Source organism: Campylobacter sp. CNRCH_2007_0968H, assembly GCF_025773245.1.
Lineage (GTDB): Bacteria > Campylobacterota > Campylobacteria > Campylobacterales > Campylobacteraceae > Campylobacter_D > Campylobacter_D lari_D.
The window spans coordinates 1-57671 of record NZ_JAKMTQ010000001.1; the positions used below are offsets into that span (position 1 = coordinate 1).

At 27.7% G+C, this 57671-nt stretch carries 62 protein-coding genes and 2 pseudogenes (1 of these 64 running past the window's edge); 24 read left to right on the forward strand and 40 right to left on the reverse strand.

The annotated features are described in order from the left end of the window. From L8Y18_RS00005 to traN, 3 genes and pseudogenes are all read right to left on the reverse strand, one after another. Window positions 1-180: pseudogene (locus tag L8Y18_RS00005) on the reverse strand (hypothetical protein); the annotation flags it as partial. A 275-nt stretch (window positions 181-455) separates the two neighbouring features. Beyond that, window positions 456-602: a hypothetical protein gene (locus L8Y18_RS00010; protein WP_263675994.1), complete on the reverse strand. Its 147-nt coding sequence runs from the start codon at window positions 600-602 to the stop codon at window positions 456-458. Window positions 603-632: 30 nt separating this feature from the next. Then, window positions 633-1037, reverse strand: a pseudogene (gene traN / locus L8Y18_RS00015) (conjugal transfer protein TraN); the annotation flags it as partial. Window positions 1038-1808: 771 nt separating this feature from the next. On the opposite strand from traN, the gene L8Y18_RS00020 reads away from it, so the two are divergent. Continuing rightward, complete coding sequence (locus L8Y18_RS00020; RefSeq protein WP_263675995.1) at window positions 1809-2987, forward strand: tyrosine-type recombinase/integrase; 1179 nt, start codon at window positions 1809-1811, stop codon at window positions 2985-2987. On the opposite strand, the gene L8Y18_RS00025 is transcribed toward L8Y18_RS00020, so the two are convergent. The 10 genes from L8Y18_RS00025 to L8Y18_RS00070 all read right to left on the reverse strand — a co-directional run bounded on the left by L8Y18_RS00025 (window position 2980) and on the right by L8Y18_RS00070 (window position 6783). Then, the gene (locus L8Y18_RS00025) at window positions 2980-3165 is read right to left on the reverse strand and encodes a helix-turn-helix transcriptional regulator (RefSeq protein ID WP_012661534.1); all 186 of its coding nucleotides are present in this window, start codon (window positions 3163-3165) and stop codon (window positions 2980-2982) included. The two genes, L8Y18_RS00020 and L8Y18_RS00025, sit on opposite strands and share 8 nt — an antisense overlap. A gap of 1 nt (window position 3166) precedes the next feature. Continuing rightward, window positions 3167-3523 carry a hypothetical protein gene (locus tag L8Y18_RS00030; protein ID WP_012661535.1) on the reverse strand — a complete coding sequence of 119 codons (357 nt, stop codon included), beginning with the start codon at window positions 3521-3523 and terminating at the stop codon, window positions 3167-3169. A 268-nt stretch (window positions 3524-3791) separates the two neighbouring features. Then, on the reverse strand, window positions 3792-3974 hold the full coding sequence (locus tag L8Y18_RS00035) for a hypothetical protein (RefSeq protein ID WP_263675996.1): 183 nt from the start codon (window positions 3972-3974) through the stop codon (window positions 3792-3794). Between the two features lie 166 nt (window positions 3975-4140). After that, window positions 4141-4347 carry a hypothetical protein gene (locus tag L8Y18_RS00040; RefSeq protein ID WP_263675997.1) on the reverse strand — a complete coding sequence of 69 codons (207 nt, stop codon included), beginning with the start codon at window positions 4345-4347 and terminating at the stop codon, window positions 4141-4143. Beyond that, window positions 4331-4705 (reverse strand): hypothetical protein, encoded by a 375-nt coding sequence (locus tag L8Y18_RS00045; protein WP_263675999.1) that lies wholly within the window; start codon window positions 4703-4705, stop codon window positions 4331-4333. Before L8Y18_RS00045 ends, L8Y18_RS00040 begins: the two co-directional genes overlap by 17 nt. Further along, a complete protein-coding gene (locus L8Y18_RS00050; RefSeq protein WP_263676001.1) occupies window positions 4702-5568 on the reverse strand; it encodes a hypothetical protein in 867 nt (288 codons plus the stop codon). Before L8Y18_RS00050 ends, L8Y18_RS00045 begins: the two co-directional genes overlap by 4 nt. Window positions 5569-5588: 20 nt before the next feature. After that, on the reverse strand, window positions 5589-5747 hold the full coding sequence (locus L8Y18_RS00055) for a hypothetical protein (protein WP_263676003.1): 159 nt from the start codon (window positions 5745-5747) through the stop codon (window positions 5589-5591). Between the two features lie 2 nt (window positions 5748-5749). Next, entirely contained in the window at window positions 5750-5929 is a 180-nt protein-coding gene (locus tag L8Y18_RS00060) for a hypothetical protein (RefSeq protein WP_263676004.1), read from the reverse strand. Between the two features lie 347 nt (window positions 5930-6276). After that, window positions 6277-6576, reverse strand: a complete 300-nt coding sequence (locus L8Y18_RS00065; protein ID WP_214098769.1) for a hypothetical protein — start codon at window positions 6574-6576, stop codon at window positions 6277-6279. Next, a complete protein-coding gene (locus L8Y18_RS00070; RefSeq protein WP_041570280.1) occupies window positions 6577-6783 on the reverse strand; it encodes a hypothetical protein in 207 nt (68 codons plus the stop codon). A gap of 232 nt (window positions 6784-7015) precedes the next feature. Here L8Y18_RS00070 and L8Y18_RS00075 point away from each other — a divergent pair, with 232 nt between their 5' ends. From L8Y18_RS00075 to L8Y18_RS00085, 3 genes are all read left to right on the forward strand, one after another. Then, window positions 7016-7660, forward strand: coding sequence for a S24 family peptidase (locus L8Y18_RS00075; protein WP_263676006.1), 645 nt, complete (start codon window positions 7016-7018; stop codon window positions 7658-7660). Window positions 7661-8538: 878 nt separating this feature from the next. Beyond that, window positions 8539-9582, forward strand: a complete 1044-nt coding sequence (locus L8Y18_RS00080; protein ID WP_263676007.1) for a type I restriction endonuclease — start codon at window positions 8539-8541, stop codon at window positions 9580-9582. Window positions 9583-9672: 90 nt separating this feature from the next. Continuing rightward, window positions 9673-11445 carry a KAP family NTPase gene (locus L8Y18_RS00085; protein ID WP_263676008.1) on the forward strand — a complete coding sequence of 591 codons (1773 nt, stop codon included), beginning with the start codon at window positions 9673-9675 and terminating at the stop codon, window positions 11443-11445. Between the two features lie 39 nt (window positions 11446-11484). Here the strand turns inward: L8Y18_RS00085 and L8Y18_RS00090 are convergent, their stop codons facing one another. Then, window positions 11485-11640 (reverse strand): hypothetical protein, encoded by a 156-nt coding sequence (locus L8Y18_RS00090; RefSeq protein ID WP_263676009.1) that lies wholly within the window; start codon window positions 11638-11640, stop codon window positions 11485-11487. Continuing rightward, the gene (locus tag L8Y18_RS00095) at window positions 11624-12013 is read right to left on the reverse strand and encodes a hypothetical protein (RefSeq protein WP_263676010.1); all 390 of its coding nucleotides are present in this window, start codon (window positions 12011-12013) and stop codon (window positions 11624-11626) included. Before L8Y18_RS00095 ends, L8Y18_RS00090 begins: the two co-directional genes overlap by 17 nt. Before the next feature lie 530 nt (window positions 12014-12543). Here L8Y18_RS00095 and L8Y18_RS00100 point away from each other — a divergent pair. After that, on the forward strand, window positions 12544-13464 hold the full coding sequence (locus tag L8Y18_RS00100; RefSeq protein WP_263676012.1) for a helix-turn-helix transcriptional regulator: 921 nt from the start codon (window positions 12544-12546) through the stop codon (window positions 13462-13464). Window positions 13465-13468: 4 nt separating this feature from the next. Here the strand turns inward: L8Y18_RS00100 and L8Y18_RS00105 are convergent, their stop codons facing one another. Continuing rightward, a complete protein-coding gene (locus L8Y18_RS00105) occupies window positions 13469-14929 on the reverse strand; it encodes a PD-(D/E)XK nuclease family protein (protein ID WP_263676014.1) in 1461 nt (486 codons plus the stop codon). A gap of 102 nt (window positions 14930-15031) precedes the next feature. On the opposite strand from L8Y18_RS00105, the gene L8Y18_RS00110 reads away from it, so the two are divergent. The 6 genes from L8Y18_RS00110 to L8Y18_RS00135 all read left to right on the forward strand — a co-directional run bounded on the left by L8Y18_RS00110 (window position 15032) and on the right by L8Y18_RS00135 (window position 19665). Further along, on the forward strand, window positions 15032-15580 hold the full coding sequence (locus tag L8Y18_RS00110; RefSeq protein ID WP_263676015.1) for a hypothetical protein: 549 nt from the start codon (window positions 15032-15034) through the stop codon (window positions 15578-15580). Beyond that, entirely contained in the window at window positions 15577-16344 is a 768-nt protein-coding gene (locus tag L8Y18_RS00115) for an agmatine deiminase family protein (protein WP_220566387.1), read from the forward strand. The genes L8Y18_RS00110 and L8Y18_RS00115 overlap by 4 nt, the downstream gene beginning before the upstream one ends. Window positions 16345-16368: 24 nt before the next feature. Next, window positions 16369-16962, forward strand: a complete 594-nt coding sequence (locus tag L8Y18_RS00120) for a hypothetical protein (RefSeq protein ID WP_263676016.1) — start codon at window positions 16369-16371, stop codon at window positions 16960-16962. Window positions 16963-17037: 75 nt separating this feature from the next. Continuing rightward, window positions 17038-18960, forward strand: coding sequence for an AAA family ATPase (locus L8Y18_RS00125; RefSeq protein ID WP_263676017.1), 1923 nt, complete (start codon window positions 17038-17040; stop codon window positions 18958-18960). A 13-nt stretch (window positions 18961-18973) separates the two neighbouring features. Next, the gene (locus L8Y18_RS00130; RefSeq protein WP_263676018.1) at window positions 18974-19360 is read left to right on the forward strand and encodes a hypothetical protein; all 387 of its coding nucleotides are present in this window, start codon (window positions 18974-18976) and stop codon (window positions 19358-19360) included. 8 nt (window positions 19361-19368) lie between these two features. Then, window positions 19369-19665 carry a hypothetical protein gene (locus tag L8Y18_RS00135; protein ID WP_263676019.1) on the forward strand — a complete coding sequence of 99 codons (297 nt, stop codon included), beginning with the start codon at window positions 19369-19371 and terminating at the stop codon, window positions 19663-19665. Here the strand turns inward: L8Y18_RS00135 and L8Y18_RS00140 are convergent. Both L8Y18_RS00140 and L8Y18_RS00145 read right to left on the reverse strand, forming a co-directional pair. Next, complete coding sequence (locus tag L8Y18_RS00140; RefSeq protein WP_263676020.1) at window positions 19657-20994, reverse strand: McrC family protein; 1338 nt, start codon at window positions 20992-20994, stop codon at window positions 19657-19659. The genes L8Y18_RS00135 and L8Y18_RS00140 overlap by 9 nt on opposite strands. Beyond that, on the reverse strand, window positions 20978-22945 hold the full coding sequence (locus L8Y18_RS00145; RefSeq protein ID WP_263676021.1) for an McrB family protein: 1968 nt from the start codon (window positions 22943-22945) through the stop codon (window positions 20978-20980). Before L8Y18_RS00145 ends, L8Y18_RS00140 begins: the two co-directional genes overlap by 17 nt. Window positions 22946-23140: 195 nt before the next feature. Between L8Y18_RS00145 and L8Y18_RS00150 the strand changes: the two genes are divergently transcribed. From L8Y18_RS00150 to L8Y18_RS00160, 3 genes are all read left to right on the forward strand, one after another. Beyond that, on the forward strand, window positions 23141-23770 hold the full coding sequence (locus tag L8Y18_RS00150; RefSeq protein ID WP_263676022.1) for a hypothetical protein: 630 nt from the start codon (window positions 23141-23143) through the stop codon (window positions 23768-23770). A 79-nt stretch (window positions 23771-23849) separates the two neighbouring features. Continuing rightward, the gene (locus tag L8Y18_RS00155; RefSeq protein WP_263676023.1) at window positions 23850-25328 is read left to right on the forward strand and encodes a DUF2779 domain-containing protein; all 1479 of its coding nucleotides are present in this window, start codon (window positions 23850-23852) and stop codon (window positions 25326-25328) included. Window positions 25329-25357: 29 nt separating this feature from the next. Then, window positions 25358-26626: a WG repeat-containing protein gene (locus L8Y18_RS00160; RefSeq protein WP_263676024.1), complete on the forward strand. Its 1269-nt coding sequence runs from the start codon at window positions 25358-25360 to the stop codon at window positions 26624-26626. A gap of 310 nt (window positions 26627-26936) precedes the next feature. Here the strand turns inward: L8Y18_RS00160 and L8Y18_RS00165 are convergent, their stop codons facing one another. The 5 genes from L8Y18_RS00165 to L8Y18_RS00185 all read right to left on the reverse strand — a co-directional run bounded on the left by L8Y18_RS00165 (window position 26937) and on the right by L8Y18_RS00185 (window position 30395). Next, entirely contained in the window at window positions 26937-27107 is a 171-nt protein-coding gene (locus tag L8Y18_RS00165; protein ID WP_263676025.1) for a hypothetical protein, read from the reverse strand. Between the two features lie 13 nt (window positions 27108-27120). Further along, a complete protein-coding gene (locus tag L8Y18_RS00170; RefSeq protein ID WP_263676026.1) occupies window positions 27121-27261 on the reverse strand; it encodes a hypothetical protein in 141 nt (46 codons plus the stop codon). After that, window positions 27248-28309, reverse strand: coding sequence for a PD-(D/E)XK nuclease family protein (locus L8Y18_RS00175; protein WP_263676027.1), 1062 nt, complete (start codon window positions 28307-28309; stop codon window positions 27248-27250). Before L8Y18_RS00175 ends, L8Y18_RS00170 begins: the two co-directional genes overlap by 14 nt. A 76-nt stretch (window positions 28310-28385) precedes the next feature. Continuing rightward, window positions 28386-28736, reverse strand: a complete 351-nt coding sequence (locus tag L8Y18_RS00180; protein ID WP_012661594.1) for a hypothetical protein — start codon at window positions 28734-28736, stop codon at window positions 28386-28388. A gap of 9 nt (window positions 28737-28745) precedes the next feature. Then, window positions 28746-30395: a WG repeat-containing protein gene (locus tag L8Y18_RS00185; RefSeq protein ID WP_263676028.1), complete on the reverse strand. Its 1650-nt coding sequence runs from the start codon at window positions 30393-30395 to the stop codon at window positions 28746-28748. A gap of 97 nt (window positions 30396-30492) precedes the next feature. Between L8Y18_RS00185 and L8Y18_RS00190 the strand changes: the two genes are divergently transcribed. Further along, window positions 30493-30789, forward strand: a complete 297-nt coding sequence (locus L8Y18_RS00190; protein WP_263676029.1) for a hypothetical protein — start codon at window positions 30493-30495, stop codon at window positions 30787-30789. A 16-nt stretch (window positions 30790-30805) separates the two neighbouring features. Here the strand turns inward: L8Y18_RS00190 and L8Y18_RS00195 are convergent, their stop codons facing one another. The 5 genes from L8Y18_RS00195 to dnaE form a co-directional block, all read right to left on the reverse strand. Further along, the gene (locus tag L8Y18_RS00195; protein WP_263676030.1) at window positions 30806-32839 is read right to left on the reverse strand and encodes a DUF262 domain-containing protein; all 2034 of its coding nucleotides are present in this window, start codon (window positions 32837-32839) and stop codon (window positions 30806-30808) included. Continuing rightward, window positions 32829-34112 (reverse strand): DUF262 domain-containing protein, encoded by a 1284-nt coding sequence (locus tag L8Y18_RS00200; protein WP_263676032.1) that lies wholly within the window; start codon window positions 34110-34112, stop codon window positions 32829-32831. Before L8Y18_RS00200 ends, L8Y18_RS00195 begins: the two co-directional genes overlap by 11 nt. 27 nt (window positions 34113-34139) lie before the next feature. Beyond that, window positions 34140-34967, reverse strand: coding sequence for an SIR2 family NAD-dependent protein deacylase (locus tag L8Y18_RS00205; protein ID WP_263676034.1), 828 nt, complete (start codon window positions 34965-34967; stop codon window positions 34140-34142). A gap of 9 nt (window positions 34968-34976) precedes the next feature. After that, window positions 34977-35405, reverse strand: a complete 429-nt coding sequence (locus L8Y18_RS00210; RefSeq protein ID WP_263676036.1) for a hypothetical protein — start codon at window positions 35403-35405, stop codon at window positions 34977-34979. 67 nt (window positions 35406-35472) lie between these two features. Next, on the reverse strand, window positions 35473-39066 hold the full coding sequence (dnaE, locus tag L8Y18_RS00215) for a DNA polymerase III subunit alpha (RefSeq protein ID WP_263676038.1): 3594 nt from the start codon (window positions 39064-39066) through the stop codon (window positions 35473-35475). Between the two features lie 103 nt (window positions 39067-39169). Between dnaE and L8Y18_RS00220 the strand changes: the two genes are divergently transcribed. Further along, on the forward strand, window positions 39170-39409 hold the full coding sequence (locus L8Y18_RS00220) for a SelT/SelW/SelH family (seleno)protein (protein ID WP_257396702.1): 240 nt from the start codon (window positions 39170-39172) through the stop codon (window positions 39407-39409). A 23-nt stretch (window positions 39410-39432) separates the two neighbouring features. Here L8Y18_RS00220 and L8Y18_RS00225 read toward each other — a convergent pair whose 3' ends face one another. Genes L8Y18_RS00225 through L8Y18_RS00240 form a run of 4 tightly spaced genes read right to left on the reverse strand, consistent with a single transcriptional unit; the run spans window position 39433 to window position 42739 of the window. After that, window positions 39433-39999, reverse strand: coding sequence for a DJ-1 family glyoxalase III (locus tag L8Y18_RS00225; RefSeq protein WP_263676040.1), 567 nt, complete (start codon window positions 39997-39999; stop codon window positions 39433-39435). 10 nt (window positions 40000-40009) lie between these two features. Then, on the reverse strand, window positions 40010-40882 hold the full coding sequence (locus tag L8Y18_RS00230; RefSeq protein ID WP_039628382.1) for an N-carbamoylputrescine amidohydrolase: 873 nt from the start codon (window positions 40880-40882) through the stop codon (window positions 40010-40012). Then, entirely contained in the window at window positions 40851-41765 is a 915-nt protein-coding gene (locus L8Y18_RS00235; protein WP_012661604.1) for a cation diffusion facilitator family transporter, read from the reverse strand. The genes L8Y18_RS00230 and L8Y18_RS00235 overlap by 32 nt, the downstream gene beginning before the upstream one ends. After that, window positions 41762-42739 (reverse strand): agmatine deiminase family protein, encoded by a 978-nt coding sequence (locus L8Y18_RS00240; protein WP_263676042.1) that lies wholly within the window; start codon window positions 42737-42739, stop codon window positions 41762-41764. The genes L8Y18_RS00235 and L8Y18_RS00240 overlap by 4 nt, the downstream gene beginning before the upstream one ends. 190 nt (window positions 42740-42929) lie before the next feature. Here L8Y18_RS00240 and L8Y18_RS00245 point away from each other — a divergent pair, with 190 nt between their 5' ends. Next, the gene (locus L8Y18_RS00245) at window positions 42930-43925 is read left to right on the forward strand and encodes a c-type cytochrome (RefSeq protein WP_263676044.1); all 996 of its coding nucleotides are present in this window, start codon (window positions 42930-42932) and stop codon (window positions 43923-43925) included. Between the two features lie 23 nt (window positions 43926-43948). On the opposite strand, the gene L8Y18_RS00250 is transcribed toward L8Y18_RS00245, so the two are convergent. Together L8Y18_RS00250 and L8Y18_RS00255 are read right to left on the reverse strand one after the other, a co-directional pair. Beyond that, a complete protein-coding gene (locus tag L8Y18_RS00250) occupies window positions 43949-44230 on the reverse strand; it encodes a hypothetical protein (RefSeq protein ID WP_133318838.1) in 282 nt (93 codons plus the stop codon). Further along, window positions 44230-44829 carry an MBL fold metallo-hydrolase gene (locus L8Y18_RS00255; RefSeq protein WP_263676046.1) on the reverse strand — a complete coding sequence of 200 codons (600 nt, stop codon included), beginning with the start codon at window positions 44827-44829 and terminating at the stop codon, window positions 44230-44232. The genes L8Y18_RS00250 and L8Y18_RS00255 overlap by 1 nt, the downstream gene beginning before the upstream one ends. 61 nt (window positions 44830-44890) lie before the next feature. Between L8Y18_RS00255 and L8Y18_RS00260 the strand changes: the two genes are divergently transcribed. From L8Y18_RS00260 to L8Y18_RS00280, 5 genes are read left to right on the forward strand one after another with little or no spacing between them, the layout of a single operon-like run. Further along, window positions 44891-45631: an NAD+ synthase gene (locus L8Y18_RS00260; protein WP_263673088.1), complete on the forward strand. Its 741-nt coding sequence runs from the start codon at window positions 44891-44893 to the stop codon at window positions 45629-45631. Next, entirely contained in the window at window positions 45618-46556 is a 939-nt protein-coding gene (locus L8Y18_RS00265) for a tetraacyldisaccharide 4'-kinase (RefSeq protein ID WP_263676048.1), read from the forward strand. The genes L8Y18_RS00260 and L8Y18_RS00265 overlap by 14 nt, the downstream gene beginning before the upstream one ends. Beyond that, window positions 46531-47940 (forward strand): threonine synthase, encoded by a 1410-nt coding sequence (gene thrC, locus L8Y18_RS00270; protein WP_263676049.1) that lies wholly within the window; start codon window positions 46531-46533, stop codon window positions 47938-47940. Before L8Y18_RS00265 ends, thrC begins: the two co-directional genes overlap by 26 nt. Continuing rightward, the gene (gene kdsB / locus L8Y18_RS00275) at window positions 47937-48662 is read left to right on the forward strand and encodes a 3-deoxy-manno-octulosonate cytidylyltransferase (protein WP_263676050.1); all 726 of its coding nucleotides are present in this window, start codon (window positions 47937-47939) and stop codon (window positions 48660-48662) included. The genes thrC and kdsB overlap by 4 nt, the downstream gene beginning before the upstream one ends. Then, window positions 48659-49423: a transporter substrate-binding domain-containing protein gene (locus L8Y18_RS00280; protein ID WP_133318832.1), complete on the forward strand. Its 765-nt coding sequence runs from the start codon at window positions 48659-48661 to the stop codon at window positions 49421-49423. The genes kdsB and L8Y18_RS00280 overlap by 4 nt, the downstream gene beginning before the upstream one ends. On the opposite strand, the gene L8Y18_RS00285 is transcribed toward L8Y18_RS00280, so the two are convergent. After that, window positions 49420-50202, reverse strand: coding sequence for an amino acid ABC transporter permease (locus tag L8Y18_RS00285; RefSeq protein ID WP_263676051.1), 783 nt, complete (start codon window positions 50200-50202; stop codon window positions 49420-49422). The two genes, L8Y18_RS00280 and L8Y18_RS00285, sit on opposite strands and share 4 nt — an antisense overlap. Window positions 50203-50211: 9 nt before the next feature. Beyond that, on the reverse strand, window positions 50212-51054 hold the full coding sequence (ppk2, locus tag L8Y18_RS00290; RefSeq protein ID WP_263676104.1) for a polyphosphate kinase 2: 843 nt from the start codon (window positions 51052-51054) through the stop codon (window positions 50212-50214). Window positions 51055-51131: 77 nt separating this feature from the next. Here ppk2 and dsbD point away from each other — a divergent pair, with 77 nt between their 5' ends. Next, window positions 51132-52823 (forward strand): protein-disulfide reductase DsbD, encoded by a 1692-nt coding sequence (gene dsbD, locus L8Y18_RS00295; protein WP_263676052.1) that lies wholly within the window; start codon window positions 51132-51134, stop codon window positions 52821-52823. 23 nt (window positions 52824-52846) lie between these two features. Here dsbD and L8Y18_RS00300 read toward each other — a convergent pair whose 3' ends face one another. Next, window positions 52847-54022, reverse strand: coding sequence for an NAD(P)/FAD-dependent oxidoreductase (locus tag L8Y18_RS00300; protein ID WP_263664436.1), 1176 nt, complete (start codon window positions 54020-54022; stop codon window positions 52847-52849). Window positions 54023-54124: 102 nt separating this feature from the next. Between L8Y18_RS00300 and L8Y18_RS00305 the strand changes: the two genes are divergently transcribed. Then, complete coding sequence (locus L8Y18_RS00305; RefSeq protein WP_214126899.1) at window positions 54125-55489, forward strand: sodium-dependent transporter; 1365 nt, start codon at window positions 54125-54127, stop codon at window positions 55487-55489. Here the strand turns inward: L8Y18_RS00305 and L8Y18_RS00310 are convergent. The 3 genes in view from L8Y18_RS00310 to L8Y18_RS00320 are tightly spaced (each overlapping or abutting the next) and all read right to left on the reverse strand, a layout consistent with a single transcriptional unit that may run on beyond the window. Next, on the reverse strand, window positions 55460-56344 hold the full coding sequence (locus tag L8Y18_RS00310) for a 1-aminocyclopropane-1-carboxylate deaminase/D-cysteine desulfhydrase (RefSeq protein WP_263660931.1): 885 nt from the start codon (window positions 56342-56344) through the stop codon (window positions 55460-55462). The two genes, L8Y18_RS00305 and L8Y18_RS00310, sit on opposite strands and share 30 nt — an antisense overlap. Next, on the reverse strand, window positions 56331-57281 hold the full coding sequence (locus L8Y18_RS00315) for an OmpA family protein (RefSeq protein ID WP_133318825.1): 951 nt from the start codon (window positions 57279-57281) through the stop codon (window positions 56331-56333). Before L8Y18_RS00315 ends, L8Y18_RS00310 begins: the two co-directional genes overlap by 14 nt. Further along, window positions 57268-57671, reverse strand: partial view of a MotA/TolQ/ExbB proton channel family protein gene (locus L8Y18_RS00320; RefSeq protein ID WP_039626332.1) — the 3' portion only. 928 nt of this gene lie beyond the right edge of the window; only the last 404 of its 1332 coding nucleotides appear in the window; its start codon lies off the right edge, out of view — the gene reads right to left on this strand; it ends in the stop codon at window positions 57268-57270. The genes L8Y18_RS00315 and L8Y18_RS00320 overlap by 14 nt, the downstream gene beginning before the upstream one ends.

A 57671-nucleotide genomic window follows, 5' to 3' on the forward strand; every position in this document is an offset into this window, starting at 1 on the left:
ACTTTTATTAGTTAATTGAAGCAAAAATATAACATCTTTTATAACTTGTAAAATATCATTTGCTACTTCACCATAGCCCCAAGTAAAGATAATATGATTATCATCTATATTTGTAGCACCAAATAATAAAGAAGGTGCAAAAATTAAAGCACTAAGGAATAAAATGTAAAATCTTTTCATCAATTGTATTAAAGAAGTTAAAGAGTTTGTTTGATATAATTATATTAAGGGTGCAACGCCAAAGGGGCGCAACCCTTTAGCGTTAATTTACCGCCCAGAAGGGAGGTGAGCATAATGCTAACAAAAATTATCCTTATAATTATACTCTTAACACTTTGCTATGTCAAGGCTCATTGAGTACCCCCTGCTTTTGCAGGGTTTAGGATAATCCCTTTGGCTTACCAAACAAACTTTTAACTAAACTCTATCTCCTTTCTATAATTTTATTTTTCTTTTTAATTAGTAGGTTTTCTTGTTAAATTCTCAAGATTGCTTTCAACCTTTTCTTGTATTTTTATAGAATCAGCTTGTATTTTATCTACATCAATACTTCCAACAATATCAGCAATAAAATCACTTAAATCTATTTCACTAAAATCCAACTTTTGAAATTCTTCTGGAGTAAATCCTCTACAATCAAGACTTTTTGGAGAACCCCAACCTCTTCCAATTTGTGGGCGTCCTTGTTCATTAAATATTCTTGCTAATTTTGAATTAAAACAACAATGTGTTTTTTTATGCTGAATACAAGCTATGAATTTAATTTTTTTAGAGCAATATTCACCAACTTCTACACATCTATTTTGCTTATTGAGTTTTGCTAGCTTTTTTTCATCTTCTTTACAAGGTACAAGCCCTATAAATACTTTATCTTTATCACAGCAACCACCACCAGTTAAGCCAAAAAATTTGTCTTTAGAGCGACATCTATTATCTTTTTTATTAAAGATAAAAATTTGTCCTCTATAAGAACCATCATCTTCCCAACCATTATTATTTTCATCATTAATACCAACTTGAGTATCTTCATCTTCGATATGGCTAGTGCTTTTTTAAAACACAACTATTACATTTAAAATAGTTATCGTTTTAAACATACAATATCTTTACTAACTTCTAAAACTATCTAAAGCATAGCATTTATATTTTATTTTACAGTATAAACAGGACATAAAATAAAATATTTAGTATAGTATAATGTAGAAGAAAAAATTTAAATGGTAATGATTTTAAAAATGTTTATAGCTTTGAAAAAATAGCTAAAATTATACTAGGGGTTAAATCTTTAAAATAAGATTTAATCTACTTTAGCAATTCATATAATAGCAAATATTCTATTTTTGAAATTGTTTCTTGAATATATTAACACTTACTCTTCATTAGTCAGGCAGTATTTTTCTTTATTAGAATTTAAATTCACAATATTCTTTCCTTGAAATTCACACTCTAAAAATTTTAATACATCACCTATTTAGCAAAACAATATCACTTTTTTACACATTTTTACAATAAAATACAAAGTATGTGCAAAAGTATGTGCAAATGAAAAAATATTTCATTAAAGTATGGATATTTAGGGGTTTGGTTGGTAAATTACATGCCTGCTAAATCCACCATTTATTTTTTACTCCCAAATGCTATTTTTCAACAAATTATCTTTAAAATCCTATATTTAAGGGATTATATAAACATTCTTTTTTATTCTATTTTGTTATTTTTTGTGTTAAAATATTGCAAAAAAAGTGGGTTACTTTTAAAAAAGTGGGTTACTAAATGGGTTACTTTTTACAATAATACAAAGAATAAAAATGGCAAAAATTAATAAACTTACAGATAGTTTCTTAAAAAGCGTAAAATGCGATAATGGTAAAAAATTTATAAAATTTAGCGATCCTAGTATAAAAGGATTATATGTTTTTGTTTATCCTAGTGGTAGAAAACTATTTAAAACAAGACAAGCTAATGATACTTATATAACACTTGGGGAATATCCCTTGCTTTCCCTAGCAGAACTTAGAGAAATAGCTATAAATTCACACAAACTAAAAGCCAAGGGTCAAAACATAAGCAATGCAAAAAGATTGAAATTTGGCGTATTATATGATGAAGTATTAGAAAATGCAAGAAAGAGTAATTTAGCAGCGAAAACAATCCAAAGAGGACTAAGCTACAAAGAAGGTATTTTTAAATCTTTAGAATATAAAAATATTAATGATATAAAAAGAGTAGATATTGTTAATATTTTAAAGACCATAGAGCATAAAAGCGCTACGCTTCAAAAAGCAAAGATATGGATAAATAAAGTATTTGAATATGCTTTACAACTTGAGATCATAGAAAACAATCCCGTAGCTTCTATCAAAAACAATATTGTATTTAAAAAACCAAATCAGGTTATACACCAACCTACCCTATTAGATGAATCTGATATTAAAGAATATATAAATACTCTAATACATTCAGATATCAAACAAAGTCATAAAAATTTAATGCTTTTTGTGCTTTTAACAGCCCAAAGACCTGGCAATATTATAAAAGCTACTTGGGATGAGATAGACTTTAAAAATGAAATTTGGACTATATCAGCTCAAAAAATGAAAATGCGTAAAGAGCATAATATAGCATTAAGCAAACAAGCCATAAGTATATTAAAAAATCAATATGCGATTAAAGTCAATGATTATGTTTTTGCTGGTTCTTCTAAAAAAGGATGTAATAGTGAAAATATCACATGCAATACCAATAAACGCTTAGGATATAAAGGAATTCAAAGCGCGCATGGATTTCGTGCTATGTTTAGAAGCATTGCAAACGAAAAGCAATTGGAACATGGAGTAAGTATGGATATAGCAGAGCAATGCTTAGCTCATGAGCAAAAAAATGCAATATTGAAAGCTTACAATAGAAGTAAAAATATAGAATTAAAAAGAAGATTAATACAGTGGTGGGGAGATTATATAGAAAAACTTGCAGGAAAGCTTAGCTAACCTTGCAATATTTTATCCAATCATCGATTTCTTTCTTTTCATACATTAAAACTTTTCCTACTCTAACACCCTTTGGAAAGTTATAAATGGCTTGATTTTTTCTCATTCTCATTTTTCTTATCCTATCAACGCTAAAACCCAAATACTGTGCAACTTCTTTTGTACTTAATAATTTCATATTAATCCTTTTTAATGTTTGTTTCTAAATTGAGTGATTTTATAATGGCTTTTTGCTCTTCATAACTTAAAGTATGCGCTAATAATACTTTGACATTCTCAAAATCAAAACTATTATAAGAAACTCTTGTATCTATAAGCTTTATACATATTCTTTTAAGCTCTACATCAAGCCAAGCCTCTATCTTCCAATAATGTCTAATTTCTTCTTCTAAAGAGTTACATCCATTAGAAAACGAAAGATCATTTCTTATAGAAAGAAATTCTTTAAGCATTTTTGATAATTGTTGTTTTATTTCTTCTAAGTGTTTTTCTATCAAATTTCTTTGATCTAAAAAATCTTTCATCATTTGTAGCATTTTGTCTCCTTTATGTTTAATCTTTTATTGAATTTATCTTTTAAAACCGGTTTAATATTTTAAATACAACTCTATAAATTGCAGTAAATATGTATTTTCCAACAAGCTACATTTTTCAACTTCACCTAATTAATGTTATGCAATACTAAGTCTTTCGAAAGTTTCTTTAATAATATTTTATTTATCTATGTTTTGTATGAGATTATCTGATTTTAAAATCAGATAATCTTTACTATTGGAAATTTTAAGAAGTAAAAATACAAGATTTTTAGTTGAGTGGATTAAAAGTACTTTTAATACAAATTGCATCACCATTGCACTTAGGACATATATCTTGATATTCAAAATCTTCATGATCTTCGAATACACATTTGATAACATCGGTATATTCCTCATAACCACAACCTTCATCAATGCACTTTACCAAAGCTTTACCGCTAATTTCTGACATTTTTGAAATCCTTTCATTAAAATATGAAATGATATTTAAAAATAAATTTATTAATAATTAGTTAATAATGTAATATTTTATATACAAATTTTCTCTATTTTTGAGAAAATATTCAATTTGCTTAACAACTTATAACTTTTTTCATCAAAATTAAAAAATTTGCATTTCATTCCTCTATATTTTCTTGATTAAAAAGATTAGGTTCTTTCATTTGCTCAAGCTCTCTTATAGCTGTTTTTAAATCTTCTTTATATTCTTTAATGGTTGAATTTAAAGCACTTCTTTCATACTCTGCATGCTCTATGGCTTTATGTAAAGATACAATTTTCATAGATAGCTCTTTTAGATTATTTTGATTATCTATGTTTTCCATTTTTACTCCTTTTTATAATATTTTCAAGCATATCTATACCCCTTTGAAGTATTTGTTTTTCTTCTGTTGTTCTTGATTTAAGCTCATTAGTGTTTTTTGAACAAATATCGTAAAATACAAAATCAATGCGTTTATAAAGTTTGATTTTTTTCTTGTATTCACATCTTAAGTCATTTTTGATACTTTCTTTGCTTCTTTCAAACAAATCTATAGCAAAAGGATTATCAAAATAAAAACACAGCATTCTTTCATTTGCACTATTGATAATCCTTGCTTCTTTCAAACTATATTTTAAGTCATTTTTTAAACATGCACGAGCTATTTCATTAGCCTCAATTGTATGTGTTATGATACTCATGCAACATCCTTTAATGCATATGGTTTTATATCTTTTGTCCATCTTGGATTGATTAAATATTTTGTTTGTTTAATAAGTAATAGTTCTTTTGTAAAGCTATATGTTTTACCTAGTAAAGCTATAAAATCATATATAAAATCTAAAGCATCATGAATGTGTTTATGCTGTATGTATTTTAAAAATTTATAGTTTAGTTTGAAAGTTAATTCTAATCTTTCCCAGTCTTTAAATTCTTCTTTAATTTTTTCTTTGTGATAACTAGTCTGCTTTTCATACTTATCATAAATCAAAATTCTATCAAGATCAAAAAACTTACTATGCACCCCATTTACATAAAGAGATTTTTTATAAAAAACCATTTCGCCTTTGATTTTTTTATTTAAAGACAACTCATGCAAATGTTCTTCATATTTTCTCATAGAAGCACTTTCATCACAAAAATCACAAGCTATATCAAAACTATAAGCCTTAAACCTCTTAACCATTTTACTTAACACCTTATACACATCAGCTACCACACTTTTGCTAGGCTGAAAAAGACCATTAAACTGTACTTCTACATAAAAGTCTTTTTTCTTTTTATTTTTTCTAGCAACTTCATGGGTATCTTTTGAATTTTCTATCACTATTATGGTATTTGATAAACTTTTATTTCTAGGTTTGATGTTTATATACCTAACCTTAAACTCATAAAACTTATCTTTTGTTTTGATATTTTTAAACTTCTCTTTTGTGTATTTTTCTATAGCTTTATTGCGGTTTGTTTTTCTAAGTTTTGTATATAAATCATGTTTTTTAAGAAATTTATAAAATGCAAATTTTGGGATTACAAATTTGATACTATCATAGCCTATGTTTTGCATTTTATTCCTTTCTTTTTTTGCTATTTTGCTACCTTATCAAAACCTTTTTTCATAACTAAAGATTTTGAATTTGCCTTTGTAAGTTTAAATCCTTTTGAGCTAAGCTCACTTATTAAACTTTCTATTTCTCTTGCTTTTTCAAATGCATCATTTTCTTTTTGTATGGGCTTAAAATTCATTACTATCCTTTCAATAATTCTTTTGCTTTTATCAAGAGTTTTTTTAAGTCATCTAAGTTAGATCTTAATTCATCCTCATCGCACTCTTCCATGTAGCCAATTAAATCTAAGCATTCTTTGTTAATTAAAGCCAAAGCTCTTGCGTGTTCTATGGCTGTATTAATTTTTTCTTTAAAAGACATTTTCTTCCTTTTTATAGTGCATAAATGGAAGTTAAAAACCACCATAAAGGTGGTTACTCAAAATAAAGAAAGCTAATATGGCTTATAAGGGAGTTTAACTCCCATTTAAACACTACTTATGTCAAAACATAGAGCCTGCATTCAAAGTTATTTAAACTTTTGGTATTTTGACAATTTAACAAAGCTTTTTAAAAAGCCCACTTTCCCACCCGTCGCCGTGGAGTGTGATAAATAAAGAACACGCTAGCTTGATCACCAAGCTAGCTATAAGGAAACTCACTTAAAACCTAGTTTCAAGCTTTTAAAAACCTTTTAAGCACACTTAGAAAATGTGCTTAATGAGGTTTTCAAGCTACCTCATCAATTTCTTTTAAAAGTTCAGAAATCTCCTGTATAGTTTTTGTTTTTTCTTCCACTAAAGCTGTAAATTTTTTATGCTTTAGTTTTAAATCTTTTAATCTCTTAGATAATCTCAAATCCTCATTCAAAAAACCAAGTCTTAAAAGTGCTTTTTCCACTTTAGAATTTGTTTTGCTTTTATTGCTAAGCCAAACCTTTAAAGTTTGATTTTTCAAATTGAGTTTTCTTTCCATTTCATCAAAAGTTTTTAACCCTAACTTTTCTTGAATTTTCTCTTTAATACACATTCAATTACCCTCATAATGAACTATAATGGTTTCAAATAAACCATCACTAATAGCTTCTAGTTTTACAAAATTATGATCAAGTAAAAAATTCAAAGCTTCATTAAATTCGCTTTCTTTTATGTTCATTCTTTTAAAAAGCGTGTCTTTTTTTATAGATTTTTCATTGCTGAGTATATTTGATATGGTGTTTGCATATGCTCTTATCATTTTGTTTCCTTTATCTTTATAATTACAAACATAACCAATAAGATAGCTATAATCACACCAGCTATAATCCAATCTTGCATTATGTATCCTTTTTTATACTTAAGCAAAAAGTTGGTATTCTTTTTGCTAAAAAATAATTATTTTTATGTTTTAAAATTAATTATTTTGTGAAATTATAAAAAAAATATACTCATTTGTCAAGTTATATTTTACATTTGAAAGGTATCTTTTTATGGAAGTAAAAGAAATATTGAAAAAATGGATGCTAGAACAAAATTTGAAAACCTATAAAGAACTAGCAGATTACCTAGGTGTTGCCGCAAATACCATAGATGTTTGGAAACAAAGAGGTTATATACCTGAAAAAAATATACTTAAATATACTCAAATGAATATAAATAACACAAACGACATAGAAAATATAGTTAAAATCAGATATTTTCCTAATGTTTACGCTGGTGCAGGTTTTGGAAACGATAACAGCGATGAAAACTTTCAAACTATATGTCTTGATAAAAATTTTTTAGTAGAAATATTAGGTATTCCTTACAAAACACAATATGATATGATAAAAATATTTGGCGATAGCATGGAACCTTTTATACAAAATGGAAGTTTTGTTATAGTTGATACTAGTAAAAATTCTCTCGATAAGATCAAAAATGCTGATGTGGCTATTTTTAGATACGATGGTGAATTATTTTGCAAACGCATAAGAAAAAATGTCCTTGATGATGAAATTATCATAAGTAGTGATAATATAGGTTTTGAAGACAAAAAAATTAAAAAATCTGCATTAAAAGACTATGTATTTTTAGGTGTTGTAATTTGCTCGTGTAACACTAAAATATTCTTAAATCAAATAGAAAGGGTTTAAAATAAAATATTATATTCCTTCTAAACTATCAAAATTTATAGATGACAATCTAGGTTATCATGTTCTTTATTTGATAGGAATTGTTTTTATTTTGTGTTTTAAACTACATTCTTTCTTACTTATTTTGGGTTTTATATTAATTACTATTGTAACAATTATAGATTTACATCATATTATTAAAAAAATTAATCTTACCAAACTATATAATATCTTGGTATTTTTTGGGTTGTATTATATAGCTGAATTTTTTTCAAGAAATGTAGTTTATATAGTTGTAGATAATGTACCAGATAGCTATAGCTATGCTATTAATATTTTAAATATTATACATATTATTTCAATATTGATTTTTTTTATATCACTCCCTTTGATAGTTATTTTATTAATATCTACACTAATATATATATTGCAAACTATACTTAGCGCTATAGGTATAAAATTTAATTTTATAAATCAAATAATTTTTAGTTTTATACTTAAGCGAACTCATTTTAAAAACGAACTCCATGTTATTTATTTTGCATTTTTTGGTACTTTATCCATGCTGTATTTTTTAATTTTTTTAACAAATGTGTATTTTAATGCACTTAGTTTTACTCCTAATATTATTCATATAAGTTCATATTATCAAAATAATAAAATATGCTCAAAAATATCACCTGATTCATATATACATATACTAGGAGATAATAAAGTATCTATATCCCCTTTTAACACTAAATTTGCATTTAACTTAATTACAAACAAGCCTAATTTCACAACCCAAGAATGTAATTAAAAAAAATAATGATTTTAAAATATATAAATAATATCTTTTTAAAAATAGTTATAATATAATTACCAAAATTTTATTTGGTAATTATATTAAGGGGTAAAATATGGATTTTGAAAATTCTATAAATTCTATAGCGGAAACAATAGCAGAAAGAAAAAATTTAGTAAATACTGAAGAATCAACCAAAATGACTTTCATCATGCCGTTTTTAAAAGCATTGGGGTATGATGTGTTTGATCCAAGCGTAGTAGTCCCTGAATACATAGCCGATATTGGAACAAAAAAAGGTGAAAAAGTAGATTATGCTATTTTCAAAGATGGAAAACCTTTTATATACATAGAAGCTAAAAATCACACTGAAAATTTAAGCAATCACAATAACCAACTAACTAGATATTTTAACACATCACCTAGTGTTAAATTTGCTATTTTAACAAATGGAATAGAATATAGATTTTTTACAGATCTTGATCAAATAAATATAATGGATCAAATTCCTTTTTTAACAATTAATCTTGAAAAACTAAAAGCTAGAGATATTAAAGATTTAAAAAAATTTATATGTTCAGATTTAAATCTAGATGAGATACTAAACACAGCAAAAGAAAAAAAATATTATCAAAGTATACAAGATATCTTCAAAAGAGAGATAGAAAACCCAAGTGATGATTTTGTTGTTCTTTTTGCAAAACAACTCACAGACAAAAGAATGACCGCCTCAACTATTGAGGAATTTAGAACTTATATAAAAAAATCTTTTAAAGAACTTATAAATGATATAGCATATGATAAAATCACTAGTATAAAAAACAATCTTCAAGAAATTAACAACGATGAAGATGAAGAAAGCTACGATGATGAAAAAGAAATTATAACAACAGAAGAAGAACTTCAAGGCTTTTACATAGTAAAATCTATTCTTGCTGGTGCGGGTGCTAACTTACAAGATATATCCTACAAAGATACTTTAAGCTATTTTGCAATCTTGTATCAAAATAGAGTAACAAAATGGATATGTAGGTTAAATTTTACAAAAACAAAAAAATGGGTAAGTTTCCCAGATGACACATACGAACAAATAGAAAAACTAGAAGATTTGTATAAATTGCAAGATAAGATCATCAAGTCATATAATGATAGAAAGTAATTTCTATCATTAAGATAAAATACAATGTATATATTTGCGATCATAGGTGCTATTTTTTATTGGATATTTATTATATGCTTAATAATATACATGATTCAAAGTGTATATAAAAAAGAACTGTATTTTTTTACTAACAATAAAATTATCAATTATTTAATATCAAAAGAAAAACAATGTTTGGTTATTTTGGGGTCTTGGGGCTGTGGAAAAACATATTTTTGGAAACAAATAGAAAAAGAAATTACTTTAAACCTTAATAGTAAAAAAGTTATCTATATAGATCTTTTTGGCAAAGAAAGCTATAAACAAGTAATAGAAGAAATAGTAGTAAGTTTACATGGAAATTATAATAATATTACAAAAAAAACTTTTAAAGGTTTAGAAGGTTTAATTAAAGGTGCAAGTGGTGGTTTAATAAATATAGATAGTGATGTTATTTTTTCCTTTTTAAAAAAAGAAGATTTTGAAAAAATCATTGTATGTCTTGATAACATAGAAAGAAAATCAGATAATCTTCCTTTGAAAGAAATTTTAGGACTTGTAAATTTACTCAAAGAAGAAAAAGAATGTAATGTTGTTATGATTCTCAATAAAGATAAGTTAAAAAAACAAAATGACAATTCAGATAATAATAAAGAGGGTAAACAAGATACTAAAGACTGGTATCAAGAATACAAAGAAAAAGTTGTTGATTGCGAATATATCATAAAAGACAATAACGAAATTGCCAAAGGCTTGATTGAAAAAGCATTTACACAAAATAAAGAGATAAAAGGTAGTTTAGTTAATATTAGTTTAAAACATTATACAGATACTTGCAATAATAATCTAAGATTATTATTAAAAATATTAGAACATATAAAATATTTTAATAAAGAATGTTTTATGCTGTATTATGACAAAACAAACAAAAAAGAATTTGAAATAATTGCAAATGAATATTATTTAGCAATTTTTCATGCTGTAAAAGACTTTTATATACAAAAAAACAAAAAGGAAAATGTAGATGATATATACCGTATAGTTACAAGGTATTTGAATAATTTTTTTATTATAGATGATAATGATAAAAAAACATTAAATAATATATTTTCTCAGCAACTATCATCTGAATTATTTTTAAAATTTGAAAAAACTTATACTGCATATTTTTATAAAAATAGTAGCGATGCTAATTTTAAAATCGAATTAGAAGAAATATTGCAAAATTCTAATGATAAGTTAGAAAAAATTACAAAATATTTAAGTTCTGAAAAATTTTTGGAAGCATTATATTGGTTTAAAAAAATAACAAAATCAAATCAAAAAGCAAGTGAAGAAAGTAATAGAGAATATTTTAAAAAAATAGACGAGATTATCAAAAATTTAATTAAAGAAAATCAATATTCTGTTTATGATAAAAGGATAAGACTATTAATTGCTTTTAGCAAGCGATATAAAAATTATAGTAAAAATATAAAAGAATACAACAGTAAAAATAAATTAGAAATCTTTAAATATAATGCAAAAGAATACCCTCACATATTCCATTTTGAGAATATAAACAAGTTTAATCAATATGAAATAAATTCTATTAAAAATGTCTTTTATAATGATCAATTTTTTTTCAATAACTTTATAGATTTTTTTAGACTTGAACCAAAAAATAATCATATTAAAATATATAGTAATAATTCTTCTTATAGATATACTGATGCTGATTGCAAAGGATATGAAAAAATTTTTAAAGAAAATAATTTGTTTTTGGCTTTTATAGATTATATTAATGAAAATAAAATTAAAAAACAGATGCTTATCAAAAAAAGATTTATAATAAACGATAACTCCAATATCTTATCAAAACTATTTTATTTGCAAAATTAACAGACAATTTCTTCGCTCATATCTATAAGTAAAGATATACTATCCATCATTCAACTCCTTAATTTTATCCATATTGATTTCACATTGCTTATAGTGATAAAAAAGCTCACTATAAGCTTTTAATATATCTTTTTCATCTTGCACTATAGGTTTATGCGCTCTATCAAATTCTAAAAGCTCATTTGGTATTTGCACTTTTTGAATTTGTATTTTGGTTAATACTTGTGTTTTGCTCCCACAGCCTATCAAGCATAGCATTAAAAAGCTTAGTGGTATTAGTTTCATTGCTTTTGGATATATAGTTTTTAACATCATCAACCCTTGTTTTGATTTGATTTTTTTGAGTATTTACATGAAAGAGTGCTTTTAACTCTTGCTCGTGTCTTATTTTAAGCTCTTGAGTAATCCTTGTGAGTTCATTATTTACACCCAAAGCTAAATTTAAATCACTTTGACTTTTTTCTAATTTTGCGTTTGTGCTATCTAGCTTAAGATATAAGAATACATTAAGCATAAGCATTAATGCTAAAGCAATATAAAGCTTTGTATTGTTAAATAAAAATGACATATTATTTGTAGTTTAAAGTAGGTTTTGTATAATACTTTCAAGGGTTAGCCGTAGGTCTGACCCCCCTATGGCTTAATCTAACCCTAGAAAGTAGGTGATTAAATTTGAGCTATATAATCCACATAATCTTTATAATTATACTACTAAGTATGATTATAGTCAAGGCTTATTAACCTTGTCCCCTTTTTTTAAGGGGGTTATGTGGTAACCTACTTTAAGCTTGCTCCTTTCTAAAATTTGTTTGTGATTTCTAATTTTATATTTGATAAATCTTGCTGATATAGCAAATCATATAATTTTTTACAAGCTTGTCTGCTTTGACCTATACTTTCATCACTCTTAGTTAAACCTAGTAAAATACAACCTTTTGTATTCTAATAATTACATATTTATCATCTTTTACTCTCAAACATTGTTTTCTAAATAAACTTTCATTTCCAAACTATAAGTTTTGCAGCGTTTATAAACTAGACTTTATTTGTTTATAAAGCAATTGTTGTTAATATTTTGAAAAAATTTAGAGAAAAATCATGAAAGATCTTAAAAAATACATTGCAAATTCCAAACTAACACGCCTTGAAGTTTTATATGAAAAATTAGTAAAGTCTGAAAATGGCATAACCATAAAAGAACTAGCCCAAGAACTCAATGTAAGCGCTAAAACCATAAAAAGAGATATGCAAGGGGTTTTTGAGCCTATGGGGCTTATTAAAAATGGAAGAAAATGGCGTATTGATACAAACAAAGACACTCAAGAGCAAAATGATGAAAAAATAATCCTTGAAGTGCTTGATACCATGGCAAAAAGTGCTGGAAATAGCTTTTATGCTAAGGCTCACCCCCTACTTTCTAAACTTTCTCAAAATATCTCTAACCCCATCCATACTAGCCTAGATGCAGAAAAGCTAGAAGAAAAAGATTTAAGCAATTTTCAAATTCTTGAACAAGCCATCAACACCAAAACACAAATTGTCTTTAAATATGAAAATAAACTTTTCCAAGTAAAACCTCTAAAACTAGCCTTTTTTAGTGGGTTTTGGTATTTGCTTGCTTTTGATATGAAAAAACGTGATATTTTCAAAAAATTTTATTTAAAAAATATCCAAAACATCACTCTAACCCAAGAACATTTTCAAACCGATAAAAGCTTAGAAGTAAAACTTCAAAGAGTAAATTCAATATGGTTTAACCTTGATAAACCTTTTACGGTAAGACTTTTAGTAGAAGAACCTGTGCGAAAATACTTTGAAAGAAAACCTCTAAATTCACAAATCATCACCGGTAAAGATAAAGATGGCTCCATAGAAATAGAGCTTGAGATAACTCATGAAATGGAAATTTTACCTTTAGTGTATTATTACATACCTTATGTAAAGGTTTTAGAACCTGATTTCATAGCAAATAAAGTCAAAAAAGTAGTTGGAGAATACCTTGATCAAATAAGCAAATAATTGCTTATTTGTCAGATTTTAATGCTTTCTTAGCTTCATTTAAAGCTTTTTTAATCGCATTATTTTCCATAAAATTTTTTATCTCATTATAAATATAATCTTCTATAGTTTTAAATTTATCAGCCTTAGTAGTTTTATCATAATCAATCATATCATAAATAAATTTATAATCTTTATCTTGATTTTCTTCATCTAAAATTATTTTTTTAAATATGCTAGCATCCAAGATATTTAATTTTTGATTTTTTATCTCTTGTATTATCTTTTGTATTGCTGATTTAAAATTTTTGATTTTTTTATCATATTCTTTGCATTCTTCATCATTTTCATAATAATAAATAACACGAAAATCGATACGCAAATTTTTATATTTTTTGCCATAAAAGTATAAATTAAATGTTGGCATTATATAGTTATTTATATCTTTTTTGTGGTAAATAGTAAAGAAATATTTGGTTGAATTTGTTTTTTCACGATCTTTTTCCACAAGCAAAATATTTTTTCCTATTTTTTTGTTTTTAAATTTCTTTTCGAGTTTATCCATGAATTTACTCATTAATTCTTTGCAAATTTCATCCCACTTCTCTTCTACTATTTCTTTTGCTTTTTTATATTTTATATCTTTAGAATCACTTTCATCTTTTAATTTTATAGCATTGTTTAAATTTTCTTTACTTGATTTCAAAAATTCCATGACATAATCTTTAACCACATAATCATCTATAGCTACATACCAAGTTAAAAGAGTTTTATACTGATTTAAAGTAAAAATCACATTTTGCATATCATTTTTAAATTTTTTATCAATTTCATTGTTTTTAACTTTATTCTCACATACACCTATACAAGCATTAATCCACTCTTTTATCCATTTATAATCTAATTTTAAATAATAACTCATTTTTTTATCATTGCTACCATATATAAGATCATCATTTATTTTAAATCCATTTCTTGTGCCTAAGCTATACTTGCTAGGCTCAGTATCTTCATTTTTATGCAAATAAATAGTAAGTATATTTTCATGAAAATCATCTATATTTTTAACTTTTTCTTTTATGTGTTTTATGTAGTCTTTGAGTTGATTTGGCTGATCTTTTGCTTTAAGTTTATTTTCGATGATGATATATCTTTTATCTTTTAAGCGTATGAGTATATCGATCCTTCTATTATCTTTAGCACAAGCTTCTGTTTCTACGCTTTCCATGTCATGGGCTGTAAGATTTCTAAATTTCTTAGCCTTTGTATATCTTCCAAGCTTTTTTAAAAACTCATTCGCAAAAAGCTCTTGATAATGATCATCATGTGGATCGATCGAATAAGCTATAAATTTAGAATGATAAATTTCCATTTCTTGTACGCCTAAAGCTTCAAAAATATTTATATCACTCATACCTTTTTTGGTGTTTTCTTCAAATTTATCGTTAGCTTTTAACAATTCTTTAATGAATTCGTTATTTTTCATTTTTTTCCTTGAAATATTTTCACAATTATACTACAAAAATATAGACTACCATTGTCTGCTTTTTTTAGATATGATTTTTCAAATCATTTAAAAAGGATAAAAATGCTTCAAACCATGAAACACATCCTAACTCACACCGATGATACTTTACTTGCAAAGAAATTTGGCTATAACAATGTAGAAAAATTTACTAAAACAAAAACTTTGTTTTTAGAATGTGAAAGCATACAAGAATGGCTTTTGAAAGGACATTATGATATGGTAAATTCCTCTTTAGAATTTATACAAAAATTTTATTTTATCTTAGATAAAGAAATTTTAAATTCAATTTTAGAACAAAGTATTTTATTAAAAGATAAACACATAAAATTACAAGAAGCAAAAGCCATCATAAAAACAAATTTTAAACGTAAAAGCGAGCCTTTGCATACTTTGATGTTTTTATCTCACTTACGCATGCTTAAATTTCCTATTAGCAATGATATGCTCTATCTTGATAAAACGCAAATCATGCAAAAGCTCAAAGAACTTGCTATAAAGCATTATGAAAATTCACAAGGCAAATTAAAGCTTTGGGGAGATATCTTACAATATGACATTATTTATGATGATGAGTTGTTAGTTTTAAGCATGCAAAAGAGCGATGAATGATAGCCATTTCTACACTTTTATCATCAAAACATAAAAGAATTTATCAAAATCTTATGCGAAATTTTACTAAATTTAACATCACTTTTAAAGAAATTCCAAGTAATGATATATGGTTAAGAGATTTCATGCCTTTAGTGTATAAAAATACGGCGACAAGCTATATTTATAATCCTGATTATCTTAGAAATTATCCGCATTTAAAAACCACTATAAAACCTCTAAAAAATCACTTAAATTTAATCCTTGATGGAGGTAATTTCATAAGAAAACATGATGTTGCCTTTATGTGTGAGAAAATTTTTAGCCAAAACCCAGCACTTAGCAAGGAAAGCATTATCCATACTTTAAAACAAAGTCTAAATTTAAAACACATAGTCTTTTTACCAAGACTAGCTTATGATAGATATGCACATAGTGATAGTATAGTGAGATTTATAAATAAAGATCATGTGCTAATCAATGATTTTTCTTTAGAAAATGTGCAATTTTTTGAGAAATTACACACCGCTTTAAAAGATTTTAAGGTTACAAAAATGAGCTATTCTAAAGAATTTATGCAAAAATACAAATGGGGTGCGTATTTAAATTTTTTAGAGTTTGATAAGGTGGTTTTTGTGCCAACTTATGATATAGATGAGGATGAGAGGGTTTTAAACTTTTTACAAAATATCTATAAAGACAAGCAAATCATAGGTATATATCTAAAGCCTATTATCAAAAAAGGTGGTGCTTTACATTGCATTAGTGCCAATATTTTACAATAATTAAATTTGTTTAAAGGATTAAAAATGGAAAATCAAACATTAGAAGAAAAATTTGAAGAGCTTTATCTAAAAAGTGCTTTATCAGAATGGGATAAAGCGATAAATGAACTTGATAAAAAAGAAGTAAAGAGTGAATTAAAGAAAAAACATAAATCGCTTAAATGTTATATAATTTACAAATTAAAGATTTCAAACAAAGAAGAATATGATAAAATTTATAAAAAAACGCAAAATTCTTTAAAATACTTAAAAAATAGATATAGCTCTACAAAAAGAAGAAATGATAATAAAGAACCATTTGGAAGTGCAAGAAAATTTATATCATGGTATAAAAAACAAGAGAAAGAATGTTATTACTGCAAAATAGCGCAAAGTGATCTAGCAAATCTATTTGAAAACAAACTTATAACTTCCAAAAAACCATCTTTTAATAGCTCATTGCAAATTGAAAGGCTAAATCCAGATAAAGGCTACAATGAAGAAAATTGTGTTTTAGCCTGCTGTATTTGCAATAATGCAAAAAGCGATATGATAAGCGCTAGTGATTTTAAAGATTATTTTAGTGATAGTGTTAAAAATTTCTATGAAAACTTGTTAAAAAACATAAAACCCAAATAATTCTCATAACTAGACAACTAAAGTCTAGTTATTTTGTTTATAATTACATTATATATCTTAGTTTAAAGGTTTATAATGCAAACAAATACTTCTACTCTTACTCACATTGCGGATTTTGATTATTACTCACATAATGTAAAAGTCATCTCGCTACACGCACAAATGCTCTCAAATAGCAAACAAATCAAAAAAGATTTTTACAGCGAATTTGAGGAAATACTAGAAAAAGATAATAAAATCCCTAGTTTTATCTACAAACAATACTCCAAATTTATCTATCCTAGCTTTTTAAAGAAAAATCTAAGTTATCTTAAAAAATACTTAAATTTTACTCAAGCAGAATGTGATGTGTTTGCATTTTTTTACTATGCAAACAAAGGTAGATTTGCCCTACACCAAGGTTATAGCACTGCTTTGGGCAAAAAAATCATAGAAAAAATTTTCAACCACACTTCAAAAGATGTCAATAAAGGCTTAAGTGATGATTCTATGCTTTTTAAACTAGATGCCTTGTGCTATTATGATAGTGATGCCTTTGGTATAGATGTAAATAATTTTGAAAGCATTTTCACTCAAGATATTAGCAAAACTACACTTATGGGTGAGTTTTCTTATTTTTTACCTAAAACTAGACTAAATTTGAGTGATTTTGACTATATACAAGAAGAATTAAATACTATCATTACTTTTTTAAAAAAACGCCAAAAGGGGAATATTTTTATATATGGAAAAGCAGGTGTGGGCAAAAACGAGCTTAGCGCACTCATAGCTAAAGAGCTTGGAAAAGAAGCATTGTGCGTTAAAGATTGTGAAAATGATAAAAAATCAAGTAGAATTTCAAATTTTTACGCACTTAAAAAGATACTCAATCCAAAAAAGCAAATAATAGTCTTTGATGAGTGTGAAGATAGCCTTTGCTATGATTCTTTAAAAGAAAAATTAAAAATCAATAAAATCTTAGATGAAGAAAATGGCGTTTGTGTGTTTTTATCAAATTCTAAAGACATGGATGAGGCGTATTTGAGGCGTTTTGATGTGATTTTAGAGCTTGAAAGTATGCCTAAAGAAAAGAAAATTCAAAATATAAAAAAATTATTCAATAAGAAAAATATAAAAATAGATGAAGCCATTATAGAAAATATAGCTTCTCATCCTGAACTTTCTCAAGGGGTTATTTTAAAATGTGCAAATAATGCTAAGATCTTTAAAGGCAAAAGCCAAGAAGTATTTGTAAGATTGATCAATGAAAATTTAAAAGCAAGATCACTTCAGGACATTTCAATGCCAAAAAAAGACAAAAAATACGATTTAAGCTTGATAGAATGTGATTTAAATTTACAAGAACTAATAAACAATATCGATAAAAATTCAAGTTTGAGAATTTTAAGCTATGGCATAGCAGGTAGTGGAAAAAGCGAGTTTGTCAAAGAACTAGCCAATGTTTTAAATAAAACTTTACATTCTTATAAACTTAGCGATATTTTAGATCCTTTTGTGGGCAATAATGAAAAAAATATCGCAAACATTTTCAAAAAAGCTGCTAATGATAATGCTATCTTGCAGCTTGATGAAATCGATGCGTTAATTTATAGTAGAGACGAAGCAAATAAAAGCTGGGAAAAAAGCTTAGTCAATGAAATGCTTATGCAAATGGAAAATTTTGAAGGTATTTTCATAGCTTCTACAAACTACCTACAAAACCTTGATAAAGCTAGCATAAGAAGATTTGATCTAAAGATAGAATTTCAAGCACTAAAGCAAGAAAAACTTTTAAATGCTTTTGAATTTTTTGCCAAAGAATTAAATTTAAGCTTTGATAAAAAGCAAATTACAAAAAGACTCTTAAGGCTTCAAAATATTTGTTTGGGCGATTTTGCGCTAATTCTTAGACAAAATAAAATTTTTAAAATCAAAAACGCCGATGAGTTTTTAGAAAAATTAGAAAAAGAATCAAAACTCAAATCAAATGATGAAAAAATCAATATGGGATTTTTATAAAAAGGACAAAACTATGAACATAACACTTCAAGGAACATTACACAAAAGCTTTATGTTTGGATTTAATGATATAAAAGCAAAAGAACACATTAAAGTATTATATGAAACAAACAATGATGAGTTTAATTTCCAAACACAAATTCAAAACACAGAAAATATACAACTACTAAGCCAAAGTTATCATTTAGAAAATGGATATTTTTTAGATGAAAATACTCAAAGCAAACTTTTGTCTTTTGAAAATTTTTTAAGTCAAAATTATGCGGATTTTAAACATTTTTGTGTTGTTGATTTTATAAAACATAATGCAAAAATACACTATAAATTAAAAAAACAAACACAAAAAGCAAACTCTATCATCTTGCAAGTGCATATGCCTTTCCTAAAAATGGCTGGATAGATAAAAAAGTGCTAAATATCAACGACATCTCACCTTATCAAAACATACTTATAGAAGGGTTATTTTATATTAAAGAGCAAGAATTGCTAGAAATTATAAAACAAAATGAAAATTTGATAAGAAATAATTTTTATTTAAAAGATTATGATTTTTCAAAAGGTTTAAAAAAACTTTTAGATGTGAGTTTGGATATTTTATTTGCTAATATTAGCACGAAAAATTTTAAACCCTATAAACTAGAAATAAACTCTATCGCTCACGAGGATATAGAAAGAAAGATTTCTTTTGTTAAGCTACTAAAATGATTGTTTTAGTAGCTCTTTGATCCTTTCTATAAATTGCGTTTCTTTTTGGGTAATATACTCAAGAGTAATTTCTTTATCTTGACTATCTTCAAGAAAAATTCCATCAACTATAAATTTATACTCATCTGAAAGGATAGAATTTTCACTATGACATTTTGCTTTTTCAAATTCTTGCATAGGATATAAAAGTCCACCTAAAAACACTTTGCCTATCTTTTGATAATACCCCATATAAGTATGAATTTGAAATAAATCATTTCTGTCTAAATCTCCCATGCCATTTTGGCTTCTACCTTCCATTTTCATTCTTTTATATTTAGTATCAAAAACCATGTATGTATCATCTTTAGACAAAACAATATCAGGTATTATATAGCGTTTATAAAAGCTATTTTTATAAATTTCAAGCTTTGGAGAATCAACCATATATTCTTCAAAATTATTTCTTAAAAGCTTGCTTATATAAATTTCAAAAAGCTCTGCTATATTAACGATAAAACCATAACTTTTTTGATCATTTTTATTTTTACTAGTAAAATTTTGACTTTCTATGATCATTTTTGCGTATTTTAAAAGCTCTTTGTAGTTTTGATAGTTTTGATTTCTCAAGGCTTTGCTAGAAAAGGCTTTGTTTAAACTTTCTTTTATAAAACAATGCTCGCTTTTATTTTGCACTAAATAGGTTTTTATATGCTTTACATTTTTTAAAAAGCCTGAATTTTTCTTTTCTATGACTTCTAATGCTTTATATAATACATTAATAATATGCACATCCTCTATTTGCTCTCTTGTTTTTGTAGCAACCTTTGCTTTTAAAGGGATATTGTGTTTTATAAATTCAACCATATCGATATTTCCCTTAAAGCGCAAATCGTTGTATTTTTTACTTTGATAATTTTTAGGCAAACCTATCAAAAAACTTTTTTCAAGTTTTTGCACAAAGATATAAAAAAGTATAAACTCACTTATATTGCTTTCCTTTTTTACATCTTGATAAATACTCACATCATCAACAAATACATCATTAGCATAATTTAGCATTCTTTCTAAAAATTTCTTGCCAAACCTGGAATTTATCTCAACTTCCAAACCATTATAAGAAATTTTTCCTATATAATTTCCACTAGTGATTTGTTTTTTGTTTTCTTCAATCGTTCGTAATGAAATGATAGGATTTTTAGTATTTTTGCTTAAAATTTTTTCATCATCATTGAAAAAAGAAAAGAAATTTCCATTTTTTATAAAATCTTCAAAATATAGATCAAAATCTTGTATTCTTGAAGATTTTTGCTCTATTTCTATAAAGCTATTATCATTTATTTTTATCATCGTTTTTTTCTATAACAAAAAGTTTTTTTAAATTATCCAAGTGTGTTTGTATTTCTTTTTCATTATATTCGCTTCTTAAATACTCTTTTAAAAGCGCTTCAAAGCGGTTGCTAAAAAGTTTTTTCATATCACTATCTTTAATCTTATCATTTTTAAATTCAATTTTTAGAAAATAAGAATGCCCAAGTTGATACTTTTCACCTATATCTTTAATTTTATCGTTTAATTTTTGACAAGCTTGTGCGTATTCTTCAATATTATTTGCATAAATTTCATCTCTTATTACATCATAATCACACTCCATTTCTTGCCATATAAAGCGTCTTCTAAGTGCTAAGTCAAAACTATCTATACTTTTATCTAAATCATTCATAGTCCCTAAGAAAAATACATTTTCAGGCACATAAAAATCCTCATCATTTCTCATAGAGGCATATTGTGTTTTTATCTTGCCTTTTTCTCCTCTATACTCAAGTGCATAAAGTAATTCTCCAAAAACCCTAGATAATTCCGCACGGTTAATCTCATCAGCTATGAAAAAATACCCATGATCACTTAGAGCTTCATTAAAATTTCCTTTTTCGAGTTTTTCCAAAAATCCTTTTTCTTCTTCTTTTGCTTTATCACAAAATTCTCTAAAAATTCCATTTTTAAGCTCAAGTTTTAATTGTCCATTTTCAATCCCTGCAGGTTTAATACCTTCTATAAAATCCTCATAAGAAAAACTTGGGTGAAATTGAGTAATGAGCATTTGATTTTCATTTTTAATGATATTTTTTACATTATTTACTATAGTGTAGGTTTTTCCAGTTCCAGGAATTCCATGAAAAATGATGTTTTTATGCGTTTTTAAAAGCTTTTTAAAGCCTTCTAAATCATTGCTTTTTATATCTGCTTTGCCACATAAATTTGCAAAATCATAAGCTGCTTTGTAAAGTTTATAATACACACTTTCAGTTATGTTGTTTATATATTTTTCATCACCACCTTGTAGTTTATCTTTTGTAATTAAAGCCAAATCAGATTTTTTTATCTTATCAATCAAATTTAAAAATTGATCTAAAATATAGTATTTTGGAAGATTATCTGTTCTTTTTACATCAAGTTCTTTCAAAACAAAATCAAAATATGCTTGTTCGTTATTTTGTATATTGCTATTTTCTTTTATGCTTTTAAGTTTATTATTTGAATTTTTATTTAGCATTTCAAAGATATATTCAGCAGTCTTTGCCATAGCATCGTTTACTAATGGAAAATTATTATTTTCAAAATTTAATAAGTATGCTAACTCTCTAGCAGAGGCTTTCATACCTGTGATATCAAGATTTAACAAATCTTTTAGTGAGTTTACTTTAGATATCTTAACAAGGTCAGCATGTAATTCTTTAGGATTTTTTTTATTCAGCAAATTTGAAGCATTAGCTCGTTGTTGAGCGCTATGTATATTTTCTTTTTTCCAAAATTTTTTAAAATTTTTTACCCATTCTTGCGAGTTGTTTTCATCAAATTCTTTAATTTCATTAAATTTATCCTTAATCCCAATCTTAGAATCGATAGTGTTTTTATCAAATTTAATATGAATAGTATCTTTATCTCTATAATATCTTAAATATTCTTCAAAAGCACCTTTTAAAATAACAAAATTTATATTATTACAAATATATATAAAATTCTTATACTCATCAAAAATATCTTTTAAAAATTTAAAGTTTTTATCTTTAAAATCTTTTATAAATTTTTTATAGTTCTCAAGAATCTTAAGATCTTCTTGAATATTTTCATAATTTGCATTATTTAAATTAACAAATTTAAAACCTTCGTTATTTTCTTCAATTTCAATACCTCTTTCCTTGCCAAATTTAGTATGATAAATATAGCATTTATCTTTATCAAAAAAATAACCAAAATTTTTATCTTTAATTGCATTTAAACTAGTTTTTAAATCACTCATAGTTTTCCTTAGTTTTGATTTTTATAATTATAACTTAATTTTTGCATTGTTAATTACACCAAAATAAAAAATTTAAAATAGACAAACACAGTCCACTAAAATAAATTACAATTGTAAAATAAAAATATCAAGTCATGGAGGTGTTAAGAAATAAAAATCAAATTTAAAATAACAAATCAAAAACAAAGGAATAAAATGAAAAAACTATTTTTAATTTTAAGCATGTTAATGTGTATATGCTTTAATTTTACTAATGCTGAAGCAAATTATACAACAGCACAACAAGATATAACAATAGAAAAAACCATAGATAACAATACAAGCACAAAAATAGCTCAAGAAGATTATACCAATACAATAATCATCACCATAGCTATCTTAATATATATCATCATAGCTGCAGTGCTTGTGTATTATGGATTAAAAGGCAAGGTAGTTATATATAGAAATACAATAGATCCTAGCTTGTGTGTTGGATTATTTGCTGTATTGCCTTTAGCCTTTATAATCTTTATGACATTATTTCTAATGCGAATAGAAAGAGATACTGCGCTAATGATTATGGGTGTCATTGCTTTTATATGGGCATGCGTTGTATTATATATAGCATACACAACACTAAGAGATAATCGTAACAATCCATTACTAATGATTTTAATACTACCTTCAAAAATAGCACTAGGATTATGGTATAGACTTAGTATTTTTGCAGTTTTTAGAAAAAGCAATCTTAAAACCGTAGCGCAAAGAAGAGAAGAAAAACAAAATGCGTTAGCACGCTTTGTTTTTTTCAAGCGGACTAATTTATGCTCTAATGCGAGATAAACCTTTGAAGAAATAATACTCTAGCCTATTTAAAAAAAATAGACTAAAATTCAAATAAAACAACAAAAAAAGGTAAATAATGTTTTTTTCAAAATCAAGATACACAAGAGGCACACAATGTGCTAAGTCTTTATGGCTAAAAACTTACAAAGATGAAGTACTAAGTACCCCAGAGAATACTTCAGATAAATTTAAAACTGGTAACAAAGTAGGCGAGCTAGCTTGTGAGCTTTTTCCAAATGGAGTAAAGATAGAGTTTGAAGGCAGTTCTTTTGATGAAAAATACGAACAAACTAAGAAATTATTAGAAAATAACCAAGAGGTAATTTACGAAGCTACTTTTTGCTATGATGGTATTTTGATCATGATAGATATTTTACAAAATACTAAAGATGGTATGATCATTAATGAAGTAAAAAGCTCTACATCTTTAAAAGATGTTTATATAGATGATTGTGCTTTGCAGTATTATGTTTTATCAAATTTAAATTATAAAATCAAACAAGTTAACCTGATACATTTAAACAATGAATACTATAGAGGTGATTTTCTTGATATAAATCAACTTTTTAAGTTCAATGACATCACAGATAAAGTTATCCAAAACCAAGAAGAAGTTAGAAAAAATTTAAAATACTTTGAAGAAATTTTAAGTAAAAATGAAGAGCCAAATATAGACATAGGAACACATTGTTTTGATCCTTATGAGTGCGATGGATATGAGTATTGTTGGGTTAAACAAAGAAATTTATGTGAAAACGAGAATGTTTTTAACATTTCAAGGCTTAATGCAAATAAAAAATTTGAACTCTATCAAAAAAATATAATCAATTTCAAAGATATAAAAGATCCATCCATCTTTAATGAAAACCAACAAATTCAAATCAAAGCCTCACTTAATAAAGAAATCTACATAAACAAAGAAAATATCAAAAAATTCTTAGATACTCTAACCTATCCCATATATCATCTAGACTTTGAAACTTTTATGCAAGCTGTGCCTGAATTTAAAGGCATAAAACCTTATATGCAAATACCTTTTCAATACTCTTTGCATATAGACTATAAAGACAAGTTAGAACATAAAGAATTTTTAAGCGAATGCGGGATCGATCCAAGATATGAACTTGTAAAAAATTTGATCAATGATATACCAAAAGATGTTTGCGTGCTTGCTTATAATGCAAGCTTTGAAAAAGGTGTAATAAGAAATTTAGCACTTGCTTTTCCTAAATTTTGCGAGCATTTGCTAAATATAGAAAAAAATATCAAAGATCTTATGATTCCTTTTCAAAATAAAGATTATTATCACTATAAAATGCAAGGAAGTTATTCTATAAAAAAAGTTTTACCAGCTCTAATCCCTGATATGGAGCAAGCTTATAAAAATTTAAATTTAATCCATAATGGAAGCGAAGCTATGCAAAGTTTTGAAGCTATGCAAAATATGAATGAAAACGAAAGAAAATCTTACTGCCAAGCCTTGCTAAAATACTGCAAACTTGATACCTTAGCCATGGTAAAAATTTTAAAACATTTAGAAGAGCTTGTAAAATAACAAATATACAAATTTAAAAAGGAAAACACATGAAAACAAGTCTTTTAAAACTAGATAAGAATTTTACTAGTAAAAAAATAGCAGATTGTGGTGTTATAAAAAAAGATAAAATGTATTATGCAACAACTTTTAAAGAAGATTCAATTTTATTTGATATCTATGGAAACATACTAAAAAAAATTGCTGGCAAGATTTATCACTTAAATGATGATTTATATGGATTTTGTTGTACAAAAACAAAATATGGCTTTATAGATAAAAAAGGAAATTTAATCACAAAAGTAAAATATGATGGTATCAACAGCTTTCATGATGGCTTGGCCGGCGTTGAACTTAACGGAAAATGGGGTTTTATAGATAAACAAGGAAATTTAGCTATAGAAGCAAAGTATGATAATATTTTGGAGTTTAATGAAAGTTTAGCTGGGGTTATGTTTAATGGAAAATGGGGTTTTATAAATAAACAAGGAAATTTAGTTATAGAAACAAAATATGATGATATTTTTAATTTTAATGAAGGTTTAGCTGGAGTTGAACTTGGCGAAAAATATGGCTTTATAGATAAAAAAGGAAATTTAGCTATAGAAGCAAAATATGATTATGTTGGAAAATTTAGTGATGGTTTAGCCATAGTTGAGCTTGATGGAAAATGGGGATTTATAGATAAACAGGGAAATTTAGTTATAGAAACAAAGTATGATTATGTTGGAGAATTTAGTGATGGTTTAGCTATAGTTAAGATTATTGGAAAATGTGGCTATGGTTTTATAGATGAAAAAGGGGAGATAATCATAAATACCGAATATGATGAAATTAGTTATCATAAAGAAGAATTAGTAAAAGTCAAACTTAATGGAAAATGGGGTTTTGTAGATAAAAAAGGAAATTTAGTTATAAAAGCAAAGTATGATTATGTTGGAGAATTTAGTGATGGTTTAGCTGGGGTTATGCTTAATGGAAAATATGGCTTTATGGACAAAAAGGAAAATTTAGTTATAGAAGCAAAGTATGTTGAAGTTTACTCTTTTAATGAAGGTTTAGCTGATGTTAGACTTGGTAGAAAATGTGGTTTTATAGATAAACAAGGAAATTTAGCTATAGAAGCAAAATATGATAATGCTTTGGGGTTTAAAGATGGCTTAGCTGAAGTTAAGCTTGGTGAAAAATGGGGTTTGATAAATAAAAATGAAGAAATTGTTATTGAGATTGAGTATGATGAGATACTAAAACTTGATACAAATTTATTTTTACTTAAAAAAGGCGAAGAATTAAAACTAAAAAACCTAAATATGATTTAAAATGTTTGCGAGCATTTGTTAAATATAGAAAAAAATATCAAAGTTCTTATGGAGCCTTTTAAAAATAAAGATTATTATAAAATGCAAAAAAGTCTTATAAAAAAGTTTTACTAGCTTTAATCCTGATATGGAGCAAGCTTATAAAAATTTAAATTTAATCCATAATAAAAGCGAAGCTATGTAAAGTTTTGAAGCTGTACAAAATATGAGTGAAAATGAAAAAAAGCTCTCCGTCAAGCCTTACTAAAATGCTGTAAATTTAACCATGATAAAAATTTTAAAAGCTTAATCCATAGCTTAAAACTATGGATTAAAATTCGATTTTTAAAACCTCATACACATTTGCCTCATTTGTATAAAAGACATCATAATAACATCCTGTGTATTTATTGTTTTTTAAAAACTGATTGATTGTTTTTAGTTTTCTATCATCACTGAGCTTAAAACTTAAAATATGAATTTTAGCTTGTGGATTTAGCACTATCTCTTGGCTTTTACCTCACAATGATAATTTTCACTTCTTTTAAAGCTTCTATTGTATTATGATTATTAAAAACCTCATGATGGATAAATTCTCTACATAAGTTTTTATGAAAATCATTCCATTTTTCTAGCAAAATATCAAGAGTTTTCATTGTTTTTTACTCCGTTTAATTTTTCATTTAATTCTTTGATTTTTTCTTTATTTTCTTCAATAAATTTTAGTATTGCTCCTGCTGTAGGATTTTTATCAAAAACTATATAATCAGATAAAGTGTATCCGTTAAATTCAGGTATTTTCTCTTGAATTTTTTCTCTATCTCCTTGTGATATATCACCTATAAGTCTGATTCCAAAATTTTTCCAATTTTTAGAATTTGTAGTATCAAACCAAGCAAAAGCAAAATATACATCATTATTACTTAAATTCTTTGGTTTGAGTATAAATTGAATATAGCTTGAGCCATTATCAATGCTAAAATCATTATCAAAAACTTTGCAAGTTTCTTCTAAAAACTTATTGATAATATAATCTCTTTCATACATTGATATTTTTGGCAATAATTTTGACTTATTATTAACTAAATCTTTAAACAATTGTTCAAAACCAACTTTACTTTCCTTTTGCAAAAAGCTTATTATATCACTACCATTGCCTATGACATTATTTATAGCATCTTTGTAAAATTCTATAGTTTGGTTTAAATTGCAAAAATTTTTAACCTTTTCTTGAGATTTTTTTAACCAAGTTAAAATTTCTTTCTCATAAGAAATTTGTCTATATAGCACTTTATCGTTGCCTCTTTTTAAGAATAATTCATTTTCAACATTTTCTATATTCCAACCATTTAAACTATTCTCACTAGGATCTCTATCGCCATATGGAGTAAGATAAATCACCGCGATATCTTTCTTTTCTCCATTATTTAATGTATCTATATACCTAGCAATTTGCTCATTTTGATCTTTCGCCCAAATTTTATTTTCTAGTATAATGTGTTTAGTGCCATTATGTATATAAATATCTATATTTTTATATTCTTTTAAGACTTTTACATTATCACTTTCTCTAAACCAACCTTCTAATTTTATCTCTTTTAAAAATAAATCTAAAAATAATCTTCCTTGTTTATGATTTTCACTAGGATCAAGTAAAGATTTTAAAATTCCACTATGCAAATTCACCTCATCATGAGCGGGCAAAACCTTTAATAAAGGATTGTAGTTTGATTTGTTTTTTCCTTAAATTCCTTAAATTGTTCTAAAAATTTTTCCATATTTATTTTCTTTCCATATATAAACTAATAATTTTTATTTTAGCGTAATTTTCATCATCGCAAAACCAAAATTTCATGCGTTCTCCAACTCTATTTTTCTCCAAAGTTTTTAAAATTTTAATAGCGTGTTTTGCTAAATCATTTTTAGGTAAAAATATCACAGCAAAATAACACATCAAATCATACTCTCTATCAACTATTTTCTCATCATAGCAAAAAAATCCTCCTTTATTTAAAATTTCACTTGCATACAATAAATCATCATCATCTAGTCTAAACACATCGCCATCTCCATAAATAGACATGTATTTATCATAAATTCTTATCATTTCATTAAGATTATTTCCTCGCATATTTTTCCTTTACTCTTTCAACTCTAACAACCTTAAAATTCTCCAGCCTATATCCTTGCTTATACATGCAATTTGTCTTTGAGAAAAAGGATTAAGGGTTATTTTTCCGTTGTATTCTAAGTAAAATTTATGTCCATTTTTACTAAGCTCGTAAATTCCATTGCCCAAATCATTTACATTTTCAAACTGCAAATCAAGCACAAATTCTCCATTTGTATTAATAAAACCCCATTGATTATCTATACAAACTTGTGCTAAACCTTCTTTAAAATCAAACGCCTCATCAAAATGCTCTTTTATAACAATATTTGCATTTTTATCCACATAAATAAAACCATCACTTGTTAAAACTAATGCCAAACCACAGCTAAAACAAGACATATACTCATACTCATGCTCACAAAGTATCTCATCATTTTGATTGATCAAAAAATATCTATTGTCTTTTTTTACACTTGCTATGCCTTCGCTAAAGCTATTTGCCTCATCGTATTTTGCTTCTATGATGATTTTTCCTTTTTTATTAATATAGCCGTATTTACCATCTTTTTTTACTACAGCTAAACCTTCGCTAAAATTATTTACATCATCGTATTTTGCTTCTATGATGGTTTTTCCTTTTGTATTGATAAAACCCAATTTTCCTGCTACACAAAAGGCTGCTAAAATCTCACTAAAAAACCTAAGCTCATCATACATCACATCGATGATGATTTTGGCATTTTTATCTATAAAGCCGTATTTATTAGCTATCTTTACGCAAGCTAATCCACCAACAAATTCTCCAACTTCATCAAATTTAGCTTCACAAATTAACATCCCATTTTGATCCATGAAACCAAATTTAGAATTTTCTAAAAACAAAACAAGCTCATCATCAATAATCTTCATAAAATCAAAACTATTCTTACTAAGCTCATTTTTGTTTTTATCTACCAAAGTATATTTAGTCCCTACCCTGACTTTGATCATATCTTTGGCTATAAATTTCACATCCTTATACATAGGTTCAAAAATGCAATTTAAATTTACATCAAACAAACCATACAAAAACCCATCAAACACTAGCAAATACTCATCATTTATCAAGCTAATATCATCAAATTTAGCCTCTAAAACAAGCTTTGCAAATTCATTCAAAACTCCACATTTAAACTTGCCATTGATCTTTTGCTTGTATAAAAATAATCTTTCATTTAGTCTTTTTATACTTAAAAACTCAAAATCACTTAAAAAATTTCCATTCTGATCGATCAATGCAAACACATCGCCTTTTTTGATCTTAAAAAGCTTATTACTAAGTCTTATAATGCCATCATATTCAGTCTTTAAAATGATCTCGCCTTTTGTGTTTATAATCATTTTTTGTTTTTTTTGTTCCACCAAAGCATAGTCATTTACAAAACTACAAACATTATCATATACAAGATCCACCACCACCTTAGCCTTAGTATCTATAAAACCCCATTTGTCATTTATCATAACACCTGCTAAATTTTGACTAAAATTTAAAACCTCATCATATAAAAAATCACAAATTAATTCTCCACTGCTATTTATAAAGCTATACTTGCCAGCTTTTTTTACCGCTGCAAAGTCATTTTGAAAATCTCTTACATGATCAAATTCATCATCGATAATAATCCTAACTTCTTTCATCACTTTCCTTTGTAAAATGAAATTATATTAGAATTTTATAGACTAAGATTGTCTATATTTTATGCTAGAATATCATTTTAAAAATATGGAGGAAAAAATGAAAAAGAAAAAAATACCAAGTCAGGTTCCATTTAGTTTTGAAGATTCTCCCTTTGAAAGCAAAGAAGAATATATAGAATTTATCAAAAACATGCCTAAAATAGCTACTTTAGATAAGGCTTTGATAAAAAAATCAAGAGAGAAAAATTTAGCAAATAAAGCCATTTCTTACATACAAAGAAAAACTAATCTAAGCTACAACAATGCTAAAATTTTAAAAGATATCTTATCAAAAGAGTATTTTCGTAAGATAAGAAGCAAAAACAAAGTCTTTGCTAAATTTATGAAAAGATAAAGCCTTAGGCTTTATCTTAATTGCTTTCAAAAGAATTTTTTAATACTTCTAGCATTTGACTTTTATGCTCTTGTGCTTTACCAAAAGTCCAAGCGATTTTATCTTCGCCATCTTTATTAGCTAATGCATATATAAGCCATAGTTTTAAAGATATAACTGCTTTTTTATTATCCATATATCTTTTTTGAAAATCTCTATACTTACTTGGCACATCATGGTTATTCAAAGATGAGTTGAAACTAGAGCTAATAAGAGCTAAATTTCCAAAATTATCTATATTTTCATTAGTCCAATCATTCTCATTTGCTTTGCTTTGTGCTTGCACATGCTCTATGGAATTTAAGCTTCTAAAATAGAAATTATCAAATTTTTTCTTATCCATTTCTTTACCACATATTTTAACTTTATCGCCATTAACTTCAGCATTTTTCCACAAATAATACTCCAAACGATAAAACCAATAATGCAAAGTTGCTGTTCCTCGATCTAAGTTTGGAATATCTTCTTCAGTGAAATTGGAAATTACAAGCAGATCATTTTTATCATCTTTTATGCTTGCTTGCTCTTTAGCTAAAGCTGTGTCTAAAATTTCTAGGAAATGTATTAAATCTGATTGTGTGTTTTTATAAAATTCTTTTAGATTATCATTATTTATTAGTAATTTTATATAATATTCTACATTATTCTCAAATTTTTCGCTAGTAATATTAAAATTACTAGAAAAAAATTTTACAATTTCAGATATTATATTATTACTTTTGAAATTACTAAAATAATTATCTAATTTTTTCAAAAACGGAGTAAGCCAGTGATGATGATTATTAGACATACCACTTCTTGCTACACGTAGATAATTTTGCACCATAGCAAGATCAGGCATAACATTAGAATCTTCGCTGATTGTGTATGTACTATATTTTTTAGTTAATCTTCTAATCTTATAAGAATTTTCCATATCATCTTGACTTTTAATAACAAAATAATCAAATAAAATTCTATATTTTAAAAGATTTTCTATGAATTTTTTAGCTTTTTGTTCTATTTCTTTTTGTTCTATTTTTATAATTTCTAAAAGCTTATTTTTGTCTATAGCAATATCTTGTTTATTGCAAATTTTATAAACATGCAATAAAAAAGTAGGAAAATCTACTATGGATTTAAATTTACCTTGGTTTTCCTTGTCTTGATTTGGTTTATCAAATGATTCTTTTATAATAGTATCTATAGTATCTTTATTGCTTTCATCTAATTCAGAAATCTTTCTATCGCTAGCTTTTTGAAAGATATAATTATCCATTTGTGAGCAAATATCCCATATATGAGCATAAAGAGTTTTTTCATCTTTATTAGTAATTTTAGAAAGCAATCTTGCTTTTAAAATTTCATGTTTTTCTAGTTGTTTGCCGCGGTTATTCATACGGATAAAAAAGCGGTTTAAGTCAGTATTTTGGGCTAATTCTACAAAAACAAAATTTACTTTTTTATAAATAAAATTAGAAAATTCTTTGATATTTTCTTCTTTGATATTTTCTTTAAACCAATTTACTATAGCTTCTAAAGCTTGTGGTATGTTTTGGCATATATCCTGTGGAAATTTTTTAATTTCTTGTAAGAATAAATTATTATCATCTTTTTTATCACTACAAAATTTAGCAAATTCCTTTAAAACTTTTTCTTCTTTTTCTCTTATAGGCATAGACACTCTAAGTTTATTATCGTTTATAATAAAATTTTGCCAATCGTTGTATTTTTTATAAGAAAGATAAAATCCTATCAAAAACAAAGTTGTTAAGCGTTGTTGGCCATCTATGAGTAAGTATTTATCATCTTTTTGGCTTACCACCACATTGCCAATAAAGTATTCATTCTTACTTTCATTAGTTTTTATATCATTAAGTAAAGTTTGTATTTGCTCTTTATCCCACTCATATAGTCTTTGATAAGGTGGAATTTCAAAAAAGATACTTTGTTTTTTATCATTAATATTTACTATATTCTCAATATTTATAACACTTGCTTGATTTTGATTATTTGTTGAATTATTTGCCATTTTCATTCTCCTTAACTATATGCTTTTGTATGTGTTGTTTTTTATAAATTTCTTTAGTTATTTTTAAATACCATTTATTCCCACCATCATGTTCTTGTACTGATTTTCTTTCTTCTTCATTTTTTATAGCTATAAAATCAAGTAAATTTTGCTCTAATTCCTCTTCAAAAGATACAAAATACACTTTTTCTAAAAATTCTAAAGCATAATCTCTTTGAGTAGCCCTATAAATACTTGGTCTATAAACTCTTAAGCTAAAAGCAGCTCTTGCAAGCAAGGCCAAGAAATAATCACTATTACCATTTGGAAATTTAGAAAAATAAATCATCACAGCAATGGCATAAATGTATTTGTTATAAATAAATCCTGTGTAATATATTTCATCTAGCTCTTGGTATAAAGCATTATTTGATAATTTATCAAAAAGCTCATTGTATTTAAACAAATACTCAAAAAAATCCACCCCATTAGCAAAACTACTTAAAATTCCTAAATTTTCCTTGCTATAAAGGAATTTATCGCTAAAAAATTCTTTACAAAACTCTTCATATGCTTTAATATCATTAGCATTAATGCTTTTATGTTTTAACCATGCTCTAGCAGGTGCTAAAAGCTCATCAAATAAAATAGTGATTTTCCTTTCATCTTTTGCAAGATTTTCAAATTTCCTTGCATAATAACCTAGCATACTACCTTGATTTTTCTCTAAAGAATGCAAATGAAAAGCCTTTATAAGATCGTATGATTTTAAGCCTTTTCCTTTTGAATTTGCACTATCAAAAAACAAAAACGCATCATCTACGCTTGGAGCTAAAACGCAGATAAATTCTATATTTTTTAAAAGAAATTTTAAAAACTTACGTTTTTCATCACTATAACTTTCGAAATAAGCTTTTATATACTCGTAATTTTCTTTGATATGGTATTTTGACTCATTATGAGAGTATTTAACATTATTTAAAAAATTACATTTACATAAAACTCTTAAAATCAAAGCCAAGGTGGTAAGACGTTGTTGGCCATCTACTATGTTAAACTTGTTTTCTTTGTTTTCTGTATGTAATATCAAACTTCCTAAAAGATATTTTTGGTTTTTATCTATTTGTTCGCTTATATCTTTTAAAAGAATTTTAACTTGCTCTATACCCCAAGCATAAGGGCGTTGATAATCAGGTATGTTTAAAGAAAAATCATTATCAAAAATACTGCTATCATTAATTTTATTTCCACGCACCAACTCTTTCAAACTCACAACGCAAGAATTTACACTCATTTATAACCTTTCTAAATTTTAAGCTTATTATATCAAGCTATCTATCATTTCCAAAGCTTCCAAAGCTTTCATCTTAAGTCCTATGCCATTTCTAAAAAACTTTGGAAAATCACACTCATTTGGATTGATCCTTAAAAGTGTTCTAGTTTTGCCTTTTTTACAAAAATCCTCGCTAAACATACGCATACTAGGTACAGCTTTACCAGCTCCAAGCTCTATAAGCAAGATATTTTTATCCTCTAAGGGTTTAAGCCAGTTTTTATAACTTTGCTTTTGTAAAAAATAACGGCTATCATTAAAACTACCATCATTAAACATCAAGATATTTGGCCTTGCTAAACCTTGACATCTAGGGCATTTTGGCAAAGATAAGACTTTGAAATTTTCCATATCTATATCTAATTCCTCATGCATTTGCCAGATCAAATCACCGCATGCATAATTAAAACATTGCAAGTAATTTATATTTCCATGAAATTCATAAATTTTATTCTCATCAAAACCAGCCTTTTTAAAATGTCCATCTACATTAGTCGTAACGACATAATAATCTTGTTTACTTTTTGCAAGTTTTAAAAGTATCTCATAACCTTTATGTGGTATAGTATCTTTATACAACTTAAATCTATGTCCATAAAAAGCCCAAGCAAGCTGTGCATTTGTATAAAAATTTGTAGGATTAGCCATGCGTTCAAAGTCTATGCCTAGTTTTTGCAAATGCGGATAAGCTCTCCAAAAACCTTCTTTTCCTCTAAAATCAGGCAAACCACTATCTACTCCCATGCCAGCTCCAGCTGTGATGATGATTACCTCTGCTTTGTCTAAAGCTTCTTTTATATAAGTTTGTATTTGCATTTTTTACCTTTAAAAATTTTCATAATCAAATTTCCTAGCCTCATGTAGCTCTTTAGTTACTTCAAGGCTCATTTCCCAAAAAACTGCATTCATGGATTTTGGCATGCAATTTTCATCTTCGTATTTTTTGCTTATAGCCTTATAAACCTCATCATTTTCCTCACAATCAACAGCAAGACTACCTAAATAAGGATACAACAAATACCCCACCGGAGCCGTATCAAATACCATAGTTAGTTTTGTTTTTGGAAAATTTTCTTTCGTAAAAGCTAAAAATTCATCTCTAGCTTTATAATCTGTCTTGTCTTTATCAAACAAATCACTATGTTTTGTTTTATTGACATGAAAATCATTGTTTGGAGTGTTAAAACACATCCAAAAAGATTTTTTACCTTTTTGGATGGTATAATCTTGAATAGTTTCAACCGCTAAAGCCATTTTTTATCCTTTTTATATTGTATTGATATAATTATACTATATAAAATGGACTTTTAATGTCTATATTTTAACCTTTACATTTTTGAGCTATCACATCCATAGCTTCTTGCGAGAGAACAAAATTTGTATGATAAAGCAAGCAACTACCCATATCAAGCACTTTTAGCACAAGCTTTTTGTTATTAGCATCTTTTGGATTATGTCTTGTATTAGCTAGATCATAAATTTCATACACCATATCTTTACTAAGCTTATTAATGTCAAGTTCTATGATATTTTCTTCAAATTTCATAGGATCTTGTGTAAATTCTTCTTTGTTTTCTTTTTTTACAAAGCTTTTTTTCTTACTAAAAGATTTTAGCTCATTTTCTTTTGCTTCTTCTAGTGTATAAATTTCATTTAAACTAAAGCTTAAGTCATTGTCATTGTTTTTATATCTTAGTAAAAAGGCAAAGGCTTCATCTTTGCTTTCTTTAAAAAGTGTTTCAACTTTTTCTACTTGAGTTTCAAAAATAATCATATCAAAAGAAGAATAAAAGTCTAAAACCACAGCCTTAGCATATCTTTTACCACTTTTACTCATCATTGATTTAAAATCTTCAATCTTTCCTACAACCAAAAGCTCACCCTCGCCTTTGAGTGTTTCAAAATCCATACTTTTAAAATAATCTATACCTTCTATTTGACTTGCAAATTTATCTAAAGGATGACCTGATACATAAATTCCTAAGATTTCTTTTTCATAGCCTAGTTTTTCCATTAACTCAAATTCTACTTTGCTATCATGAAGCCCTACTTTGATATCTGCGGCTATTTCTTCTTCTCCAAAAAGAGAAGCAGTAGAATTTCTTTTAACTTCAGCTATTTTTCTACTTGTTTCTGAAATAAGCTCAAGATTATCCACCAAACATTTTCTAGTATAGCCAAACTCATCAAAAGCACCTGATTTAGCTAAATTTTCTATAGTTTTTTTATTAATCTTAGTAGGATCAATAGAGCTTATAAAATCATCAAAATCACTAAAACCCTCTTCCTTGCGAATAGTCATGATATTTTCTATCGCAGGAATTCCCACACTCTTAATCGCTCCAAGCCCATAAATAATAGCTTCAGAACCATCTTCAAGCTTAGTTGCACTAAATTCTCTTTGAGCTTTATTGATATTTGGCGGCAAAAGCTTGATATTCATTCTTTTCATCTCTTCAATGTATTTTGCGACCTTATCTACATTGCTTTCTTCACTTGTTAAAAGCGCAGCCATAAATTCACTTGGATAATAAGTTTTTAAATACGCTGTTTGAAAGGTTATAAGCGCATAGGCAGCCGAGTGAGATTTATTAAAACCATATTCAGCAAATTTCAAAATAAGCTCAAACAAATCATCAGCCTTTTTCTCATCATAGCCTTGTTTTTTAGCTCCTTCTAAATACTCTGCTTTAAGATTGTCCAAAATTTCTCTTTTTTTCTTACCCATAGCACGACGCACATTATCAGCTCCACCCAAAGAAAAACCACCAATTTTTTGCACTATTTGCATAACCTGCTCTTGATAAACTATAACCCCATAAGTATTTTCAAGTATAGGCTTTAAATCATCAAATGCATATGTTGCAGCCTTTCTACCATGCTTGATATCGATAAAATCATCCACCATCCCACTATCAAGTGGCCCTGGTCTATATAAAGCTAAAACCGCGATTAAATCTTCAAATCTTTCAGGCTTTAACCTAGCATTCAAACTTTGCATACCGCCTGATTCTATTTGGAAAATACCCAAGGTATTACCACTTTGTATAGTTTTATAAACCTTAGGATCATTCATATCAATCTTTTCCCAAATCACATCTTTACCATAACGCTTTTTCACTAGCTTAATCGCATTATCAATTACTGTAAGGGTTTTTAAACCCAAAAAGTCAAATTTAATTAAATCCACATCTTCAAGATATTCTTTAGAATACTGCGTTACCAAATGACGCTCATCGTTTTTACTTTGTCTAAAAAGCGGAGCTTTATTCCACAAAGCTTCATTAGATATCACAACTCCGGCCGCGTGCATACCTGCGTTTCTATTTAAACCCTCTAGTGCTTTAGCAAAATCCCAAACTTGACGCCCTTTTGGATGAGAATTTACAAATTCAGCTATTTTTGGTTCTTGCTCATAGGCTTTTTCTAAAGTAATTTTTAGCTCTTCAGGAACTAATTTTGCCAAAGCATCCGCATCAGGTATGCTCATATCACAAACCCTAGCTACATCACGGATTACTCCCTTTGCTAAAAGCTTACCAAAGGTAATGACTTGTGCAACCTTTTCAGCTCCATATTTATCGATCACATAATCAATCACTTCCCCTCTTCTATCTTGACAAAAATCCACATCAATATCAGGCATTGATACACGCTCAGGATTTAAAAATCTCTCAAAAAGAAGATTATAAGGTATAGGATCTAAATCTGTAATTTTTAAACAATACGAAACTAAACTCCCCGCTGCACTCCCACGCCCTGGGCCAACTGGTATATCTTTTTCCTTAGCTGCGGCGATAAAATCATGAACGATTAACATATAACCTGAAAATTTCATATTTTTAATAATACTAATTTCTAAATCAAGCCTATCTTTATACTCTTGGTGCTTACTCTCATCGATAAATTGAAGTCTTTCTTCTAAGCCTTTTTTACAAAGATACTCAAAAACTATATCATCATTATCAAAGCTAAATTCTTGATCTTCTTGTGCTAGATTTAAACTATATTTTTTTGCATATTCACGGGTAAATTTAAAATTTGGTGGGGTTGGATCGCCTAGTTTTAATTCTAAATTGCATTTATTAGCTATTTCTTGAGTATTTTCGATGGCTTCAGGAATATCAGCAAAAAGTTCGCTCATTTGCTCTGGTGTTTTTACATAAAACTCATGCACCTCATGTCTTAAACGCCCTGGATCATCAAGCTTAACCCCCATGGCTATACACATAAATACTTCATGAGCAGCCGCCCTTTCTTTAAAAGTGTAATGTGTATCATTAGTTGCAATAATTTTTATATCAAGCTCTTTAGCAAGTTTGATGATAGAATCATCAATAAATTTTTGATCATCAATACCATGACGCATAATTTCAAGGTAAAAATCATCTCCAAAAACTTTTTTATACCATAAAGCTGCTTCTTTTGCACCCTCATAACCCTTTGCGCCAAATTTTATATTTCGTTCATTCTTGGTATTTAAATGCCAATTAATCTCACCTTGCAAACACGCAGAAGAGCAAATCAAACCCTCACTATGAGCCTCTAAAAGCTTTTTATTAATCCTTGGGTAATAATACAAACCATGTATATAACTTTGCGAGCTCAAATACATCAAATTTTTATAACCAATTTCATTTTTAGCAAATAAACAAAGATGAAAACGCTGTCTTGAGCTTTTATCACTTAAATCATCGTGATTATGTAAATATGCTTCAAGCCCTATAATAGGCTTAATTCCTTCAGCTCTCATTGTTTTATAAAAATCAATAGCACCAAACATATTTCCATGATCAGTCATAGCAACACTTGTTGCACCTTGTGCTTTTAGCGTTTTAGCTAGCTCTTTGAGTTTATTTGCTCCATCAAGTAAAGAATATTCTGTATGTAAATGCAAATGTGTAAATTGGCTCATATTTTTCCTTGTATTTTTTTATTATTATAAAAAAAAACCTTAAATTTAAAACTTACAAGCATAAAAAATGTATAATAGCTTACTTTCAAAAAAGGAGTAAAAAATGGAAGTAAAAATTTATTATTGTAATCTTTGAAATTACAAACCACAAGCTGCAAGGGTTGCAGAAGAAATACAAAATGAATTCAAAGATGCACAAATTTCTACCATAGAAAAAGGTGGCGGTCATTTTATAGTAGAAGTAGATGGTAAAATCATTTACTCTAAAAAAGACTTGTTTAATTGTGAAGTAGATAGATTTCCTCATGAGGGTGAAATTACCAAGCTTATGAAACAAATGTAAGCTAAACCCTCATCAGCGAGGGTTTATTTTGTTAAAGGAACAAGCATACCTTCATAAAGTTTTTGATAAATTTCTTCTGAGCATAAATGTTTAGCAAGCTCTAAACCAAATAAAATAGCCGTAGCAGGCCCAGCTGCTGTGATGACATTTTCATTTACTACAACTGCTTTATTTACTCTTATACCTTCAATACCCACTTCACAACCAGGATAGCAAGAAAACTCGCCATTAATCACCCCTGCTTTTGCCAATACCATAGGTGAAGCACAAATAGCAGCTACGATTTTTTTCTTAGCATGTAAATCTTGTATGATTTTTATGATAAGTGAATTGTTTTTTAAATTCATCATACCTTCAAATCCACCTGCCAAAGCGATTGCATCTAAATTTTCTTGATCAACACTAGTCAAACTCACATCAGCCCTTATGCTAATTCCATTAGCTCCCTGCACTAAAAGCTCATCATCTAGCGAAGCAATAATTACTTCTAAATTTCCACTAGCCTCCCCTGCTCTTTTTAAAACATCAGCTATACCTATAAATTCAGCCTCTTCAAAACCTTTTGCCAAAGGCACTAAAACTTTTTTCATTTTTCTCCTTTTAGTCGATAAATCTTTTATTTAATTCATGAAAATATTCTATGCGTCTATCGCGTAAAAATGGCCACCATCTACGCACATTTTCACATCTTTGCATATCAATTTCAACGATTTTACAAAGCTCTTGTTTATCATCAGCCCTAAAAAGCTCTTCACCTTGAGCCCCAAAAACAAAAGAATTCCCCCAAAATCTTATGCCATCTTCCACACCGCTTTCATCTTTTTCAAAACCCACTCTATTAATAGCTACTACAGGTAAGCCATTAGCTATAGCATGACCTCTTTGCACACCTATCCAAGCTTCAAGCTGTCTTTGTTTTTCTTCTTTTTCATCCTTATCAAACCAACCTATAGCGGTAGGATAAATTAAAATTTGAGCTCCCTTTAAAGCCATTAACCTAGCAGCTTCAGGATACCATTGATCCCAGCATATTAAAACCCCAAGCTTTCCAACACTTGTTTGTATAGGCTCAAAACCCAAATCACCTGGAGTAAAATAAAATTTTTCATAAAAACAAGGATCATCAGGAATATGCATTTTGCGGTATTTGCCTGCTATGGAGCCATCTTTTTCAAATACCACACTAGTATTATGATAAAGCCCTGCACTTCTTTTTTCAAATAAAGAAGTTACCAAAACAACTTTATTTTCCCTAGCTACATTAGACCAAAATTTAACATCCTCTTCATAGTCATTTGCCAAATCAAAAAAGTTTGTATTTTCACTTTGACAAAAATACTGCGTTTGATGAAGCTCTTGCAAACACACAAGCTCAGCCTTTTCTTTTGCTGCTTGTTTAATAAGTTCGCATGTTTTTTCTATAGTTTTTTCTTTATTTTGTTTAAATTCTTGCTGAATGAGCGCTAATTTCATTTTTACTCCTTTCTTCTTCTGAATCATCATAAGGATCTAAATGTATATGGATATTCCAAAAATCATCTTTAAAATGTTCTCTTATGCTATCTTCAATCTCATCACCAATCTCATGAGCTTTTAAAAGTGATATTGTAGGTTCAAAAACTAAATGCACACTAACATAAAGCATATCAGGACTTTTTCTAGTTTTTAAATGATGAAAACTTTTGACTTCTTTATTTGCACTTATGATTTGTTTAATCACTTCAACTTGTTCTTTATCAATAGCTACATCTAATAAAATTTTAGAACTTTCCTTAATGATTTTAAAAGCTGAAAAAATCGTATATAAACTTATAGCTATGCCAAATAATCCATCAATAAAATGATAATTTGTAAAAGCTATAATCACAAGTGCTAAAAGCGTTAAAGCATTAGTCAAGAAATCTATTTTATAGTGTAAGCTATCAGCTTTTATAATCAAGCTTTTTGTTTTTTTAGCAACATAATTTAAAAAAACCACCAAACACAAAGTCACAGCCATAGCAAAAGCCATGACAAAAATTCCAAGATCAAGTTTTTCTACACTTTCTTGATTGTGAATTTTCAAAACACTCTCATAAAAAATATAAACCCCAATCCCACTAATAACAAGACCTTCAAAAAGCCCCATTAAAGCTTCAATTTTACTAAGGCCAAAATTATATTCCTTGCTAGAGCCTTGAGAGCTTTTTTTCAAAGCTAAAAAATTTAAACCCGAAATCACACAATCAAGCAAAGAATCAATCGCACTAGAAAGTACTGCAACAGAACCTGAAGCTAAACCTACTGCAAATTTTATAATAGCTAAAAAAATAGCACATACACTTGCAATGATAGTCGCACTTTTTTGTAAATTCATCTTTGACCTTCATAGCGGTTTTGACAAGAACAATGCAAAGAACCATTTTGTCTTAAAAACACCCTTGCATCAACCCCTACTACTTTTCTATCTTTGCATGCTTTTTGTAAATTTTCTAATACCAAAGCATCATTTTCATCATTATAAGTTGGCACTATCAAACCACCATTAACAAAAACAAAATTTACATAAGTAGCACCAAGCCTTTTACCTTCAAAATACAAAGGCTTAGGTAAAGGAAGCTCTAATAAATCAAATCCTGTTTTTTTCAGCTCATCTTCCATAGCCTTTAAAGGTGCGTAATGCTCATCATTTTCATCTTTACACACACAATAAGCAATGGTTTTTTCATTGATAAATCTTGCTAGGGTATCTATATGATGATCAGTATCATCGCCTTTTATATAACCATGATTTAACCATATAATTTGTTTTAAGCCAAAAATTTCTTTTAACTTAGCTTCAATTTGCTCTTTATTTAAATGTGAATTTCTATTTTCATTTAACAAACAAGCACTCGTTGTAAGCATTACTCCTTGCCCGTTAAAATCAATACTCCCACCTTCTAAAATAAGATCAATTTTTTCTAATTTTCCAGATAATTTTTGTGCAAAAAGCTTTGAATTTACCGCATTATCTAAAGTGCTTTGAAATTTATCGCCCCAAGCATTAAAAGTAAAATCAAGCCCTATAATTTTATCATCTTCACGCGCATCAATTGCACCAAAATCTCTAATCCAAGTATCATTAGTATCACACTTAAAAAAATCTAGATTTTTTATATGTTTAAATCTTTGAAAATCTTTTTCACTTGGAGCAATAAGTAAAACTTTTTGAAAATTTGCCACAGCTTTAATAAATTCCTCATAGCTTTGCATAATTTCTTCTAAATAAGGACTCCAATCGCTATTTTTATGGGGTAATGAAAGTAAAAGTAGTTCCTGTTTTTCCCATTCTGCTATGCTTTTTCTCATTGATAATTTCCTTTGATAAAATGTATAAAAAGGTAACATTAATTACATATTCTAAAAAATATTAATAATATCATTTTTATCTTTAAAAACGGCATAGTAGTATTTAAAGATACTTTTACATTAAAAACATTTAATATTTTTTTAAATTTCAAGTTATAAGATGAAAATGAGACAAGTTCAAGGAGGTAAAATGAAAAAAATTGTATATTCTGTCTTATCTTTATCTTTTTTAATGAGTTCTGCTTTTGCCATTGATCAAGCAAAACTTCAAGCAAAAAAGCAAACAGGTATCCATTTACAAAGTGCGCAATGGAAAGTCCCAAATACTATAGAAAATGGCATTATCATTGAAGATAAACTTCCAAATTCACCTTATACTCAAGCAGTCATTTTGGGTAATAAAATTTTAAATTACACCACAAACTATATAGGACCTCAAGCAAAAAATCCTAAAAATCGTTATGCAGGTAATAATCTTTCTTGCTCAAGCTGTCATGCTAATGCTGGAACTATAAAAAATCAATCAGGTTTTGTAGGAATTTATGCACGCTTTCCACAATATAATGCAAGAGCGGATAAAATAATCACTCTAGAAGATAGAATTAATGGCTGTATGGAAAGATCCATGAATGGCAAAAGGCTTCCAAACAACTCTCCTCAAATGAAAGCCATACTTGCTTATATGCATTATATTTCTCAAGGTATAGAAGTAGGAGCAAAAACACAAGGACAAGGATTACCTAAAATATCCTTTTTAAAAAGAGCAGCAGATCCTAAAAAAGGTAAAGAAATTTATCAAAATAAGTGCGTAGCCTGCCATGGAGAAAATGGAGAGGGGATAAAAAGTAATGATCCTAGTATGAGTTATTACATATATCCTGCTTTATGGGGAAATGATAGTTACAACACAGGTGCTGGCATGTATAGACTTATCAAAGCTGCAAGTTATATCAAAGCAAATATGCCAAAAGATGATGCAACCTTAACTCTAGAACAAGCTTATGATGTGGCAGCTTATATTAATTCTCAACCAAGACCTATTAAAAAGAATAGAAATAAAGACTTTCCAGATCGTGATGTAAAACCTGCAGATATGGATGTAAAACCTTATGCTAAACATGATAAATTTAGTATAGAGCAACATCGTTATGGTCCTTTTGAACCTTTATATATTAATACAAAATAATTTTTAAGAATAGCTAATTCTAGCTATTCTTTTTTTAAAACCCAAGCAAAATACCATATCGCAAAAGATAAAAGCAAAATCATAAAAAGCTTTTTATCATACACTCCAAAACCAATATAAAGCACAGAATACATAAAACCAAAACTTCCTGCATAAATGCAAATTCTACTCATTAAACCATTTTCTACTGCTCTAAAACATGGACATTTGTGAAAAAATTTCTTTTTTGTTTCTTTGGGTTTAAAAAAACTCAAAATCGCACTTAAAATCAGTAAAAAACTTAAAAAATATAAAACCTTATCCATTAATGAAAATACCTTAACCAAGCAGGAATTGCACTTTGCTCTTCTCTTAAAGAACTTTCTTCTCCATGCCCTGGAAAAAGCTTAAAATCTTTTTCATAAGCTAAAATTTTAAGCAAACTCTCTTTCATCTTAGTTGCATCTGAGTAAGGAAAATCCCACCTACCAATACTACGATAAAATAAAAAATCCCCACTAAAAAGCACATCTTTGCCCACAAGTTCTATCATACAACACCCTGGAGTATGCCCTGGGAAATGATGAAATTTAAACTTAAACTCATCTATACTAAATTCATTTTCATTTTCTATCAATACATCAGCACTTGAATGCTCAAAACCATAATTAAAAGGATCTTTTAGCATAAAAGCATCATCTTTATGGATAAAAATTGGAATTTCATAAGCCATTTTAACTTTAGCATTATCATAAACATGATCATAATGACCATGGGTATTTAAAATAGCTAAAGGTTTGCTTGTATTTTCTTTGATAAACTTATAAGCATTTTCTCCTGGATCGATGATAATTTGCTTGTTATTATGATCTATAATATAACAATTTGTTTCATACATTCCACATGGTTGTTTTAAAATACGCATATAAACTTCCTTTTAACTAAATCAAATATAATTTTAAAAAATTAATATTTAAAGATTTTTTATGAATTATACAAAATTACAAGAATTATTGATCAATTTTATAAAAGAACAAGCAAGAGATAAAAATCTCATCTTAGGTTTAAGCGGTGGGATAGATTCAGCTTTAGTAGCTCATCTTTGCAAAAAAGCAGTAGGTGAAAAACTTTTTGTGCTTTTAATGCCTACAAAATATTCTAAAAAAGAAAATTTAGATGATGCATTAATGCTTTGTAAAGATTTGCAAATTCATCATAAGATCATTTATATTGATGAAGTGCTTTGTGCTTATGAAAAAATTTGTCAAGATTTAAGCCATTTACGCTTTGGGAATTTAGCTGCAAGAGTGCGTATGAGCTTGCTTTATGATTATTCAGCCTTGCATAATGCTTTAGTGGTAGGCACTTCTAATAAAAGCGAACTTATGCTTGGTTATGGAACTATTTATGGAGATTTAGCTTGCGCTTTTAATCCTTTAGCTACACTTTATAAAAGTGAAGTTTTCGAGCTTGCTAAATTTATAGGTGTACATGAAAATTTCATACAAAAAGCCCCTAGTGCTGATCTTTGGCCAAATCAAAGCGATGAAAAAGATCTTGGCTATAAATATGAAGTTTTAGATGAAGTTTTAAAAGCTTTAGAAAATAATCAAAGCTTAGAAAATTTTGATGAGAATTTAAAAAATTTAGTCTTAGAGCGTGTGCAAAATAATGCCTTTAAAAGAAAACTTCCAACAACATTAAAGAATACATATGACTTGGCTTGATCGGTATTTTTTTAAACCTAATTTTTTGCAAAAAATTCTAGCCTTTTTGCTTTTACCTTTTAGCTTTTTATATATGATTATAGCTATTTTAAATACTAAATTTAAAAAAGAACTTGATTTTAATTTACCCATTATAAGCATAGGTAATCTAACCCTAGGAGGCAATGGAAAAACTCCCATTTGTAAAGCCATAGCTGCTGAGTTTGAAAATTGTTTTATCATCTTAAGAGGCTATAAAAGACAAAGTGAAGGCTTAATCATCGTTAAACACAAAGATAAAATTTTATGCAGCATTAAAGAAAGTGGCGATGAAGCTATGGAGTATGCACTTACAAAGCACATTAGTGGAGTGATAGTAAGTGAAGATAGAGTTAAAGGCATACAAAAAGCTATCGAACTTGGAGCAAAGATCATACTTTTAGACGATGCTTTTTCTAAATTTCATATTAAAAAACTTAGTATTTTATTACAAAGCAAAGATGAGCCTTTTTTTGATTTTACCCTACCTAGCGGGGCTTATCGTTTGCCAAAATCTTTTGCTAAAAGGGCTGATTTTATAGCTAAAGAAAATGAAGATTTTGTGCGTTATTCTCATGTAAAAGAAAATCAAAAAGCTATTTTAATAAGCTCTATTGCAAAGCCTTTTAGATTATATGAGCATTTTATTAAAGCTAGGGCTTGTTATTTTTTTGCTGATCATTACACTTTTCAAAAAGAAGAATTAGAAAAACTTTTAAAAAAACACAATTGTGACACCTTAATGCTAACCTTTAAAGACTATGTCAAGGTAAAAGATTTTGGCTTTAAAACAGAATTAATTCATCTTGATATTATTTTAAAAGACGGCTTTAAGCAAATTTTGCAAGATTATATTGATAAATTTAACAATAAGGAAAAAAATGTTACTACACTCAACCCAAGATAAAAATCACCAAGTAAGCTTTTCAAAGGCCTTACTTAGCCCTAGTGCACCTAATAATGCTTTATATGCACCACTTAATCTACCAAAGCTTGATAATGAAGCTTTAAAAAATTTAAACTACAAAGAATTAGCTTTAAAAATTATCGCAGCTTTTGATTTTGATTTAGAGCCTGAAGTTTTTGAAAAAGCTTTGAAAACTTATGAGAGTTTTGATGATAAAACCTGCCCTGTTCATTTAAGAAAAATTAATGATAAGCTTTATATTAATGAATTATTTCATGGGCCAACAAGAGCTTTTAAAGACATGGCATTGCAGCCTTTTGGCGTGCTTTTGGAATACTTAAAAAAAGATGATGATTTTTTAATCATGTGTGCTACAAGTGGCGATACAGGACCTGCTACGCTAAAAAGCTTTGAAAATAAAAAAGGCATAAAAGTAGTTTGCATTTACCCAAATGAAGGCACAAGTAAAACTCAAGCTTTACAAATGACACACTCAAATGCAAGCAATTTAAAATCCATAGCCATTGAAGGTAATTTTGATGATGCACAAAATACCTTAAAAACACTTTTAAATGATGAAGATTTTAAAAACACCTTAAAAGAAGAAAAGTTAAGTCTAAGTGCTGCAAATTCAGTTAATTTTGGAAGAATACTTTTTCAAATCATCTATCATTATTATGCTAGCTTAAAAATCGATAAAACAATAGACATTATTGTGCCAAGTGGAAATTTTGGCGATGCTTTGGGGGCTTATTATGCTAAAAAAATGGGAGCAAATATAGGTAAAATTAAAATTGCTTCCAATTCAAACAATATCTTAAGTGAGTTTTTTAATACAGGCAAATATGATTTAAGAAATAAAAGCTTGCAAAAGACTATTTCTCCTGCTATGGATATACTCATATCATCAAATATAGAAAGATTGCTTTTTGATAAATTTAAAGATGAACGCACCAAAGAACTTATGCAAGCTTTAAAGAATGAAAAATATTATGAGCTTAGTCAAAAAGAACTAGAGCTTTTGCAAGAAGACTTTGAAGCTGATTTTTGCAATGATGATGAGTGCATGCAATATATCAAACAATACAGCCACTTAGGACTTTTAGATCCTCATACTTGCACTTGCTTTAAAATGCTTGATTCTAACACTACTACGCTTATTACTTCTACAGCACAATGGAGTAAATTTACCCCAAGTATGTATCAAGCAATTTATAACAAAGAATGTCAAGATGAACAAGCTTGTATGCAAGAACTTGTAAAAGAATTTAAGCAAGAAATTCATCCAAATATCGCAAGCTTATTTACAAGCACACAAAAGCAAAATCAAGTTTGCAAACTCAAAAATCTAAAACAAACTATTATAGAATGGATAAAACAATGATAATCATACCAGCAAGATTAAAATCAAGTCGTTTTGAAAATAAAATTTTATGCGAGATTGATAATTTACCTATGTTTATTTATACAGCTAAAAAAATGCAAGAAGTTGATGAAGTGTGCGTGGCAATTGATGATGAAGAGGTTTTAAAAATAGCACAAAAACACAATATAAAAGCAGTTTTAACAAGCAAAAATCATGAAAGTGGCACTGATAGGATCAACGAAGCTTGTCAAATTTTAAAACTAAATGAAAATGAGCTAATTATTAATGTCCAAGCTGATGAGCCTTTTATAGAAACACAAAATATTAAAGATTTTAAAGAATTTAGCCAAAAAGCTTTTGAAGATGAGCTTTGTTTTATGAGTAGTTGCTACAAAGAAGTAGATGCGAAAGCTTGTGATGATCCAAATTTGGTTAAAGTAGTTACTGATAGTAATGATTATGCTTTATATTTTTCAAGATCTAAAATTCCTTATGAAAGGGCAAATTATAAACAAAATTTTAAAGCCCACCTTGGAATTTATGCATATAGGGTTAAAAATTTACAAGAATTTTGTACTTTGAAAAACTCAGCTTTGGAAGAATGTGAAAAATTAGAACAATTAAGAGCCTTAGAAAATGGCAAAAAAATCAAAATGTTAAAAATACAAAGTCAAAGCATAGGTATAGATACAAAAGAAGATTATGAGAAAGCTTTGGCTAAATTTGGAGTTAAAAAATGAAAAAAATACTTTTTTTACTAAGCTTATTTTTTACACTTCATGCAAAAGAATTAATCGTAGGTATGGAACTGGCCTACCCTCCTTTTGAAATGAGTGATACTAAAGGCAATCCAAGTGGTATTAGTGTAGAGTTTTTACAAGCCTTTGCCAAAGAAAAAAACTATGATTTAAAAATTCAAAACATAGCTTGGGATGGACTTATACCTGCTTTAAGAACTCAAAAAATAGATCTAATCATGTCTTCTATGAGTATAAGCGAGCAAAGAAAAAAAGTAATAGATTTTACCTTGCCTTATGCTAAGGCAAATTTAGCGATATTAAGCGCTAAAAAATCAAATATTAATTCCATAGAAGATTTAAATCAAAAAGGAAAAATCCTTGCTTTAAAAAGAGGTTCAAGTGCGCATTTATATGCTCAAAAAAATCTTAAAAATGCAAAAATCCTAGTATTTGATAAAGAAAATGCAGCTATTTTAGAAGTCATTCAAGCAAAAGCTGATGCTTTTATTTATGATCAAATGAGTATTTATAAAGCATGGAAAAAACATCCTGAGCAAACAAAAGCTATTTTTACCCCTTTTGAAAAAACACCTGAGCAATGGGCCATAGCTTTAAATAAAAACAATACCAAATTAAAAGAAGAGCTCAATGAGTTTATTTTAAAATCTAAAAAAAATGGTCTTTTTGATAAACTAAGTCAAAAATATCTCAAAGATATGCAAGAAGTTTTCAAAGAACAAAAGCTTGAGTTTTTCTTTTAAGAAAAACTCTTTTCAAGCTTTCTTGAAAACATAGAAATAGGTAAAGTTAAAACCAAATAACAAAGCGCTAAGGGAATATAAATTTCTAAAGTAGAAAAGGTAAAAGCATTAATTTCTTGAGCATTTTGAGTTAATTCTGAAATAGCTATAACGCTTAAAAGAGAGCTATCTTTGATCAAATTACTAAGTTGTCCACTTAGTGGTGCTAAGATATTTTTTAAAGCTTGAGGAAAAATCACACTTTTATAAATTTCAAACTCACTCAAACCCAAAGCCTTAGCACTTTCATATTGCATTTTATCAACACTTAAAATCCCTGCTCTAAATATTTCACAAATATAAGCACTAGCAAATAAAGCTAAAATCAAAATTCCACAAACATAACGATTATCAAGCCCCAAATTATCTGCAAAAATATAATAAATCAATAAAATTTGCACTAGCAAAGGTGTGCCTCTAATAAGCTCTATAAAAACTCTTGCAAACATATTAAAAAGTACGATTTTACAAAGACTCATATAACACAAAATCAAAGCAAAAATCACACCTACAATCAAAGACAAAACACTAATAAAAAAACTCGTAAAAAAACCTTGTATCATTTTGTCTTTATACTCATAAATTGCCATAAAATCAAAATTATAACTAGCACTTAAAAAAGATAAATAAAAAAATAAAAACAATAAAAATGCTAGCAAAAAGGCATTAATAGCAAACACCTTTGGACTGATTTTTTTATGCTCATTAAATTTATTACGCACTATAAAAAGATGATTCAATTCTAGCCTTTATTTTTTATCAAATTTTTTAAGTTTTTCATCATTTAAACTAAGTTCCATCTTACGAATTTCTTCCTCACCGCTACGGACTAATTTTTTATCATATTTAAAATACTTATTTTTAATTTTATTTGGATATTCTAAAAAATTAAGTAGATATTTAAATAAATTTATCCTTGCTTTCTTTTTACTATCTGAATTAATGATCACCCAAGGACATTTTGGTGTATTAGAAGCTAAAAGCATAGAATATTTTGCTAGAGTGTATTTATCCCATAATTCTTGTGATTTTTCATCAACAACAGAAAGTTTGTATTGTTTTAGCGGATCTGTTCTCCTTTGCTCAAAACGCCTTTTTTGCTCTTGTTTGGAAACTGAAAAATAAAATTTAAAAAATAAAATTCCACTATCAAGTAGCATTTCTTCAAAAGAAGACACCTCACGCAAGAATTTTTTATGCTCATTTGGAGTACAAAAGCCCATCACAGGTTCCACCCCTGCTCTATTATACCAAGATCTATCAAAAATCACTATCTCTCCTGCTGCAGGCAAATGTGTCACATAACGCTGAAAATACCACTGAGTTCTTTCCACATCACTTGGTTTTTCAAGTGCTACCACACGACAACCTCTAGGATTTAAATGTTCAATTAATCTTTTAATAGCACCACCTTTTCCTGCTGCATCACGCCCTTCAATTAAAATCAAAACTTTTAATCCTTTATCTTTGACATGATTTTGAAATTTTAAAAGCTCAATTTGTAATCTTCTAAGCTCGCTTTCATACTCAAGTGTTGATTTTTTCACTTTAATAAGAGTAAATTTATCCTTATCCACAACAAACTCCTTAATTTAGGATAATTATTAACTTAAATTTACCACAAATAAGTAAAATAAAACAAATTTAATTTTCAATTTCAAGGAGAAAAATGCGTTTTTTAGCGGTATTTTTTATTTTTTTCAATTTATCTTTTGCTAATAATGGAGTATTATCACTCAATGAAGCTTTTAAACTCAATACCCATAGCAACAATCAAGGAATTTTTTTAAAAATCAATCTTGCAGATAGAATTTATCTTTACAAAGATCAAATCAAAGTAGAATTAGACTCTAATGACATTACTTCTTTATTAAATTTCCCACAAACTCAAACTAGAGAAAACAAAGAAGTAATCTTTAGCCAACTTGAACTTTTCATACCTCAATTATTATTAGATGATTTTGTTAAAAATAACAAAGCAAAACTTTCCCTAGCTTATCAAGGTTGCTCAGAAGAAGGTTTATGCTATCGTCCTGTATATGTAAATTATGAACTTAATAAACAAAATGGAATTTATACTATAAAATCCACTAAAGATCAATTTAAAAAGCAAAACGAAGATGAGCAAATTGCTAATGATTTAAGCACACAAAATATATTTATCACACTTTTAACTTTTTTTGGTTATGGCTTATTATTAGCACTTACTCCTTGTATTTTACCAATGATACCTATTCTTTCATCATTAATCGCAATGAAACTCAAAGACAAACCATCTAAAAAACATAGCTTTTATTTATCTTTTATCTATGTCTTTTTTATGTCTTTAGCTTATGCTATAGCAGGTGCTTTAGTGGGCCTTGCAGGAGCTAATGTGCAAGGTTTATTACAACAACCTTGGATTATCATTACTTTTGCAGGTATTTTTGTATTGCTCTCACTTTCTATGTTTGGCTTTTATGAATTACAACTGCCACTTAAATTTCAAAATTTTATCAATAAAAAAATAGAAGGCAAAAACGGGGTTTTTGGTATAGCTATCATGGGCTTTTTATCAGCTCTTATTGTAGGACCTTGCGTGGCTGCACCTTTAGCAGGGGCTTTGCTTTATATTACTAATAGTGGCGATGTATTTTTAGGAGGACTTTCTTTATTTGTGATGAGTTTTGGTATGGGCATGCCTTTACTTTTAATAGGTCTTGGAGGAAATCTTTTAAAAAGTGGGGCTTGGATGCTTAAGATAAAGATTTTCTTTGGTTTTATCATGCTCATTATGGCAGTTTGGATGCTAGAAAGAATACTTAGTGTAAATATCATTTTGATACTTTATGGAATTATAGGGGTATTTTTTGTTAGTTTTATGGGTTTATTTGATGAAGCTAAAACTAATTTTGATAAATTTAAAAAAGCAAGTATGATTTTAATTTTAGCTTATAGTTTAAGCCTAATTTTAGGCGGCTCAATGGGTTCAAAAAGCTTACTAAAACCTCTTGAGTTTAACCTTACTTCAAAAGAAAATAGCCCTAGTTTAAGTTTTAAAACCATTAAAAATTTAAAAGAACTTAAGCAAGAATTACAAAATTCTACCAAACCTGTTATGCTTGAATTTACAGCCGCTTGGTGTGAAAACTGCAAGCTCTTAGAAGAATATACTTTTACAGATGCTAAAGTACAAAATTTACTTGCTAATTACACACTTTTAAAAGCAGATGTAACACATAATAGCCAAGAAGATTTAGCTCTTATGAAAGAATTTGGAGTTTTTGGGCCTCCTGTGATGATATTTTTTAACAAAAGTGAAGAAAAAGGACGCGTTATAGGCTATGTAGATGCAAATGAATTTTTAAATAGAGTTCCTTAAAAAGACTCTATTTAAAATTAATTTTATTTCAAAAAACCTTTCAATCCTTCAAGCTGATATTGCCATAGTTTTTCTATAAAAATTTTAAGTTTTATTGCCAAAAGACCACTAATTGGTTTATGTAAAACCGTGCCAACTGCATAATCTCTTCCTATTGAACAAACGGTATTTCCACTCACAAAAGAAAATTCTTGTTTAAAATCTTTCTCATCAATCATAGCCATTAAAGCTTTAGCCACATAAGCTCCTTCTCTTAATGCAAGCTGGGCTGTTGGAGGATACGGAGTGTTAGTTTTAGGGTTTTTAAATAAACTATTATCGCCTATAAAAAAGTATTTTGATGAATTTTCAACATTTAATGGATGCATAAAAGCATCTACTTCTATACGCGATCTTGTGCTTGGAAAATCTGAGCTATTTTCTATAACGCTATTACCTCTAACTCCTGCAGTCCAAATGATAGTATTAGCTTTAATAAATTCTCCCCCATCAAGCCTTATACCATTTTTTTCACATTCTATAATTTTAGATTTTTCATATACTTTCACACCAAGTGCTTCTAGTCTTTGCTTTGTTTTTAGAGCCAAACTTTTATCAAACATAGGTAAAATTTGATCCATAGCTTCAATAATAGAGAGTTCTAATTTCTCATAAGAAATTTGCTCTTTTTGACAAAATATTTTAAGCTCTTTAGCTAAAGAAGCTACAAATTCAACCCCACTTAAACCCCCACCACAAACTGCGATTTTTAAATCATCTTCATTTTGGGTGGTTTTGTAATTTTTTATTTTCTCATATATTATTTCATTAATTTTTAAAGCATTTTCATAATTATCTATACTCAAAGCATATTCTTGCATACCTTTAATACCAAAAGTTTCCTTCGCAAAACCAAGCCCACATACTAAAATATCAAAGTCAAATTCATTATTTTTAGTAAAAACTTTGTCTTTAGAAATTTTTAAAACTTCATCTTGGATAAAGTTGATTTTTGGATTTAATAAAGGTAAAAGATCATATTTTGAACTATAAATATCTTCATTTGAAGCTACTTTGTGTAGTAAAATAGTATGATAATGATAAGAATTGTTATTAATCAAACTCACTTGTGCTTTTTCAAAAAACTCATCAGGTAAGGCTTTTATAACCGATAAAGTAGCATATCCTGCACCTAAAAACAAAATTTTCTTTTTTTGCATGGATTTTCCTTTAATTTGATAAAAAAATAAATAAAAATTTGGCATAATGGTATTATTTTTTATCTTAAAATATTTTTTATTTAAATTTAACAAGGAAAAAGCATGCAAAGACAAACTTGGAGCAATACGCTAACTTATATCCTTACAGTAGCAGGAGCGACTATTGGTTTTGGAGCCACTTGGCGTTTTCCATATTTAGTGGGTGAAAATGGAGGCGGTGCTTATGTTTTGGCATTTTGTATAGCTATGATTTTTATAGGAATTCCTGTGATTTTGGTCGAAAATGTCATAGGAAGACGCAGAATGCTAAATTCAGTCGATGCTTTTGGCGGAAAAACAAGCGATGGAGTTAAAATATCTAATTCTTGGCAAGGTGTTGGCTATATGGGACTTTTGGGAAGTTTTGGAATCATGGCTTATTATATGGTAATAGGCGGATGGGTTTTAGCTTATATTTTTAAAATTATCATAGGCGATTTTAATCTTTCAAGTCCCATTAACGCTCAATATACAAGCGAATTTTATAGCTCTACTATAGAAAATAATCCTTTATTAATAGGAATTTTTACTACTATATTTGTGATAATTAATTGGATTATCTTAAAAAAAGGTGTGATTGATGGCATAGAAAAGTCAGTAAAATACCTTATGCCATTTTTATTTATCTGTCTTTTGGTTGTTGTTGCGCGCAATTTAACTCTCGAAGGAGCAAGTGAGGGTGTGAAATTTTACCTTACTCCTGATCTTTCTAAAATCACTCCTAAATTGTTTATAGATGTTTTAGGACAAGTATTTTTTGCCTTATCTTTGGGTTTTGGTGTAATGATAACCTTATCATCTCACCTTAAGAAAAATGAGAATTTAATCAAAACTTCTGTTTATACAGGAATTTTAAACACCCTCATAGCAGTGCTTGCTGGATTTATGATTTTCCCTGCTTTATTTAGCGTAGGTTTAACCCCTGATAGTGGGCCATCTTTGGTTTTTAAAACCTTGCCCGTTGCATTTTCACATATACCTTTTGGAAGTATAATTTGTGTGTTTTTCTTTTTGCTTTTAATCATCGCTGCACTTACTACAAGCTTGCCAATTTATCAAGTAATCATTAGTGTTTTGGAGGAAAAATTTAAACTAGCTAAAAATACTGCTATCAATCTAACACTTGGAAGTATTTTTGTTTTGGGAAATTTACCATGCATACTTACTTATGGTCCTTTAAGAGATATTACTATCATCAAGGGAAAAAATATTTTTGATAGCTTTGATTTTATTAGTGGAAATATATTCTTTGTTTTAACCGCATTTTTTTGTTGTATTTATGTAGGTTGGGTGCTTAAAAAAGATGCAATTTATGAACTTTCCAATCAAAATACCCTAAAAGGAAGTATTTTTAAATTATGGTATTATTATGTTAAATTTATTATACCTTTGATTATCTTAGTGATTTTTTATTTTGGAATTTTTTAATTTATACTCATAACGCTTTAACATGCTTATATTTCCTTCAAGGCCTCCTTGATGGATATATAAGATTTTTCCACCAAATTGCTCTTTATGAGCTAATAAAGTTTTAAAACCCACCATATCATAAAGCAAATCAAACTCCACTCCACATTCTTTTTTTAAATCCTTATAAAGATCATAAAATTCCAAATAAGGCTTAGCAAAATGATATTTTTTAGGTGAATTTAATATGGTTAAATTACCAAAATCATAATTTGGCTCTAAGCTTAAAATTTGCTCTTTTAAATATGCACTATCGCCCACACAAGCACATGTAAAAACTTTAAATTTACTATGTTTAGCCAAAAAAGCCGCAGAAGTTCCTGTACCTGAAGGTAAAAAAATACTTACATTTTCACTTAACTGCTCACTAAGCTCTAAGGCTAGTTGCTGGTATCCAAATTCAGCTTCTTTTATAGCTACACCCTCTTCTATAAAAATATCATCATCTTTTTTCAAGGCTAAAGCTTGCAGTCTTCTTGTGGGATAATTTATATTTTCTATTAACTTCACATTGTGTTTTAATGCAAATTCTAAATTTCCATGGGGATTTTCTTTTAAAAAAGAACTCATTTTTTCACAAACAAAAATGAGCAAAAAATCATTTTCGTAACAAAACTTAGCTAAAGCAACTAAAGCATTACTTTGAGAGGAGCCAAAAGAAATAAATCTTTGTCCTTTTTTAAATAAATGTTTATTTTTTTCAAAAAAGGCTAGTTTTCTAGCCTTATTTCCATTAATATAACCTAGTAAATCATCTCTTTTGAGTAAAAATTCAAAATCATTGTATTTTAAAACATCAATTCTACTTGCTATCAAGGTATTTTTCAACCTTTTCTAAAGCATTATTTGTATTGATATTAAACTTAATCTCTATTCTACGACTTGCCTCTTTGTCTTCTTTACCATCTTTCATAATTACATCAGAATAAGATCTACCACTTGCCATTAAAAGTTTTTGCAATCTTGGATCTTTGTAAAATGAGTGTATAAAACTCATCACAGCATAAGCTCTTTTTTGTGATAAATCAAGATTATATATATAAGAGCCTGCACTATCCGTATGCCCTTCTATGACTATATTTTCTATACTATTTAAGATATTTTCATCTTTTAAGATATTGTCAAAATACTGTGTTAAAATTGCCTTTAAATTCTCTTTTGCTTGAGCTTTTAGAGTAAAAGAATTTGTATCAAAAAGCACTTCAGAAGGTAAAACTATCGCACCTGTATTAGAATCTAAGGTAATATTAGTATCAAATTTTGCTTGAAGATTTTTGATGGTATTTTCTTTGATTAATCCTAGTTCTTTGATTTTGCTTTTCGCCTCATCAAAATTACGCTCTAATTCTTTGATTTCCTCATCTTTTTTATTTAATCTTTCAAGTAAAGCAAAAATTTGCTGATCTTTTTCATCTAAACTTGAATTTAAATCTTGATTAAGTTTAGTAATATTAGCTTCTAAAGCTTGTTTTTGTTTGCTGATATTATCAAGCGTACTTGAGGTATTACTTAATTTTTGGCTAAGACTTTTTAAAATATCTTCTTTTTGATTTAATTCTTCTTTATTCTCTCTTAAGCGTTCTTCTTGTTTTTGCAAATTTTCTTTTATGATTTGTAAATCACTTTGAGTTAAAACATACTTAACAACTATAGCTCCAATAAGCAAAATAAATATAAAAAGCAAGCCTGCCATTAAATCTGCATAAGCTATCCAAAAATTATTTTCTTCATTGCTAGAATTATTTTTTATCATCTATTTTTTCATCTTCTTTTTGATTTTCAAGCTTTGCAATAACTTGTGTGGTTTGCTCATCTAATTCTTTGCTTTCTTCTTTAAATTCTTGCATTAGTGAAATTTTTTCGTCAATATTTTTTTCATCTTCATAAGCTTCTTTAAAAGTATGCATACCCTCTATAATACTTGCCCTAAAGCCTTCAAAAAGCTTAGTTTGATTATCAAGCATAAGATTTTGATATTTTTCAATATTATTTGAAAAATTATTTACCTTTTCATCTAAAGCACTCACACTTTTATCTAAATGCACAATCTTATCTGAACTCACATCTAAAAGTCTATTATATTGCTCTGAAATTCTTAAGGTTAAATCTTTTATGTTTGAATTTAACATATTTACCGCATTTG

Bases quoted from the DNA above. Each gene is read 5' to 3' on its own strand.
- L8Y18_RS00050 (WP_263676001.1), bottom strand. From the start codon at position 5,568: ATGCAAAACATAGGCTATGATAGTATCAAATTTGTAATCCCAAAATTT.
- L8Y18_RS00235 (WP_012661604.1), bottom strand. From the start codon at position 41,765: ATGAATTTACAAAAAAGTGCGACTATCATTGCAAGTGTATGTGCTATT.
- L8Y18_RS00060 (WP_263676004.1), bottom strand. From the start codon at position 5,929: ATGTCTTTTAAAGAAAAAATTAATACAGCCATAGAACACGCAAGAGCT.
- L8Y18_RS00240 (WP_263676042.1), bottom strand. From the start codon at position 42,739: ATGAGAAAAAGCATAGCAGAATGGGAAAAACAGGAACTACTTTTACTT.
- L8Y18_RS00260 (WP_263673088.1), top strand. From the start codon at position 44,891: ATGAATTATACAAAATTACAAGAATTATTGATCAATTTTATAAAAGAA.
- L8Y18_RS00305 (WP_214126899.1), top strand. From the start codon at position 54,125: ATGCAAAGACAAACTTGGAGCAATACGCTAACTTATATCCTTACAGTA.
- L8Y18_RS00110 (WP_263676015.1), top strand. From the start codon at position 15,032: ATGCTTCAAACCATGAAACACATCCTAACTCACACCGATGATACTTTA.
- thrC (WP_263676049.1), top strand. From the start codon at position 46,531: ATGTTACTACACTCAACCCAAGATAAAAATCACCAAGTAAGCTTTTCA.
- L8Y18_RS00300 (WP_263664436.1), bottom strand. From the start codon at position 54,022: ATGCAAAAAAAGAAAATTTTGTTTTTAGGTGCAGGATATGCTACTTTA.
- L8Y18_RS00080 (WP_263676007.1), top strand. From the start codon at position 8,539: ATGGATTTTGAAAATTCTATAAATTCTATAGCGGAAACAATAGCAGAA.
- L8Y18_RS00025 (WP_012661534.1), bottom strand. From the start codon at position 3,165: ATGAAATTATTAAGTACAAAAGAAGTTGCACAGTATTTGGGTTTTAGC.
- L8Y18_RS00020 (WP_263675995.1), top strand. From the start codon at position 1,809: ATGGCAAAAATTAATAAACTTACAGATAGTTTCTTAAAAAGCGTAAAA.
- dnaE (WP_263676038.1), bottom strand. From the start codon at position 39,066: ATGAGCCAATTTACACATTTGCATTTACATACAGAATATTCTTTACTT.
- L8Y18_RS00230 (WP_039628382.1), bottom strand. From the start codon at position 40,882: ATGAAATTAGCGCTCATTCAGCAAGAATTTAAACAAAATAAAGAAAAA.
- L8Y18_RS00055 (WP_263676003.1), bottom strand. From the start codon at position 5,747: ATGAATTTTAAGCCCATACAAAAAGAAAATGATGCATTTGAAAAAGCA.
- L8Y18_RS00145 (WP_263676021.1), bottom strand. From the start codon at position 22,945: ATGAGTGATTTAAAAACTAGTTTAAATGCAATTAAAGATAAAAATTTT.
- L8Y18_RS00035 (WP_263675996.1), bottom strand. From the start codon at position 3,974: ATGTCAGAAATTAGCGGTAAAGCTTTGGTAAAGTGCATTGATGAAGGT.
- L8Y18_RS00040 (WP_263675997.1), bottom strand. From the start codon at position 4,347: ATGGAAAACATAGATAATCAAAATAATCTAAAAGAGCTATCTATGAAA.
- L8Y18_RS00125 (WP_263676017.1), top strand. From the start codon at position 17,038: ATGCAAACAAATACTTCTACTCTTACTCACATTGCGGATTTTGATTAT.
- L8Y18_RS00205 (WP_263676034.1), bottom strand. From the start codon at position 34,967: ATGCAAATACAAACTTATATAAAAGAAGCTTTAGACAAAGCAGAGGTA.
- L8Y18_RS00100 (WP_263676012.1), top strand. From the start codon at position 12,544: ATGAAAGATCTTAAAAAATACATTGCAAATTCCAAACTAACACGCCTT.
- L8Y18_RS00265 (WP_263676048.1), top strand. From the start codon at position 45,618: ATGACTTGGCTTGATCGGTATTTTTTTAAACCTAATTTTTTGCAAAAA.
- L8Y18_RS00075 (WP_263676006.1), top strand. From the start codon at position 7,016: ATGGAAGTAAAAGAAATATTGAAAAAATGGATGCTAGAACAAAATTTG.
- L8Y18_RS00190 (WP_263676029.1), top strand. From the start codon at position 30,493: ATGAAAAAGAAAAAAATACCAAGTCAGGTTCCATTTAGTTTTGAAGAT.
- L8Y18_RS00140 (WP_263676020.1), bottom strand. From the start codon at position 20,994: ATGATAAAAATAAATGATAATAGCTTTATAGAAATAGAGCAAAAATCT.
- L8Y18_RS00155 (WP_263676023.1), top strand. From the start codon at position 23,850: ATGTTTTTTTCAAAATCAAGATACACAAGAGGCACACAATGTGCTAAG.
- L8Y18_RS00085 (WP_263676008.1), top strand. From the start codon at position 9,673: ATGATTCAAAGTGTATATAAAAAAGAACTGTATTTTTTTACTAACAAT.
- L8Y18_RS00065 (WP_214098769.1), bottom strand. From the start codon at position 6,576: ATGTGTATTAAAGAGAAAATTCAAGAAAAGTTAGGGTTAAAAACTTTT.
- L8Y18_RS00200 (WP_263676032.1), bottom strand. From the start codon at position 34,112: ATGAGTGTAAATTCTTGCGTTGTGAGTTTGAAAGAGTTGGTGCGTGGA.
- L8Y18_RS00070 (WP_041570280.1), bottom strand. From the start codon at position 6,783: ATGATAAGAGCATATGCAAACACCATATCAAATATACTCAGCAATGAA.
- L8Y18_RS00210 (WP_263676036.1), bottom strand. From the start codon at position 35,405: ATGGCTTTAGCGGTTGAAACTATTCAAGATTATACCATCCAAAAAGGT.
- L8Y18_RS00170 (WP_263676026.1), bottom strand. From the start codon at position 27,261: ATGAAAACTCTTGATATTTTGCTAGAAAAATGGAATGATTTTCATAAA.
- L8Y18_RS00245 (WP_263676044.1), top strand. From the start codon at position 42,930: ATGAAAAAAATTGTATATTCTGTCTTATCTTTATCTTTTTTAATGAGT.
- L8Y18_RS00160 (WP_263676024.1), top strand. From the start codon at position 25,358: ATGAAAACAAGTCTTTTAAAACTAGATAAGAATTTTACTAGTAAAAAA.
- L8Y18_RS00250 (WP_133318838.1), bottom strand. From the start codon at position 44,230: ATGGATAAGGTTTTATATTTTTTAAGTTTTTTACTGATTTTAAGTGCG.
- L8Y18_RS00030 (WP_012661535.1), bottom strand. From the start codon at position 3,523: ATGCTACAAATGATGAAAGATTTTTTAGATCAAAGAAATTTGATAGAA.
- L8Y18_RS00180 (WP_012661594.1), bottom strand. From the start codon at position 28,736: ATGCGAGGAAATAATCTTAATGAAATGATAAGAATTTATGATAAATAC.
- L8Y18_RS00255 (WP_263676046.1), bottom strand. From the start codon at position 44,829: ATGCGTATTTTAAAACAACCATGTGGAATGTATGAAACAAATTGTTAT.
- L8Y18_RS00095 (WP_263676010.1), bottom strand. From the start codon at position 12,013: ATGTCATTTTTATTTAACAATACAAAGCTTTATATTGCTTTAGCATTA.
- L8Y18_RS00280 (WP_133318832.1), top strand. From the start codon at position 48,659: ATGAAAAAAATACTTTTTTTACTAAGCTTATTTTTTACACTTCATGCA.
- L8Y18_RS00150 (WP_263676022.1), top strand. From the start codon at position 23,141: ATGAAAAAACTATTTTTAATTTTAAGCATGTTAATGTGTATATGCTTT.
- L8Y18_RS00315 (WP_133318825.1), bottom strand. From the start codon at position 57,281: ATGATAAAAAATAATTCTAGCAATGAAGAAAATAATTTTTGGATAGCT.
- L8Y18_RS00115 (WP_220566387.1), top strand. From the start codon at position 15,577: ATGATAGCCATTTCTACACTTTTATCATCAAAACATAAAAGAATTTAT.
- kdsB (WP_263676050.1), top strand. From the start codon at position 47,937: ATGATAATCATACCAGCAAGATTAAAATCAAGTCGTTTTGAAAATAAA.
- L8Y18_RS00225 (WP_263676040.1), bottom strand. From the start codon at position 39,999: ATGAAAAAAGTTTTAGTGCCTTTGGCAAAAGGTTTTGAAGAGGCTGAA.
- dsbD (WP_263676052.1), top strand. From the start codon at position 51,132: ATGCGTTTTTTAGCGGTATTTTTTATTTTTTTCAATTTATCTTTTGCT.
- L8Y18_RS00120 (WP_263676016.1), top strand. From the start codon at position 16,369: ATGGAAAATCAAACATTAGAAGAAAAATTTGAAGAGCTTTATCTAAAA.
- L8Y18_RS00195 (WP_263676030.1), bottom strand. From the start codon at position 32,839: ATGGCAAATAATTCAACAAATAATCAAAATCAAGCAAGTGTTATAAAT.
- L8Y18_RS00130 (WP_263676018.1), top strand. From the start codon at position 18,974: ATGAACATAACACTTCAAGGAACATTACACAAAAGCTTTATGTTTGGA.
- L8Y18_RS00105 (WP_263676014.1), bottom strand. From the start codon at position 14,929: ATGAAAAATAACGAATTCATTAAAGAATTGTTAAAAGCTAACGATAAA.
- L8Y18_RS00045 (WP_263675999.1), bottom strand. From the start codon at position 4,705: ATGAGTATCATAACACATACAATTGAGGCTAATGAAATAGCTCGTGCA.
- L8Y18_RS00185 (WP_263676028.1), bottom strand. From the start codon at position 30,395: ATGAAAGAAGTTAGGATTATTATCGATGATGAATTTGATCATGTAAGA.